The organism is Anaeromicropila populeti, assembly GCF_900112775.1.
Lineage (GTDB): Bacteria > Bacillota > Clostridia > Lachnospirales > Lachnospiraceae > Anaeromicropila_A > Anaeromicropila_A populeti.
Genome location: NZ_FOYZ01000016.1, coordinates 1 through 57,671 on the forward strand (window position 1 = coordinate 1; position 57,671 = coordinate 57,671).

Annotated in this window: 33 protein-coding genes (1 of these 33 running past the window's edge); 31 read left to right on the forward strand and 2 right to left on the reverse strand. The window is 35.3% G+C overall.

All coding sequences use genetic code 11. The features are described 5' to 3' along the window. From BM305_RS16070 to BM305_RS16155, 16 genes are all read left to right on the forward strand, one after another. Window positions 1-246, forward strand: a 246-nt coding sequence (locus tag BM305_RS16070; RefSeq protein WP_177214773.1) for a cellulose binding domain-containing protein, incomplete at its 5' end; no start/stop codon positions are given. A 104-nt stretch (window positions 247-350) separates the two neighbouring features. After that, entirely contained in the window at window positions 351-2,885 is a 2,535-nt protein-coding gene (locus tag BM305_RS16085) for a beta-xylosidase family glycoside hydrolase (protein WP_207649505.1), read from the forward strand. Between the two features lie 19 nt (window positions 2,886-2,904). Then, window positions 2,905-4,992: an endo-1,4-beta-xylanase gene (locus BM305_RS16090; RefSeq protein WP_143099201.1), complete on the forward strand. Its 2,088-nt coding sequence runs from the start codon at window positions 2,905-2,907 to the stop codon at window positions 4,990-4,992. 198 nt (window positions 4,993-5,190) lie between these two features. Continuing rightward, window positions 5,191-6,897 carry a sensor histidine kinase gene (locus tag BM305_RS16095; protein ID WP_092563132.1) on the forward strand — a complete coding sequence of 569 codons (1,707 nt, stop codon included), beginning with the start codon at window positions 5,191-5,193 and terminating at the stop codon, window positions 6,895-6,897. Window positions 6,898-6,924: 27 nt separating this feature from the next. Further along, window positions 6,925-8,478, forward strand: a complete 1,554-nt coding sequence (locus BM305_RS16100) for a response regulator transcription factor (RefSeq protein ID WP_092563135.1) — start codon at window positions 6,925-6,927, stop codon at window positions 8,476-8,478. Between the two features lie 98 nt (window positions 8,479-8,576). Continuing rightward, window positions 8,577-10,115, forward strand: coding sequence for an ABC transporter substrate-binding protein (locus BM305_RS16105; RefSeq protein ID WP_092563138.1), 1,539 nt, complete (start codon window positions 8,577-8,579; stop codon window positions 10,113-10,115). A gap of 117 nt (window positions 10,116-10,232) precedes the next feature. Beyond that, on the forward strand, window positions 10,233-11,018 hold the full coding sequence (locus tag BM305_RS16110; protein ID WP_092563140.1) for a GHKL domain-containing protein: 786 nt from the start codon (window positions 10,233-10,235) through the stop codon (window positions 11,016-11,018). Between the two features lie 162 nt (window positions 11,019-11,180). Next, complete coding sequence (locus BM305_RS16115) at window positions 11,181-12,656, forward strand: sodium:solute symporter family protein (RefSeq protein ID WP_092563143.1); 1,476 nt, start codon at window positions 11,181-11,183, stop codon at window positions 12,654-12,656. 28 nt (window positions 12,657-12,684) lie between these two features. Further along, complete coding sequence (locus BM305_RS16120) at window positions 12,685-13,995, forward strand: phenylacetate--CoA ligase family protein (protein ID WP_092563148.1); 1,311 nt, start codon at window positions 12,685-12,687, stop codon at window positions 13,993-13,995. Window positions 13,996-13,997: 2 nt separating this feature from the next. Next, the gene (gene iorA, locus BM305_RS16125; RefSeq protein ID WP_092563151.1) at window positions 13,998-15,818 is read left to right on the forward strand and encodes an indolepyruvate ferredoxin oxidoreductase subunit alpha; all 1,821 of its coding nucleotides are present in this window, start codon (window positions 13,998-14,000) and stop codon (window positions 15,816-15,818) included. Between the two features lies 1 nt (window position 15,819). Further along, window positions 15,820-16,389, forward strand: coding sequence for an indolepyruvate oxidoreductase subunit beta (locus tag BM305_RS16130; protein ID WP_092563154.1), 570 nt, complete (start codon window positions 15,820-15,822; stop codon window positions 16,387-16,389). Between the two features lie 17 nt (window positions 16,390-16,406). Continuing rightward, entirely contained in the window at window positions 16,407-16,817 is a 411-nt protein-coding gene (locus BM305_RS16135) for an ACT domain-containing protein (protein ID WP_092563157.1), read from the forward strand. A gap of 25 nt (window positions 16,818-16,842) precedes the next feature. Beyond that, window positions 16,843-18,141 carry a phenylacetate--CoA ligase family protein gene (locus BM305_RS16140; RefSeq protein ID WP_092563160.1) on the forward strand — a complete coding sequence of 433 codons (1,299 nt, stop codon included), beginning with the start codon at window positions 16,843-16,845 and terminating at the stop codon, window positions 18,139-18,141. Window positions 18,142-18,156: 15 nt separating this feature from the next. Further along, window positions 18,157-18,591 (forward strand): ACT domain-containing protein, encoded by a 435-nt coding sequence (locus tag BM305_RS16145; protein WP_092563163.1) that lies wholly within the window; start codon window positions 18,157-18,159, stop codon window positions 18,589-18,591. Window positions 18,592-18,756: 165 nt separating this feature from the next. Further along, window positions 18,757-20,412 (forward strand): SulP family inorganic anion transporter, encoded by a 1,656-nt coding sequence (locus tag BM305_RS16150; RefSeq protein WP_092563166.1) that lies wholly within the window; start codon window positions 18,757-18,759, stop codon window positions 20,410-20,412. Between the two features lie 157 nt (window positions 20,413-20,569). Beyond that, window positions 20,570-21,007, forward strand: coding sequence for a MarR family winged helix-turn-helix transcriptional regulator (locus tag BM305_RS16155; RefSeq protein ID WP_092563169.1), 438 nt, complete (start codon window positions 20,570-20,572; stop codon window positions 21,005-21,007). 80 nt (window positions 21,008-21,087) lie between these two features. Here BM305_RS16155 and BM305_RS16160 read toward each other — a convergent pair whose 3' ends face one another. Together BM305_RS16160 and BM305_RS16165 are read right to left on the reverse strand one after the other, a co-directional pair. Continuing rightward, window positions 21,088-22,752: a phosphoenolpyruvate carboxykinase (ATP) gene (locus BM305_RS16160; RefSeq protein ID WP_092563172.1), complete on the reverse strand. Its 1,665-nt coding sequence runs from the start codon at window positions 22,750-22,752 to the stop codon at window positions 21,088-21,090. Window positions 22,753-23,010: 258 nt separating this feature from the next. Then, window positions 23,011-24,759: a DUF885 domain-containing protein gene (locus BM305_RS16165; protein WP_092563175.1), complete on the reverse strand. Its 1,749-nt coding sequence runs from the start codon at window positions 24,757-24,759 to the stop codon at window positions 23,011-23,013. 483 nt (window positions 24,760-25,242) lie between these two features. On the opposite strand from BM305_RS16165, the gene metG reads away from it, so the two are divergent. The 15 genes from metG to BM305_RS16240 form a co-directional block, all read left to right on the forward strand. Further along, complete coding sequence (gene metG / locus BM305_RS16170) at window positions 25,243-27,216, forward strand: methionine--tRNA ligase (RefSeq protein ID WP_092563178.1); 1,974 nt, start codon at window positions 25,243-25,245, stop codon at window positions 27,214-27,216. An 85-nt stretch (window positions 27,217-27,301) separates the two neighbouring features. After that, window positions 27,302-28,402, forward strand: a complete 1,101-nt coding sequence (glf, locus tag BM305_RS16175; protein WP_092563181.1) for a UDP-galactopyranose mutase — start codon at window positions 27,302-27,304, stop codon at window positions 28,400-28,402. 33 nt (window positions 28,403-28,435) lie between these two features. Further along, window positions 28,436-29,206: a TatD family hydrolase gene (locus BM305_RS16180; RefSeq protein WP_092563184.1), complete on the forward strand. Its 771-nt coding sequence runs from the start codon at window positions 28,436-28,438 to the stop codon at window positions 29,204-29,206. Window positions 29,207-29,248: 42 nt separating this feature from the next. Continuing rightward, window positions 29,249-30,106, forward strand: a complete 858-nt coding sequence (gene rsmA, locus BM305_RS16185) for a 16S rRNA (adenine(1518)-N(6)/adenine(1519)-N(6))-dimethyltransferase RsmA (RefSeq protein ID WP_092563187.1) — start codon at window positions 29,249-29,251, stop codon at window positions 30,104-30,106. A gap of 418 nt (window positions 30,107-30,524) precedes the next feature. After that, entirely contained in the window at window positions 30,525-30,752 is a 228-nt protein-coding gene (locus BM305_RS16190; RefSeq protein ID WP_092563190.1) for an acyl carrier protein, read from the forward strand. 34 nt (window positions 30,753-30,786) lie between these two features. Continuing rightward, a complete protein-coding gene (gene fabF / locus BM305_RS16195; protein ID WP_092563193.1) occupies window positions 30,787-32,022 on the forward strand; it encodes a beta-ketoacyl-ACP synthase II in 1,236 nt (411 codons plus the stop codon). 15 nt (window positions 32,023-32,037) lie between these two features. Next, entirely contained in the window at window positions 32,038-32,514 is a 477-nt protein-coding gene (locus BM305_RS16200) for a DUF6790 family protein (protein WP_092563196.1), read from the forward strand. Between the two features lie 45 nt (window positions 32,515-32,559). Then, a complete protein-coding gene (locus BM305_RS16205; protein ID WP_092563199.1) occupies window positions 32,560-48,897 on the forward strand; it encodes a hybrid non-ribosomal peptide synthetase/type I polyketide synthase in 16,338 nt (5,445 codons plus the stop codon). A 15-nt stretch (window positions 48,898-48,912) separates the two neighbouring features. Then, window positions 48,913-53,043, forward strand: coding sequence for a beta-ketoacyl synthase N-terminal-like domain-containing protein (locus BM305_RS16210; RefSeq protein ID WP_092563202.1), 4,131 nt, complete (start codon window positions 48,913-48,915; stop codon window positions 53,041-53,043). Beyond that, on the forward strand, window positions 53,040-53,288 hold the full coding sequence (locus BM305_RS16215) for an acyl carrier protein (RefSeq protein WP_092563205.1): 249 nt from the start codon (window positions 53,040-53,042) through the stop codon (window positions 53,286-53,288). The genes BM305_RS16210 and BM305_RS16215 overlap by 4 nt, the downstream gene beginning before the upstream one ends. A gap of 15 nt (window positions 53,289-53,303) precedes the next feature. Next, the gene (locus BM305_RS16220) at window positions 53,304-54,446 is read left to right on the forward strand and encodes an acyl-CoA dehydrogenase family protein (protein WP_092563208.1); all 1,143 of its coding nucleotides are present in this window, start codon (window positions 53,304-53,306) and stop codon (window positions 54,444-54,446) included. Window positions 54,447-54,449: 3 nt separating this feature from the next. Continuing rightward, complete coding sequence (locus BM305_RS16225) at window positions 54,450-55,406, forward strand: ACP S-malonyltransferase (RefSeq protein ID WP_092563211.1); 957 nt, start codon at window positions 54,450-54,452, stop codon at window positions 55,404-55,406. 1 nt (window position 55,407) lies between these two features. Beyond that, window positions 55,408-56,736, forward strand: a complete 1,329-nt coding sequence (locus BM305_RS16230; protein WP_092563214.1) for an aspartate aminotransferase family protein — start codon at window positions 55,408-55,410, stop codon at window positions 56,734-56,736. Window positions 56,737-56,753: 17 nt separating this feature from the next. Further along, complete coding sequence (locus tag BM305_RS16235; protein ID WP_092563217.1) at window positions 56,754-57,605, forward strand: 3-hydroxyacyl-CoA dehydrogenase family protein; 852 nt, start codon at window positions 56,754-56,756, stop codon at window positions 57,603-57,605. A 12-nt stretch (window positions 57,606-57,617) separates the two neighbouring features. Next, a protein-coding gene (locus BM305_RS16240; RefSeq protein ID WP_092563220.1) for an HAD-IIIC family phosphatase crosses the window boundary here: on the forward strand, window positions 57,618-57,671 show its 5' end (the start). 981 nt of this gene lie beyond the right edge of the window; only the first 54 of its 1,035 coding nucleotides appear in the window; its start codon is at window positions 57,618-57,620; the stop codon falls past the right edge of the window.

Here is a 57,671-nt window from a genome sequence, read left to right on the forward strand (position 1 = left end):
CAAGGACAAATTGTATTAAAGAATAACTCAACTAAAACATACAATGGCTGGACATTACAATTTGATTATAACAGCACTATAAATAGTCTTTGGGGTGCGGAATTATCAAGCCAGTCTGGTACTAAGGTTGTAGTTAAGAATCCATCATGGGATGCCGCACTTGCTCCAGGTTCAACCGTTACTATTAATTTTATAGCAACAGTTGGAAGTGATAAAAATACACCAACAAATTACTCCTTTAGTTAGACTTTAAATTATATAAAAGCTGTTTTGTGTATTGTTTCATGTTATAAAGAAAATAAAGGGTGAAGATTAAAATATTTGTATGTAACGTAAATGGAGGGGTATTAATGAGAAGGATATTAAGTGCTACTGCAATGTTAGCAATATTGTTAGCTAGTTTTTTTTCAACAAATGGAGAATTTATAGGGGTGAATTCAAAACAAATTGCTAATGCAGCAAGTTATTCCACATGGAACCCAGCAACTATTTATAATAGTGGTGACATAGTTTACTACAATGGTAAACTATGGATGTCCAGGTGGTATACAGTAGGAGAAACGCCAGGAACTACAGGAGAATGGGGTGTATGGGTAGAATATACGGATTCAACAGGAACAGAGTTGCCAGAGGTATCCAATGACTATCCAATATGGAATGCAGCAACTATTTATTACAAAGGAAATATTGTTTCATATGGAGGGAAATATTGGATGGCTCAATGGTATACACAGGCTCAAACACCAGGAACCACAGGAGAATGGGGCGTATGGCAGGAGTATACACCTGCTGGAACAGTAACACCAACCCCAACGGTAACATCAACACCAATGGTAACGCCGACACCAATGGTAACGCCAACACCAATGGTAACGCCAACCCCAACAGTAACGCCAACACCAACGGTAACACCAATAATTGCTACGGTTACTAATCCATACATATGGGCTGATGTTCCAGACCAAGATGTAATCAGAGTAGGAAATACCTTTTATATGAGCAGCACTACAATGCATATGAATCCAGGAGTACCTATTATGAAATCTACGGATCTGGTAAATTGGGAAATTGTAAATTATGTATACGATGTAATTGAAAGTGGTGACAAACAAACTTTAAGTAATGGCCAAAGCGAGTATGGAAAAGGTTCATGGGCAAGCAGCCTGCGATATTACAATGGTACTTATTACTGTTGCTTTGCCTGCTATACAACTGGTAAAACCTATATTTACAAAACTAATAATATTGAAAATGGTACGTGGACAAGAGTAGGATCACTGAATGGAGTTTACCATGACTCTTCCTTATTATTTGATAATGGACGGGTATTTTTAGTTTATGGTACAGGTAATATTAAAGTTGTAGAACTTAACTCTGATGCATCTGGTATTAAATCAGGCGGGCTGAATAAAACACTTATTACCAATGCGGGTTCTATTGCAGGTAGTGGTGGACTTGCAGCAGAGGGAGCACATATACAAAAAATTAATGGTAAGTATTATATATTTTTAATCTCATGGCCATCAGGTGGGATGCGGACAGAACTTTGTTATCGTGCAGACAGCATAGATGGAACCTATACTGGAAAAGTAGTGTTAAAAGATTCTGGTATTGCTCAAGGGGGAATTATAGATACAGCAGATGGAGTGTGGTATGGACTTCTGTTTCAAGATCATGGCTCTGTAGGACGTATACCATATCTTGTGCCAGTTACATGGAACAATGGGTGGCCTGTATTTGGCGTAAATGGGAAAGTTCCACTTACAATGACAAAGCAGGTAGAGGGTTCTTCTACAAAAAAAATCTATGCATCAGATGAATTTCAGACTTCTGGAGGAAGTAGCACTGAGATTATTACCAATGGCGGATTTGAAAATTCTACAGTAGGTCCTTGGACAAACCACGATAATGGAAGTATTTCATTAAGCACTGCTAATTATTATAGTGGCACAAAAAGTTTATTTGTTACGGAAAGAAAAAATACAGGTGATGGACCAAAGCAGGATATTACAGGAAAAATTAAAGCTGGCGTAACCTATTCATTTTCAGCAAAAGTAAAATACACATCAGGGCCAGCCACAAAACAATTTAATTATAATATTCAAAATGGCTCAAGTTATCAAGGTATTAAAGTTCTCGGAAGTACTACCTTGACAAAAAACCAATGGGGCACAATTCAAGGTACTTATACGGTTCCATCGGATGTGGATCTTACCCAGTCATTCTTATTTATTGAAACACCATACACATCATCACCAGATAGTACAAATGATTTAATGGATTTTTATGTAGATGATGTCTCTTTTAAAGAAACTGGTGCGTCAAATAAATTGGCATTAGTATGGCAGTGGAACCACAATCCGGATAATAATAACTGGTCACTTACAACACGTCCTGGATTTTTAAGACTTACAACTGGTAAAGTAAGTACTAGTATTTTAGATGCCAGAAATACACTTACCCAGAGAACTTTTGGGCCAACCTGTTCAGGAAATATCGTAATAGAAACAAGTGGAATGAAAGATGGAGATTTTGCAGGTCTTGCAGCATTTCAGCAGAAATATGGATTGGTGGGTGTAAAAATGTCTGGAAGCACCAAATATATTGTAATGGTAAATGCAAGTTCTGGTTCAGCGGTAGAAATAGCCTCTGTTCCAGTCAATCAAAGCAAAGTATATCTTAAACTTACTTGTAATTTTACGAACCAGACAGATAAAGCAACATTTTATTATAGCCTAGATGGTGCAAATTGGAACAGTATAGGAAATACGTTGCAGATGTCTTACACAATGCCACATTTTATGGGATATCGTTTTGCATTGTTTAATTATGCTACCAAGTCAACAGGTGGCTATGTAGATTTTGATTATTTTAGAATACAATAATAGAAAGAGAGGATTTTATATGAAAAAGATTTTGAGTGTTTTCCTATCTTTACTGCTTATAGTAGGTACTTTAGCTGTAGCACCATTTACTACAGCCAAAGCAGCAACAGTTCCGAGTAATGCAACATTACTTAATACATATGGAAAATTATTTGGTTATACTGGAACTTGTATCACACCATCTCAATTATCCAATAGTAGTATACTAAATTTTGTTAAATCACAATATAACAGTATAACATTGGAAAATGAAATGAAACCAGATGCTATATTAACAACTGGACGTATTTCTGTTTCGGAGGCAAAAAACCTTGGATACTATATACCATCAGGTTATACTGAAAGCACTGTTCCAAAGTTGAATTTTACCAATGTGGACAATGTAATGAAAACTTGTTACCAAAATGGCATTAAAATGCGGGCACATACTTTATGCTGGCATAGTCAGACACCAGACTGGTATTTTAGAAGTGGTTATAGCTCAAGCGGAAGCTATGTCAGTCAGTCTGTAATGAATACAAGACTAGAATTTTATATTAAATCTGTAATAAATCATGTGTATACTAGTCAGTATGGTAGTGTTGTATATGCATGGGACGTTGTAAATGAGTACATGCATGCATCAAACTCTGGATGGCAGACAATCTATGGAAGTGTAAACACAACACCATCTTTTGTTAAAAATGCATTTCAGTATGCGTATGACTGTATCGATTATTTTGGTTTAACAGATACAGTGTCGCTTTTTTATAATGATTACAACACCTATATAGATACAGATAAAACCATTCAAATGATCAACTGGATTAATTCTAGTAAAAAGATTTGTTCAGGAATAGGTATGCAGTCTCACTTAAGCTCTACATATCCAAGTGTTTCCATTTATAAGACAGCATTAAATAAGTTTGTAGCCCAGGGATATGAAATTCAGATTACTGAACTGGATGCAAAAGGTAATTCTGATTCTGACCAAGCGCAGTATTATTATAGTATTATGTCTGCTATCCTTTCTGCTAAAAAAGCAGGTGGAAAAATTACAGGTATTACTTGGTGGGGATTATATGACAGCGTATCATGGCGTACAGGCCAAAATCCACTGTTGTTTTCTAGTTTAAATACACCAAAACAATCCTACACATCTGTATTACAAGCATACTTTGATGCTGGTTATACAATAGGAAGTACTTCTGGCGGCACAGCAACGCCAACGCCAGTTGTAACGCCAACTCCAACCAGTACCCCTAATCCAGGTATAGGAAGTACTGTAAAATTAACCGATGGCTGGTATTATATTAAAAATGTAAATGCGCAGAAATACCTTCAGGTAAAAGACAATACAGGAGCAGCTGGACAGAATGTTGAAATCAGTACAGGTACAGGAGCAGCTGGACAGAAGTGGTATTTAACCAATACATCAGATGGTTATATTACATTAACCAGTGGATTAGGCAACTATATGATGGATGTGGCAAATGCTTCTGATACAGATGGTGCAAACGTTCAGATTTATAATGGTTATTCTGGAAATGCCCAGAAGTTTGTGATTAAGTCAACATCAACAAGTAATGTATATACCGTTGCAACAAAGGCAAGCAATGGAACAAAAATGTTAGATGCATATAATTTTGGTAAAACAGACGGAACAAATGTTTGTCAGTGGACATACGGTGGATATGCAAATCAACAGTGGGTATTTGAATCTACTAGCAGTTCTGGAGGTTCAACCGCAACGCCAACGCCAACGCCAGTGCCAACCGCAACAACAACGCCAACCGCAACGCCAGCGCCAACCGCATCTGGTTCTTTGCCAAGTGGAATCACTTGTGAATATAAGGTGGTTAGTGATTGGGGAAGCAGCTTCCAGGGACAGATTGTACTGAAGAATAATTCCAGCAAGACATATAATGGATGGACATTACAATTTGATTATAACAGTACCATTAATAGTCTTTGGGGTGCAGAATTATCAAGTCAGTCTGGAACAAAAGTGATAGTAAAGAATCCATCATGGGATGCAACGCTTGCACCAGGATCAGCTGTTACAATTAATTTTATAGCAACACTTGGAAGTGATAAGAATGCACCTGTAAATTATTCTTTTAGTTAAATGAAAAGCAGCAGATAACTCCTTACAAAAATAAATAATAAAGTAACATGCTCCTCTAGTGGCAGATAGTTTATATTTAAAACTGTTTGACGCTATGAGGAGCTTTTTATGTGAAAATTAATATAACAATTGGGTGTTGATTTACAATGTGTTATTATATAATCAAACAGTAGTAAAGAATAATGGAAAGGTCAAAAAATGCAAAAGAAAAAATCTTTTATAAAAGAAATGTTATTATATTTGATGATTTTAACGGGTCAGCTTATTTTAATTTTAGTTTATTTTTGTTTTTCATCCTATACTATTTTGCAAAAAGAGATAAAAGATGCATCAGGTGCGTTATTAAATATATATATCAATGAAGTTAATAATGGAATTATTGAAATGAATGGGGTATTGGTAAGTATTACAACAAGACAAGAAGAATTGGGAAATATAAGGAGCAACTCTGAAAATAAACGTAATCTTTCCGCAATATCTTTGCAAAATTATATGAAAAATTTAATGGCAGGCAATCATATTGCAGATGTAATCGTAGTATATGATGAAAAATATAATATTTGTCTGGACGCCATAAAAACAGGCTTTAACTTTGAAAAGAAAAACAGCTTGCGTGATTTTACCAGTAGAGCTGTTTCAAATCAAGCAATAGACAATTATCAATGGAATTTTTTAAAAATAGATAATGACGTTTATTTGTATAAAATGTTTCTTAAAGATAACAGAGCTATTGCTATATACACCAAAGCAAGTAATATTTTAAATGCTATTTCTGGTGAAATGAAGGGAAATCGTTCTATTATATTGACAAACAATGAGGGGGATATCGGATATGTCTGGGGTAAACAGACAAGGAGTATTGTGAATGGAGGTAATATTAGTAATATAAGTACTGATAATTATTTTCAAATAAGCAAAAGTATTGTAGAAGAACAAATAAAAATTTATTGTTTTACTGCAAAAAAAAGTATTTTTCAGCAGACACATACAAGTATGCTTGGTGTTGCAGCAGCAGCAGGTCTGTCAGTTTTTTTTATGTTCTTTATTTTACACTATGCCAAACAAGAAATTGCAGCTCCAATGAGGCTTATCATAAGTAATATGGAAAAGATTAAATCGGGTAACTATAGTAGCTGTATAAGTAAAAATTTTAGCAAAAAGGAATTTGAACTGCTACAGGAAACAATTGAAAAAATGGTGGATGAAATAGTGGAACTGAAGATTCAGGCATATGAAAAACGGATTGCATTTCAGGAAATGGAGTTAAAAAGTATACGTTTACAATTGAAACCACATTTCTTTTTAAATGCGCTTACAACTATTTCAAGTTTAAACAGCCAAAATAGTAAGGACCAAATAGCAGTATTTATAGATGCACTGTCTAAAAATATAAGGTATATGTTTCGCACAGGATTTCACACTGTTACAATAAAAGATGAAATCAGGCATGTACATAATTATTTTGAGATGCAGGAGTTAAAGTATCCTCAGTGTGTTTTATATATAATTGATTTGCCTAAAGAACTGGAAGAATGGAGACTTCCTCAAATGATCATTCACACCTTTATTGAAAATGAATACAAATATGCAGTTTCTATGGATAAAACATTATTAGTTTTAATCAAAATAAGTATGCAGAATTATAAAGGAACCAATATGCTTCTAATTGAAATTGAAGATGATGGGAAGGGGTATCCACAGGAAGTGCTGGAATATATGAATCACTCTAACAGAGAAGACAGTGGAACTGAAACTCGAATTGGATTATGGAGTGTAAAACGGATGATGGAACTTATGTATAATAGAGATGATTTGATTTTATTAGAAAATGTTTATCCCCACGGATGTTTAAACAAAATATATATACCGGAAAAGGAAAATTATAAGATGAATACAGACCATTAAACTAAAGTACAGGGAGAAAGTGAAGAAGTGATAAATCTATTGATAATTGATGATGATACAGCAACAGTTAGAGCCATTAAGGATTCAATTGCGTGGAGTAAGATTGATATTAATAATGTATTCACAGCATTTGACGTATTACATGCAAAGCAAATTGTAAAGGAAGAAAAAATTGATATTATTATTAGTGATATAGAAATGCCTCAAGAAACAGGTTTGGATTTACTAAAGTGGGTACGAGAAAAGAAAATAGAATGTGAGCTTTTGTTTCTTACCTGCCATGAAAGCTTTTCTTATGCAGCTGACGCAATTAATTATGATGTAGCAGCATACTTGGTAAAACCTTTTGATATTCATACAATGGAATTGAATCTTCAAAAAATAGTTATGAAACTGAAACAAAAGAGAAATCTGAAGCAAAACTCTTGCCTTCTAAAGCAGGATTTCTGGAAAGGGGCTTTAGAAGGAGAATTACTGGATAATACACACATACAGGAGGAGCTTCAAAGAAGAAACCTAGATATACAAGCAAATAAAAAATATTGTTTTGTTTATTCCAGAATAAGTAACTATGAGGAGGATGTAGAGCGGTACGGAAAAGGTGTTTTTGAGTTTATGGTGGAACAATTTCATAGGGAAGTGCTGGAAGAAAGTAAGTTTAATGAAAATGTCATTAAATTTCAAGATAGAAATACTTTAAATGTTGTTACAATTTGTGATGAGAAATTGCATCAAAAGCTTATGGAAAAATGCCAGCAGCTTATGGAAGTCTTTAATAATTATTTTCAAGCGTTTCTTACATGTTGTATTAGTAATGTTTACGAAATTGTAGAACTTTTTAATGCAAAGCAAAAAGTGGAAAAATATTTTAATTATAATTTAAGAATTTATAGTTGTATTTTTCAGGAACAGGAAGTTGAACTGCCTGTTAAAAAGAAAATGCAGATGATAGAACTTGAAAAAATGATAGAGCTGGTAGAAATAAAGGACAGGACTCAAATACTACGTTATTTGAAGCAAGTATTTAATGAACTGGAAGCTGGAAACAACCTTAATATACAAGCTTTATATTTAATAAAGCAGGAAATTCTGCAAGTAGTCTATGCAGACTTAATGAAGCAGGGCATTCAGGCTACCAAATTATTTTATGATGAAATTTCAATTAAAATGTCTGAGTGTGCTACGAATTCAACAGTTGATATGATACGATGGGTAAATTATCTGCTTGAAAAAACATTTGATTATGAATATGAGGTTACAAAATCAGTTACTGTTATTGATAAAATTAATAACTATATACATCAACATTATTCCGAAAATATTGGACGAAATGATATTGCAAAAAAATTTTATTTGTCACCGGAATACTTGTCTAAATTATACAAGAAACGAACAGGTGTTAATTTGAAAGAATACATTAATGAGTATCGTATTGAAAAAGCAAAAGAACTGTTAAAGGCTGGAGAAAAAAACATTAGTAACATTGCAGAGTCAGTAGGATTTGATAATTATTCATATTTTTCTACAATTTTTAAGAAAATAACTGGGGTTTCACCAAAAGAGTATAGAGAAAATGATTAGAGACGTTATAAAATTAAAAAAATTAGCCTTATTTTTAATAGAGAAATAAATAATTCACTGCTATACTTGTAATTATTATTGAATCAGGGAGGCTATTTATGCGGAAAGGAATTAAAAAAGTGGCAGTAGTTTTTGTGGCAGCTATTGTAACAGTTATCTTTTTTACCTGTGATAACTTAGATAGCAAAGAAGAATACTCACAAGACGGTGCTAAAAAATATGATAAAATTGTATTCGCGTATGCAACCTTTAATGCTCTTCCAGAAGAAGAAGCTTTGCAGACTGTGGAAGAAGCAGTTAATAAAATTACAAGAGAGAAAATAGGGGCAGAGGTAAAACTAATGCCTATTGCAATAGCGGATTATTCATCTTATGTGAATATGGAATTACAAAGTGGAAGTCAGATTGACATATATCAAACCTTTGGTAGTTTTAATGAATATGTTTCTAATAATATGACGTATGATTTAACAAATATTATGGAGAGCTGCGCACCAAAAACAAAACAACTCCTTGGAGAAGAAATACTTTCTTCTTGTAAAAAAGATGAAAAAATATTTGGAATTCCAGCATATAAGCCTTATGGTTTAGTACCTATGCTTATATATAAACGGGAAATTGCCGAGAAACTAAACATCGATATGACAAAAATAAAAAGCGTGTATGATTTAACAAGTGTTTTAAGAAAAGTTAAGAAAGAATATCCAGATATGGAACCGCTGGTTCCCGTTATGCAAGGAACCGCTGGAGCCAATTTATGTATTCAGGATGTTGATTATTTGACAGATGACTATAACAGTCCAAAAGGAATTATAATGGGGCAGGACATGACAGTAATTGACTATTACGGAACAGATGAATTTAAAAATACTTGCAATCTGGTCAGGACATGGTATAAGGAAGGGCTAATTGTGAAAGATGCTGCAACAACCACCAGCACATCAAGAGAGCTGATGTCGTTGGATAAAAGCTTTTGTTATATTGCCTGTTACAGTTCTTCAGTCTATAATGGACTGGAAGCATTAGAAAAACAGTGTGGAGGAGAACCACTAGGTGCTGTTCAGTTGGGAGAAGCATATTTAAATACGGTATCTGTAAATTCAGTAACATGGGCAGTTTCGTCTACATCAAGGATCCCTGAAACAGCTTTGAAATTTCTAGATTTAACATTTACAGACGAGGATATTATTAATCTTCTTATATATGGAATAGAAGGTAGGGATTATGTAATAAGCCAGGATGGATATGCAATGTATCCAGAAGGAAAAGATGCATTTAATGTGCCATATACCGCACAGCTTAGTTGTGGAATAATGGGTAACTATTTCTTGGTTTATCCCCTGACCGCATCAGGTAAAGAATATTTGAAATGGGAAGAAGAACAGAATAAAACATTAAAAAAATCGCCAGCATTAGGATTTACTTTTGATTCAAGCTCTGTAAAAATTGAATATACCGCAGTAGAAAATGTAATACAACAGTATTTGCCAGCACTGCTCTGTGGTAGTGTTGATCCTCAAACAATTATTCCAGAGTTTAAAGAAAACTTAAGTACAGCTGGCTTGGATAATATAATTGAAGCTAAACAAGAACAATTAAATGAGTGGGTAGCAAAAAATAATGGACAAGTAAAATAGTACCCTTAGAAAGACATTCTTCAATTTATAAAAGAGTGTAATATATTGCCAAAAATTTGGTGTTGTGGTAATATGTATAAAATATAACATGCAGAGGAACGTCTAAAGGGGGATATTATGCATAATCAAAAAGTTTTCATAATAGTAATGTATGTGGCAATTATTGTTATTCAGGTTATAATTAATGCTGTTATAGCAGGTTATTCCTGCCTGACATTATATAAGAAAAACCAGCGCCATGTGAAGGACAACGAAACAATTGATTTTATTAAGGCACAGTTAACTATGTACAACAATATTTCAAATAGTACAAATGAACTTCAAAATATTAAAAATCAGTGGAAAGCACATTTGTGTAATATGCAGCTTTTGTTAAAAGAAAAAAAGTTTGAGGAAGCTACGGCATATATTGAAAAACTTATGCCAGATGCCTTATTAGAAAATCAAATTTATGAATTGGAAAATACCATTTTAGCAGTAGTTATTTATGAAAAAAAGATAAGGGCAGAGGAGAAAAGTATTCAGGTGGAGTTTAATTTAGAGGTGAAGGATCTTCCACTGACAGCAGGGGAAATAAATGGAGTTGTTGGAAATATTTTAAATAATGCAATTGATGCATGTGAACAAATTGAAGACATAAAACAGCGTTACATTCGGTTTGAAACATTTGAGAAAAAGGGGAAAATATACATAGTTTGTCGAAATTCTATTTCAATGTTTTCAGAAACAGTAAAAAAAGGATATTTAGGTAAAAATAAAATGAATATTATTAACAATGATTTTCAAATTAAAGTAGCTAATAACATAATTGAGAGAAACAACGGTGAGATGCAAATTCGTTTTAACCAAAATGAGTTTGTAATAAAGGCAATTATAGACAACTTGTTTGAGATGAGAGTGTAATAGTAGTGAAAGATATAAAATAGTAACAAATATATTTTATTTATTATGCAGTTCATACAAAAACCTTGACGGTATTATTTATCAATTGTATAATTTTAATATGTGCGCATGTACATTTTAGCGCATTAAACTTTTAATGAGATAAAAGGAGAAGAAAAGACAATGGAGTATATAATCTGTCTTGTAGTTTATCTTGCTGTTATGGTTGGGGTGAGCTTATATGCTCGGAGAAGAACTAGCAGCGTAACGGATTTTGCATTAGGAGGGCGCTCTATTCCTCCATGGATGTCAGCATTTTCTTACGGAACAGCATACTTTTCGGCTGTAATATTAATTGGTCATGCTGGAAAAAATGGCTGGACATTTGGCATGTCAGCATTCTGGGTAGTATTTGGTAATTCAATTATTGGTACATATTTAGCATGGAAGGTGTTGGGAAAACGAACAAGAGAAATGACACAGCGGTTAGAAGCTGCAACCATGCCACAGTTTATAGCTATAAGATATAAGGATCAGAAGCTTCGTTCCGTCACATCGTTTATTATTTTTGTTTTTTTAGTACCTTATGCAGCATCTGTATACAAGGGGCTGGGTTTTTTATTTCAGCTTACTTTTGGCATTGATGAAAAAGTAATAATGCTAATTATGACAGTAGTAACTGCATTTTATCTGGTTCTGGGAGGTTTTCTGGCTGCCTCAATAGCAGATTTTATTCAGGGTGTTATTATGATTATTGGTATTGTTCTGTTGGTATTTTATATTTTATCCAATGATCATGTAGGTGGTCTCGTAAATGGTATGGAAAGCTTAAAGGCAATTAATCCTGATTTAGTTGCTCCAATAACAAAAAATACAGCAATTCCTTTAGTGTCTCTTGTTCTTATGACAAGTTTAGGTACATGGGGACTGCCTCAGATGGTTAGCAAATTTTATACAATTAAAAGTGAAAAGTTTATTTCTACAGCAGCAGTTGTTTCAACCATGTTTGCACTGATTGTAACAATAGGAGCTTATACAATGGGATCTATGAGCCGCTTAATTTTAAATAATACAGCACCAGCCAATGATAATGGTGGAATTGTGTATGATAAAATTATTCCAATGGTATTAAACACAGATGGAATAATGCCAACAGTCGTTCTTGCGGTTTTGCTGATTGTTATTTTAGCTGCATCTATGTCTACGCTGGCATCAATTGTTTTGGCTTCTAGTACAACATTTGTTATGGATTTAGTAAAGCCGTTAGCAAAAGATAAATTAAATGAAAAGCATACGGTATTGTTATTACGTATTTGCTGTTTATGTTTTGTTGCAGCCGCTTACATTTTGGCAATGGGAAACAGTCCAATTTTAAATTTAAATGCATTATCATGGGGTGTGGTTTCTGGAACATTATTAGCACCATATTTGATTGGTCTGTATTGGAAAAGAGCAACTAAGGCAGGAGTTTATGCAAGCATGCTTACAGCAGTTTTAATTATGATGAGCGCAGTAGTAACGGCTGGATTAAACAGTCCATATATTACAACCTTTAGTGCGTCTGCAATGATTGTGCCAAATGTGGTGTTAATTATTGTGAGTCTGGCAACTAAAAAATTAGATGAATCGCATATCACATATATTTTCAATAAGAAATAGATAAAAAGATATAATGGAGGATGAACAAATGATTTGGGCAAAAGAAGAGACCATGTCCCGAACAGAGCTGGAAAAAATCCAGCTGGAACGATTGCAGGATACGGTAAAGCGTGTTTATGAAAAAGTTCCTGCATATCGGGCAAAAATGGAAACGGCTAATATAAAGCCAGAAGATATAAAGAGCTTAGCGGATTTGGCTAAACTGCCATTTACGGTAAAACAGGACTTGCGTGACAATTATCCATTTGGATTATTTGCAGTTCCCAAAAATGAACTCGTCCGTATTCATGCCTCTAGTGGAACCACTGGAAAGCCAACAGTTGTGGGGTGTACAAAAAATGACTTGGATATGTGGACAGAGTGCGTCACTAGAATAGCCGTAATGGGTGGTGCCAGTAAAGAGGATACAGCACAAATTTGCTTTGGCTATGGAATGTTTACAGGAGCACTGGGATTACACTTTGGATTGGAAAATCTAGGAGTTGCAGTTTGTCCAACTTCCACTGGAAATACAGAAAAGCAGATTATGTACATGAAGGATTTCGAAACCACGGTATTGGTAGCAACTCCTTCTTATGCACTTCATATTGCAGAAGTAGTACATAAAATGGGATTGGATCCTCAAAAAGACCTTAAAGTGAAAATTGGACTTTTTGGTGGAGAAGGCATGACAGAACCTATGAGAGATGAAATGCACCGCTTGTGGGGAAGTGACATGCTTGTTACACAAAATTATGGTATGAGTGAATTAATTGGCCCAGGGGTGTCTGGAGAATGTCCAGAGCTTTGCGGGATGCATATTAATGAAGATTATTTCCTGCCGGAAATTATTGATCCAAATACAGGTGAAGTATTGCCCCCAGGAGAAAAGGGCGAATTAGTCATTACCTGTCTGAAAAAAGAAGCACTTCCGTTAATCCGGTATCGGACAAGGGATATTACTCGTCTTATGTATGAGCCATGTAAATGTGGAAGAACAACTGTCAGAATGGAAAATCTGTCAGGGCGTTCAGATGATATGCTGATTATCAGAGGAGTTAATGTATTTCCATCTCAAATTGAGGAAGTACTTTTGAAAGTAGAAGAAATTGGTGCTCATTATGAGATTACAGTAAATAGAGAAAATCACTTAGATACAATGGAAATAAAAGTTGAGCTTGTAGATGAAGGATTATTAGAATCCTATGCAGCATTAGGTGAACTAGAAAAGAAAATTAAACATCAGCTTAAGACCGTTTTAGGTATTGTTGCGTCGATTAAGCTGGTTGCACCAAACAGTTTGCAAAGATTTGAAGGAAAAGCAAAACGCGTAACTGACTTAAGAAAGGAAGGTATTTAATCGTGGCAGAAACAAAAATTATGTTAGGAAATGAAGCAATTGCCAGAGGAGCATATGAAGCAGGGGTAAAAGTATCTGCGGCATATCCTGGAACACCAAGCACAGAAATAAGTGAGAATATTGTGCAATATAAGGAGATTTATGCAGAATGGTCACCAAATGAAAAGGTTGCCATGGAAGTAGCAATTGGTGCATCGATTAGTGGTGTTCGTGCCATGGCATCTATGAAGCATGTAGGAGTAAATGTGGCAGCGGATCCATTATATACGGTATCTTACATTGGATCTACAGGAGGGCTTGTTTTAGTGGCAGCAGATGATCCAGGACTTTATAGTTCTCAGAATGAACAAGATACCCGTTGTGTGGCAAGAGCAGCACAGGTGCCAGTACTGGAGCCGTCAGACAGCCAGGAAGCAAAAGATTTTGTAAAATTTGCTTTTGATATGAGTGAAAAATATGATACGCCAGTTATTGTCCGGGTTACTACAAGACTGTCCCATTCCCAAGGAATTGTTACTTTGGAAGAAAGAAAAGAAGTAGAAGATAAGGTATATGAGAGAAATATAAGAAAAAATGTTATGATGCCTGGAAATGCAAAATTAAGACATCTGGAAGTAGAGAAAAGAACTAATAATTTAATTCAAGATGGATGCGAATTTTCAATTAATAAAGTAGAAATGAATGATACAAAAATTGGAGTTATTACATCTGGTATTCCATATCAATACGTAAAAGAAGCACTGCCAGAGGCGTCTGTACTAAAGCTTGGTATTGTACATCCTTTGCCAAGAAAGTTAATCGAGGAGTTTGCTGCCAAGGTAGATACGTTGTATATTGTAGAAGAGCTAGATCCAGTAATTGAAGAACAGGTAAAGTCATGGGGCATTAAGGCAATTGGAAAAGAGATTTTTACAGTTCAGGGTGAGTATAGTGCCAATCTTTTAAGAAAGGCTATTTCGGGAACAACAATTAATTTGGATCCACCACCACATGGACATGGAAAGGGACATGGTGTGGCAGAGCAAGAGGCAGTTCAGCCAGAAACAGTAAATTTAGATCCTCCGCCACAAGATATACCGGCACGTCCACCAATTTTATGTCCAGGATGCCCACATAGAAGCGTTTATTCTGTATTAGGTAAATTGAAAATACATGCCGCAGGTGATATTGGATGTTATACGTTAGGAGCAGTAGCACCATTAAATGTTGTTGACACAACAATTTGTATGGGTGCCAGCATTAGTTCCCTTCACGGTATGGAAAAGGCTAAGGGCAAAGACTATATTAAAAACTGGGTAGCAGTCATTGGTGATTCTACTTTTATGCATACAGGAATTAACTCTTTAATGAATATGGCATATAACAAAGGAACTGGAACCGTTATGATTTTGGATAACTCAACAACGGGTATGACTGGACATCAGGATCATGCTGCAACAGGAAAAACATTACAAGGGGAAGAAACGCCGATTATTAGTATTCCAGCATTATGTAAGGCTATGGGCATACAACATGTGATAGAAGTAAATGCATTTGATTTGCCAGAGTTAGAAAGGGTAATTAAGGAAGAAACACAAAGAGATGAAATTTCAGTTATTATTACAAAATCACCTTGTGTATTGCTTAGTAAAGCACCTGTTAAGGTACAGTATACAACTGTTCCGGAAAAATGTAAGAATTGTGGACTTTGTTTAAAACCAGGTTGTCCAGCTATTACAAAGAATGAAAATGGTGTAATTACAATAAATGATACAATGTGCAATGGCTGTGGCTTATGTATGAGTTTGTGCAAATTTGGTGCTATTGAAAAGGTGGGTGAATAATATGGTGACTAAAAATATTATGATAGTTGGTGTCGGTGGACAGGGTACTTTGTTAACAAGCCGTATTCTTGGGGGAATTACATTACAAGCAGGTTTTGATGTAAAGCTTTCCGAAGTTCATGGTATGGCGCAGAGAGGTGGAAGCGTTGTAACTTTTGTCAGATACGGTGAAAAAGTAGCAGAGCCTATTGTAGAGGAAGGCCAGGCAGATGTTTTAATTGCATTTGAACGGTTAGAAGCATTAAGATATGCACATTTTTTGAAAAAGGATGGCGTATTGATTGTTAATGATCAAAGAATTGATCCAATTACGGTTGTAACAGGTGCGGCTGAATATCCAGCTAATATCATTGAAGGGTTAGAAAAGAAATATAAGGTTTTGAAAATAGATGCTATTTCGGAGGCTAGAAAGCTGGGAAATACAAAAGTATTTAATATTATTGTATTAGGACTAGCGGCAAAACATATGGATTTTACATTAGAGGACTGGTATAACGTAATCGAAAAAACAGTTCCACCTAAAACGATTCAAATAAATAAGGAAGCTTTTACGGTAGGATATGAATTGTAGTTTTTTGGAGGTGTGGTATGATAAAACAGTTATCAGTTTTTGTAGAAAATGAAGTCGGAAGCCTGGCAGGTGTTACAGCTGTACTAAAGGAGAATAAAATCAATTTAAAGGCGGCAGCTTCATTTGATACCCCTGAATTTGGTATTATGAGAATTGTAGTGGACCAACCAGAGGAGGCTAAGGCAGTACTGATACAAGAGGGGTTTGTAGTTAAAATTTCAGAAGTAATTGGGGTAGAGCTGGTGGATCAGCCAGGAGATTTGGATCGTGTGCTGCATATTATTGCAGATGCCGGTTTGTGTGTAAATTATATTTATTCGTTTGTGCTTAGGGAGAATAATGCTCCTGTAATGATTTTTCATGTAAATCAATTGAAAATGGCAGAGGAAGTTTTAAAGAATAATAATGTAAAAGTTGTTAATCAATGAATTAGTAAAGTGGAGGAATTTTTGCATGATATGGAATGAAACAAAAGAGTGTATGAGCCGGGACGAGATCGTAACACTTCAAGGTGCTCGCCTAAGAAAAATGGTGGACAGAGTTTACCACAATGTAGAGTTCTATCGTAAGAAGATGCAGCAAATGGGAATTGAACCAGGTGATATTAGAGGGATTGAGGACTTGTCTAAGCTGCCTTATACAACAAAGGATGATTTGAGAGATAATTATCCATTTGGATTATTTGCAGTGCCAGAATCAGAGGTAGTGCGTATTCATGCTTCCTCAGGAACAACAGGCAAGGCAACAGTAGTTGGATATACAAGAAGAGATATTGAAATTTGGCAGGAATGTGTTGCCAGGGTTTTGGCTATGGCGAATGTGGGAAAGAACGATAAAATTCAGGTGTCATATGGTTATGGTCTTTTTACAGGTGGTTTGGGAGTACACTATGGGGCTGAGAATTTAGGGGCAACAGTAGTTCCTATGTCCACTGGTAATTCTAAAAAGCAGATAACTATGATGCAGGATTTCGGGGTAACAGCAATTGCATGTACACCATCGTATTTGTTACATATTGCTGAAACCTTAGAAGAAGCAAATGCTTTGGATAAGATTAAGCTGCGTGCAGCAATTTGTGGTGCAGAACCATGGACAGATAATATGAGACGAGAAATCGAGAGAAAGCTAAACATTAAAGCTTATGATATTTATGGATTAAGTGAAATAATGGGACCTGGTGTTGCTTCTGATTGTGATTATCATTGTGGGTTACATGTATTTGAAGATCATTTTGTTCCAGAAATAATAAATCCAGAGACTTTACAGCCAGTAGAAGCAGGTGAAACAGGAGAATTAGTATTTACTACTGTTACGAAGGAAGCTCTGCCGCTTATTAGGTACCGTACAAAGGATTTAACCAGTATTACCTATGACAAATGTGAATGTGGCAGAACGCTTGCAAGAATATCGAGATTTAAAGGACGTTCTGATGACATGCTTATTATTAGGGGTGTAAATGTATTTCCATCACAAATTGAGGCAGCATTGTTGGAAATTGGTGAAACAAGTCCTCATTACTTAATGATTGTTGATCGTATTAATAATTTGGATAATCTGGAAGTGTGGGTAGAGGTAGAAGAACGTTTCTTTTCTGATGAAATTAAGCAGTTAGAGGGTCTGACAAAAAAGATTGCTCATGTATTACAGAATGCAATTGGCCTAGCTGTAAAGGTTAAATTAGTAGAGCCAAAAACAATAGAGCGTAGTGAGGGTAAAGCAAAAAGAGTTATTGACAAGCGGAAACTGGTTTAAGAGGAGGTATCATATATGTTTGTAAAGCAATTATCTGTTTTTATTGAAAATAGAGAGGGTCGTCTGGAGAAAGTAACCGAGACTTTGTCAAATCATAATATAAATATTGTTTCTTTAAGTCTGGCAGATACTTCAGAATATGGAATGCTGCGGCTTATTGTTTCAGATCCAGACAAGGGAAAACAGGTTTTAAAGGAAAACGGTTTTTCTGCTATGCTTACGGATGTACTTGCCGTCAGACTTCCACATGATGTAGGAATGTTACAAAAGCTTTTGCAGATATTTTTTGAGGTTAATTTAAATGTTGAATATATGTATGTATTAGGAACTGGAGAAGAAAATGCATCTATTATTGTAAAAGTGAGTGATCCAAAAAAGGCAGTGGAGGCATTAGCTGCAAATAATCTTAGTGTGTTTACAGCAGAGGAAGCATATAGTATTAATAAGTAATAGTATTGCAAAAATAAAAAACCTATAGATATTTGAATTTTGTATTGATATTTTAAAGTTATGTGTATATACTAATATTCAGAATAAATTTCCCCATCATTTTTGGTGGGGATTTTTTATGGTAAAATTGATCAGTATTGTTGAATACTAAAGGAGAGAAATGAAATGTACAAATTAAAGCCAAAGTTATTTTCTGTTATGAAAACCTATTCAAAAGAGCAATTTGTGAAGGATGTGGTATCTGGAATCATTGTTGCTATTATTGCACTGCCACTTTCTATTGCACTGGCGCTGGCGTCAGGTGTAGGCCCAGAGCAGGGGTTATATACGGCAATTGTTGCAGGTTTTGTAATATCCTTCTTAGGTGGCAGCAGGGTACAGATAGCGGGACCCACCGCAGCGTTTGCTTCTATTGTAGCCAGTATTGTGGCGAGAAATGGAATGGATGGATTAGTAGTTGCAACTATTATGGCAGGTATCATGTTAATTATTATGGGTATTTTTAAATTTGGAAGTTTAATAAAATACATACCATATACCATTACAACAGGATTTACATCAGGAATTGCAGTTACCATTTTCATTGGACAAATTAAAGACTTCTGCGGCTTAACGTTTCATTCTTCTCCAGTGGAAACCTTAGAAAAAGCTAGAGAGTGCTTTGCAAGTATAGCCACATTAAATTGGCAGGCATTACTGGTAGGAGCAGTATGCCTTACTATCTTAATCATATGGCCTAAAATAAGCAGCCGGATTCCGGGATCATTAATTGCAGTACTGGCTGGTATTTTTATGGTAAAAATATTTAACATGGAAGTGAATACAATAGGCTCTCTTTATGATATATCTAATAAGCTGCCATCACTGTCAATTCCAGCTGTTAATTTTTCTACAGTTAAAAACTTAGTACCAGATGCATTTACAATTGCAATTTTGGCAGGAATTGAGTCACTGCTCTCCTGTGTGGTTTCCGACGGAATGATAGGAAGCAGGCATCGTTCTAATATGGAACTCATCGCACAGGGTGCTGGAAATATTGGTTCCGCGCTATTTGGAGGAATTCCAGCAACTGGAGCAATAGCAAGAACAGCTGCAAATGTAAAAAATGGAGGAAGAACTCCAGTGGCAGGTATGGTGCATTCTATTGCGCTTGTTCTTATTCTGGTGGTTTTAATGCCATATGCAGCATTAATTCCTATGCCGGCTATTGCGGCTATTCTATTTATGGTGGCATACAATATGAGTGAATGGAGGGAGTTCTTATCCTTATTAAAAACATCGCCAAAAAGTGATATTATTGTTTTAGTAACAACGTTTGTATTAACAGTGGTATTTGATTTAGTTGTTGCAATTGAAGTGGGAATTGTGCTGGCAGCAATGTTATTTATGAAAAGAATGGCAGAGGTAACGCAGATAGCAGGATGGAAATATATTGATGAGGAAGAGGAAAATGAAAATGATCCAGATAGAATCAGTTTAAGGGTAGTTCCAAAAAATACCCTTGTCTATGAAATTGTTGGGCCAATGTTTTTTGCAGCAACGGAAAAATTTATGAATATACCAACAGAAAAAAATATTAATGCTATTATTTTACGTATGAAGGGTGTTCCTGCAATGGATGCAACGGCGGTGCATTTTCTTGAAAATGTGGTAAAAAAGTGCAAGAAAAATGAAATTACGCTGATTCTGTCACATGTACAAGAACAGCCAATGTCATTGCTAAAGAAGGCTGGTCTAAACAAAGAAATAGGAAGTGAAAATTTTTGTGCTAACATAGATGAAGCGCTGATTCGAGCAAAAAATTTAAAAAAGGAAAGATGATAAATAATATAAGCAAAGACGGAGGAAGTTTCAGAATATGCTGGGATGTCAGAAAACGATAGCGTATCACCTATGGTATTACTTGAACCATTACTATTTATAATGTATAATAAATATAAAATAGGTTAAAATAGCTTATGGTAGAGTAGGTGATAAAATGGAAACAAGTGAGACAATTAATGACCTGTTGATTAAGTTATTGGATGATATAGTAAAATTGGAACAAAAGGCAGTTATTACGGGGGAGTTTAAGGATATCTCCAGTAATGATCTGCATATTATAGATGCAATTGGTTCAAAAAGTGCCAGAAATATGTCTGCGGTTGCAAAAAGCTTAAAGGTAACAGTGGGAACTCTCACCATAGCAATTAACAGTCTAGTAAAAAAAGGATACGTACAGCGTACCCGAAGTGATCAGGATCGTCGGGTTGTTTTAATAACTTTAAGTGAAAAAGGAGAAAAGGCATTTGCACATCATCAAAGATTTCATAAAGAAATGGTAGAGGGTGTGTTGGATAAGCTGAGTCAGAATGAAGCTGATATGTTGGTCAGCGCATTAAAAAGCATTAGTGCATTTTTAAGCCAGTATCATTAATAATGAAAATAAAATTACCCTGCTAGTTTGTACACATGATAGGTATAAACTAGCAGGGTAATAATTATTTAACTATATTATTATAAAGAAGATACAACTTTTTCAAGAGCAGCTAATGCGTCTTCTGGAAGTTTGTCATAACCATCTTTAAATGTTTCACGAGATTTAACGAATTGAACACGGTCATTCATACGAGCCTTTAAGGAAGCAGCATATTCTGGGTCGTTAAGATTTGGTACAAAACCTTCCCATTCGAAGATTTCGATATCTTCAAAGTTACCCCATTGTTTAAATGTAGCAGTTCCTTCAACAACAGCTTCAATAACGCCTAAAGTGTCCTTAGGTTGAACTTTTTTACCCATGAAGTCACCAGTGTTAATAATGTAGCAGTCTACATTACGTTCAGCAACTAATTTTTTGAATTTTTCATAGTCATTTACTAATGGATAAGTTCTAAATGGATTTGCATATGGTTCTACAACTAATGCGTTAGGATCTACACCAGCAGCAAGTCTTTCAGCTGAAGATCTCTTAGTTGCTAAAGTAGCACCCATAACGGAAGCTAAAGAAGCACCTTTTAATTTGATAATTGGTGGAATAGTAGGGTCCTTCATAATCCAGAAAATAGCATTAACTGGCTCTTCAATTTTATCTACACGGTTTGGAGACCATAATTTTGATTTAATAGCTCGTCCGTTACCATTTCTAATATCTTCAGTAACTAAAACAACTTTACCATCTTCATCAATTGTTGCAGAACAGTTCTGAGCAGTTAATAAATATTTGTTATCATCACAGTATGTTGGATAATCAGATGTCTTATCAAAGTAAGTTGGTTCCATAGCAATAGAAGAACCTGTCTCAGCATTAATAATAAATGCATCATCATGAAGAACAGTTACATCATATTTTCCGCCATGCTTTGCATGTGTAATAGTAGATTTACCTGATCCAGAAAGACCAAATACAGATGCAACATAAGATTTTCCTTCACCAAGGTTGTATCTCTTTTGTCCACCATGACAAGAAGCATAACCGTTACGGTTAGCAACAGCCCATCCAATAGTAAGAGTTCCTTTTTTATGTTCACCAAAATATCTCATACCTAAAATGGCAGCACAGTTTTGGGATGTGTTAAAATAAGAAATACATTTTGGATCATAAGCTGGATTAGTAGTGCCAACCCATTGTGGATCAGAGAAAATATAGATATCAGGTTCATTACCTACAGGTTTTGAATTTTTATACATTTTAACATATTCTTCAGACATGTACTGGAAGTTCAATAACCAAGAGTACATAACGTTTTCTTCGCCTTCTGGAATTAAAAGATGAACTTTTACCATAAATTCTGGATCTAATCCGATAAAAGCTTCTGCATGATACATAGTTTTCCATCTTGCATCATAGATAGCATCCATAACGATTTTATCTAATTCATCGCAGTTTACGTTAGGTTCTCCAGCAATTCTTCTTGCAGCAGCATAACGTCCAGTAATAGAACCATCGTTAAATAAAAGAACTTTAGCATCTTTTTCAAGGCCAAATTCTTCTCCTCTATAAACAGGCATATCTGTAACAACTGTTCCCGGTGAGTTTTTAGCTAACTCATAAGCTTCCTTTAAGGTGTTTACTTTAACTACGTTATTTCCATAAAAAGCAGCTTCAATTATGGAACGAGTTTTTGCAAAACCTGGTTTACCTGCACCAATTTCGTCTTTTTTAAAATAAGCTCTTGTTGACATGTATTGTTTCCTCCTGAATTTTATATATTTACCACAAAAAAATGTGGTATAAAGCAAGTTTTATTTGTTAAAAACATAACTAATCAGTTCAAATGCAATATACAAATATCAATCGTTTTCCACTCTAAGTATAATTCATGTGGTTGTAAATGTCAATATTTTTCACAAAAAAAATGAAAAAAATCAGGCATTACATCAAAACAAAAGTGTTTTTGTGTATTGCCTGATTTTACAAGATAAAAAAATTTAAATTTTAAACTATTGCTGCTCCGCAATCCATTTATCTAAGTATTTGTCAAGCACATAAAATTGGCAGGGACCCATATCCAGAATAAATTTATGAAAATTTAGCAGAATAAATTTTTGACCAAGTGCTTTTTCAGCTTTCTCTTTCAGTTGGGCAAGTTCTAGGTAGCCTACTGTATATTTTAAATAATTACAAGGTTCTCCAATGATAGCATTGTAAATGGAGAGTAAGCTGTCTGTATTGGTCAGTCCATATGTCTGCAAATATTTATAAGTCTCTTTTAAATCCCAGCCATAGTAGTGTATGCCAATATCAACTTTTGCATACAGGCAAAGAGTTGCAATCATGTTATTGATTAGAACTTCAGTTAAATTTTCATCAAGTCCAGAAAGCTTATAGGAATATAACTCCACATAGGTTGCCCAGCCTTCTGCATAGCCTCCAAAACCTAAAATGCAGCGTATTGGATTAGGATGCTGTTGGTTATAATATACATTTTGGTATAAGTGACCAGGATAACCTTCATGTGCCACAGTTGTAAAAATATCGTTTAAATCATATTGATCACTTCCATTAATATAGATAGAATTCTCATTGTAACAATCTAATGCAGGTGTTAAATAAAATGCAGGACTTAAATAATTTTCTAGTGATTCGGGCACGTACTTGATAGAACAGTTAACCTCTTCTAGTGGAGGAAAATCAGCAGAAACTGCCTCTTGCAGGTAATCAAGAATTTCCTCGGGATTAGTAAGCGGGTAATCATAGGTTTGAATCTTTTCGTAAATAGAAGCATCGTCGTTGGCGATTTGTTTTATATTTTGGATGCAGCTGGATATTGTTGCATCTAACAATTTATCAATTTCCTTTACTGATTTGTCTGAACCGGTGTAGATTCGTACTAAATGTTCATAATATTCCTTTCCATTTGGAAGGTGAGAAAGTCCATATTCATTTTTAGTAGTACCTTTTAAGGTGGAAAGCTCTGTAATAAGGTATTCATATGCAGGAAGTACGTACTCTAGCACTGCTGTTTTATTTTTATTTTTAAAAGCTTCCGCCTCTGCTTCTGAAAGACCTTCAAAAGAATCGATTTTTTCATTAAATATGTCAATTAAATAATTATTTTCTTTTGATTTAGAAAAAGTAGTACATTGTTCAATAATTTGGTTTAGGGTAGTGTCGCTCATAAATAACCCTTTTTTAGATTTTGTTTTTTCAAATTCAACAATTTCAGAAAAGTAATCTTTAATAGTGGAGAGTAATTGAATGTAATTTGCGATATCCTCCTTGTCATAAAAATTGTATTCTGCTAAGAGAACTGGTAATTGTGCCTGTAGTCCTGTAGTAGGGCTTAAAATTTCGTTATATAGTATTAATTTACCTGGTACACATTGATCCTGTAAATAGTTATAAAGAACGTCGTATGTAATTTGTTGTTCTTCTGTTAATGAATCATATGGGTAAGATTTGAGTACCTTTATATAATTTTCGGCAGCAGCATAATCTTCTTTTATTGACTTGGCAGAATATTCGCCAAAGGTTGGCTCAATTTCCTTAATGCCAAAGTTTTCAGGATGTGCAAGGGTGTAATTTAAAGTAATGCTGTCAGAGTTTACTTCTTTCTGAAATAGTTTGGTGATGTATTCATCATAGGTGAGATCTGTATATTCTTTCGGAATATCAGATTGTTTACAACTTGTAATTGATATTACAAGAAGAAAAATAAGAAAAACAGATATAATTTTTTTGAATTTCATAATGAGGTTGATATAGAAACTATATCGTAACTCCTTTCGGCAGCCAATATTGCTTTTTACATGTATATTCAATTTGGTGTAAAACAATGCCCAGGCAAAATGTATCTTGACAAATATTAGAATAGAAGCTAAACTTAATTACAATACATGAAAAGACAAAGAAAAGAAGAGTAAGCATTGGATATATCTACAGAGAACCCTGGTTGCTGAGAAAGGGGATATGGCGGCTGCCTGCGTGAAAATGCTGAATATGGTCTTGGAGTTGCGCACTGAGAGCAGATGCTTTAGGCTGCGACGGGTTCACCCGTTATAGTGATAGACTGTCAGCCAGATGAGAATTTTGGCAGCCGAAGAGGTCTTTGCTGTGAGGCAGAGATAAATTAAAGTGGTATCACGGGTTATACTCGTCTTTAAATAAATGATTATTTAAAGGCGTTTTTTTTATGTGATAGGAAATTATCATTAATTATTGGAGGGATTACAATGGAAAAAAAACCTTATTATTTAACAACAGCGATTGCATATACTTCTGGAAAACCCCATATTGGAAATACCTACGAGGTAGTTTTAGCAGACAGTATTGTTCGTTTTAAAAGATTGCAGGGATATGATGTTCATTTTCAGACGGGAACAGATGAGCATGGGCAAAAAATTGAGTTAAAGGCAGCAGAAGCAGGGATTACACCAAAGGAATATGTGGATACGATAGCTGGACAAATAAAGAGCATCTGGGACTTGATGAATACATCATATGATAAGTTTATTCGCACAACAGATGGAGAGCATGAAAAGCAGGTTCAGAAAATTTTTAAAAAGCTATACGAGCAAGGTGACATTTACAAGGGGCATTATGAAGGAATGTATTGTACACCATGTGAGTCGTTTTTTACTGCTTCTCAGCTGGTAGATGGAAAGTGTCCTGACTGTGGAAGAGAATGTCAGCCAGCAAAAGAAGAAGCTTATTTCTTAAAGCTTAGTAAGTATACACAACGATTAATTGATCATATAAACGCTCATCCAGAATTTATTCAGCCAGAATCCAGAAAGAACGAAATGATGAATAACTTTTTACTTCCTGGATTGCAGGATTTGTGTGTTTCCAGAACATCATTTAAGTGGGGAATTCCAGTAGACTTTGATGATAAACATGTTGTATATGTGTGGCTGGATGCGCTAAGTAACTATATAACAGGATTGGGATTTGATTTAGACGGAAAAAGTGATGAATTATATGAAAAATTCTGGCCAGCTGACCTTCATTTGATAGGAAAAGATATTTTAAGATTTCATACCATTTACTGGCCAATCATGTTAATGGCATTGGATTTACCACTTCCTAAGCAGATTTTTGGGCACCCATGGTTAATTCAAAATGATGGGAAAATGAGCAAATCCAAAGGAAATGTATTATATGCCGATGAATTAGTAGACTTTTTCGGAGTAGATGCTGTACGTTATTTTGTACTGCATGAAATGCCATTTGATAATGATGGAGTGATTTCCTGGGAACTGCTAGTGGAAAGATTAAACTCCGATTTGGCAAATACACTGGGAAATCTGGTGAACCGCACAATTTCTATGAGTAATAAATATTTTGGCGGAATTGTGACAAATGCTGGAGTGAAAGAAGCCGTTGATGAAGAATTAATTCAGTTAACATTGGAGACACCAAAAAAGGTAGTTGAAAAAATGAATAAGCTTCGCGTGGCAGATGCCATTTCCGAAATATTTACATTGTTTAAGCGCTGTAATAAATATATTGATGAAACAATGCCATGGGCATTGGCAAAGGATGAAGACAAAAAAACAAGATTGGAAACCGTATTATATCACCTTGTAGAAAGCATTGCAGTGGGAGCCAGTTTATTAGAACCATTTATGACAGAAACAGCTGAGAAAATTTTGCTTCAGCTAAATGCAAAGAAACGCAGCCTGGACGAAATGGATTCATATGGACTTTATGTTTCTGGAACAAAAGTGGTTGAAAAACCAGAAATTTTATTTGCACGTTTAGATTTAAATGAAGTTCTTGCTAAGGTGGAAGAGAAGAAAAATGCAGAGGAAGCACGTGCACATAAAGACGAAGAAGCTTCGGGTGAAAGTGAAGCAGTTATAGAAATTGAGCCAAAAGAAGAAATTTCTTATGATGATTTTATGAAAATGCAGTTTCAGGTGGGAGAAATTATTGCTTGTGAGGAAGTAAAGAAATCCAAAAAGCTATTATGTTCTCAAGTGAAGATTGGTAACCAAGTGAAACAGATTGTATCGGGAATTAAGCAGCACTATTCGGCCGAGGAAATGGTAGGAAAGAAAGTGATGGTATTGGTAAACCTGAAACCAGCAAAGCTTGCAGGTGTAGTATCAGAGGGAATGCTATTATGCGCTGAGGACGAAAACGGAAGCCTTGCATTAATGGTACCTGAAAAGCCAATGCCAGCAGGGGCGGAAATTTGTTAATGTAAATGGATAATTGACTTGCTGTCTTTGTAATACTACGAGTAGGCACTAGTATTGCAAAGACATGCATGAAGGAGACACGAAATTGAATTATGATTATTTAATTGTTGGTGCAGGATTATATGGAGCAGTATTTGCCCATGAAGCAAGAAAAAAAGGAAAATCCTGCTTAGTCATTGACAAGAGAGAACATCTGGGCGGTAATATTTATTGCGAAGAAATCAAAGGAATTCAAGTGCATAAGTATGGAGCACATATTTTGCACACTTCAAATAAAAAAGTATGGGATTATATGAATCAGTTTTGTGAGTTTAATCAATATATAAACTCACCTGTTGCCATGTATAAAGATGAATTATATAACTTGCCATTTAACATGAACACTTTTAGTAAATTATGGGGAATTCGGACTCCAGCAGAAGCAAAAAAAATAATTCAGTCACAAATTGCAAGCTTGAATATAATCGAACCAAAAAATCTGGAGGAGCAGGCACTTTCTTTGGTTGGCACAGATGTATATGAAAAACTGATTAAGGGATACACAGAAAAGCAATGGGGGCGGTCGTGCAGGGATCTTCCAGCATTTATTATAAAAAGACTCCCACTCCGTTTTACGTATGATAATAATTATTTTAATGATCGTTATCAAGGAATTCCAATTGGTGGATATACAAAAGTTATCGAAAAGATGTTAGAAGGTGTGGATGTACAATTAAACACAGATTATCTGGAGAACCGCCAGGAGTTAAATAAGCTTTCAAAAAATATTATTTACACAGGAATGATAGATGCGTATTTTGACTATAAGCTTGGGGTACTAGAATATCGTTCTGTGCGGTTTGAAACGGAAGAATTGGATACCGATAATTTTCAGGGAAATGCGGTTATTAATTATACAGAAAAAGAAGTACCGTTTACCAGAATTATAGAGCATAAGCATTTTGAGTTTGGAAACCAGCCTGTAACGGTTATTTCAAAAGAATATCCTAGTGAGTGGAGCAAAGGAGAGGAACCTTATTATCCAATTAATAACGACAAAAATAATGCACTTTATGAGGAGTACAGAAAATTGGCTCAGATGGAATCTAGAATTATTTTTGGAGGACGATTAGGCGAGTATAAGTATTACGATATGGATAAAGTAATTGAGGCTGCATTGTTAAAAGCAGAAGAAATTTTAGTCTAAAGAAATTTCAGTAATTGGAAGTGGGAGGTGCATATGATAGTAGACAGTCATGCACATTATGAAGATGAGCGGTTTAATGAGGACAGGGAAGAGCTATTAAAAAGTTTATATGAAAACGGGATCGAGTTAGTTGTAAATGTAGCATCTAGTATGGAAACTATCAAAAAAACAGTAGAACTGACAGAAAAATTTGATTTTGTATATGGAGCTGTGGGAGCACATCCAGAGGAATGTGCCAATTTATCAGAGCAAGACATAGAGATAATTAAGGAAAATTCAAAAAAAGAAAAAATTATGGCAATTGGAGAAATCGGGTTAGATTATTACTGGGATGAACCAGAACGGATAATTCAGAAAAAATGGTTTGAAAGGCAGCTGGACCTGGCAAGGGAGGTTAACCTGCCTGTAATTATTCACAGCAGAGATGCAGCGCAGGACACACTTTCTATTATGAAAGAAAAAAAAGCAGATCAAATCGGTGGTGTAGTTCACTGCTTTTCCTATGGCGTTGAGATGGCAAGGGAATATTTGAATATGGGATTTTATCTTGGGATTGGTGGAGTGATAACATTCTCGAATGGTAAGAAGCTAAAAGAAGTAGTTCAGTATGCTCCTTTAGAATCTCTGGTGCTGGAAACAGATTGTCCTTATTTATCACCAGTTCCTAACAGGGGGAAGAGAAATTCTTCATTAAATTTGATTTATGTGGCAGAAGAAATTGCAAAAATAAAAAATATAGACTGTGATACGGTTATTAATGTAACTACCAGAAATTCAAAACAAATGTATGGTTTGAAACTATAAGTATTTGATTTTGGAGAATAAACGAGGATAGAGAGGTATTTTATGGCAACATTAGGAAACCCCCAAAATACAATAGCAATTTTAAATAAATATAATTTTACGTTCCAAAAAAAGTTTGGTCAGAACTTTTTGATTGATACCCACGTATTAAATAAAATTATAGCATCTGCTCACATTTCAAAAGAGGATTTTGTTTTAGAAATAGGACCAGGAATTGGAACTATGACGCAATACTTATGCGAAGCAGCAAGAGAAGTGACAGCAGTGGAGATTGATAAAAATCTGATTCCGATTTTGGAGCAGGACACTTTGTCAGAGTATGATAATGTGACGGTTATTAATCAGGATATTTTAAAGCTTGACTTAAATCAGCTGGTAATGGAACGAAATGACGGGAAACCAATTAAAGTGGTAGCGAATCTTCCCTATTATATTACAACTCCTATTATAATGGCATTGTTTGAAAAGGGTATTCCTATTGAAAATATTACGGTTATGGTGCAAAAGGAAGTAGCCCAGAGAATGCAGGCGGGACCTGGCTCAAAGGAATATGGAGCATTATCGTTGGCAGTACAGTATTATGCTGAACCATACATTGTGGCGAATGTACCGGCCAATTGTTTTATGCCACGTCCAACAGTAGGTTCGGCAGTGATACAGCTAAAAAGACATACAACTCCTTGTGTTATAGTAAAGGATGAAAAACTAATGTTTCAGCTCATCAGGGCTTCCTTTAATCAAAGAAGAAAAACATTGCTGAATGGGTTGAATAACTCAGCAGAATTGTCATTTTCAAAAGAGGAAATCTTAGCAGCATTTGAGAAAGCTGGAATTTCTCCTACAACAAGAGGAGAGGCTCTTACCTTAGAGGAATTTGCAAAGCTGGCAAATTCATTTTAAAGGATAAAATTGAAAGTACTGTTGCACTGGGAAAAGTCTACGTTTCGACAGTATCTTCATACTGAATTTATTAAAAAATTTTTTATAAAAAGGAATATGAATAGAATTTATAATAACAGTCCAACAATCTGTAGATGTAGAGTTTGTTGGACTTGTTTTGTGTACAGAAAAAAGTGATATATTAAGAAAATATAAAAAGTATAATAAAAGCATAATATAAAATAAACAAATTATTAACAAAGTATAAATGTATTACATATTGACATTTAGTAGTGTTTCCATTAACATATAACTAACTGAATATAATTCATGTTTTTGGCGAAAATTGTCTGATAAAATATGAAACAGATAAAATTTACCGGAAAGTAAGGAAAAAGGAAGGAGAATGTATGATTAGTAGTGATCATACAACGTACATATGGAAATATTTGAAAAAATTAAAAAAATAATTAATGAAAACTTTACAATTGAGGGAAAATTAACAGAAGAAACCAATATTACAGAAGGTTTGGGGTTGGATTCTTTTGACTTTGTAACATTAGTAACAACTTTAGAAGAGGAGTTCAATATCGAAATTGCAGAAGAAGAAATGTATCAAATTAAGACATTAGAAGATGCGGTTCAAATAATACAAAAAAAATTATAATGGAGTTTTTAGGTGGAGTGCAAAGGAGAAGAAAATGAAAAGAGTAGTAGTTACAGGGTTAGGAACTATAACTTCACTGGGATATAATGTAGAAGAAGTATGGTCAAATACACGTAATTCTTATTGTTCTATTGAACCAATTACTTTATTTGATACTGAGGATTCAAGTGTTAAGGTTGCAGCAGAAGTCAAAAACTACAATTCCAAAGATTTTTTTACATCATTTAACAGCAAGAAATATAACCGGTTTACACAATTTGCATTAATTGCGTCAGCAGAAGCATACAAAGATGCTGGCATTACAGATAATAGCGTAAATTCTAATAGAGTAGCGGTTGTATATGGTTCTGGAATTGGTGGTGATACGATTGGAAAAGAATATGAAACCTGTATGACAAAGGGATCAAAATATGTATCACCCTTATTATTGCCTGGAAATTTAGTGAATATGGCTGCTGCTAATATTGCTATGGAGTACAAGGCAAATGGAACATGTATGAGTCTTGTTGCCGCATGTGCTACAGGAACGGATTGTATTGGAACAGCATTTCGACATATTCAATTTGGTATGGCTGATATTGTAATAGCAGGAGCTACAGAGGCTTGTATTAATCCTTTAGTTGTAGCAGGCTTTGCATCATTAAAAGCGGTTTCGCGGACAGAAGATAAAACAAGAGCATCCATTCCATTTGATAAAGAGAGAAGTGGATTTGTAATGGGAGAAGGAGCAGCTACTTTAATCTTAGAAGAGTATGAACATGCATTGAAACGAAATGCAAAAATTTACGCAGAAATTGCAGGGTTTGGTACAACCTGTGATGCATATAAAATAGTTTCTCCCAATCCGGATATGACTCAGGCTAAAAGAGCAATGGAAGATGCAGTAAAGGATGCAGGAATTACCGTTGGAGATATTTCATACATTAACGCACATGGTACCAGTACAGGGCTTAATGATAAATATGAATCTATTATGATTGAAGATATGTACTATAAAAATGGAAATACAGTACCAGTTAGTTCAACAAAGTCTATGATGGGGCATGCATTAGGGGCAGCGGGTGCAATTGAGGCAGTGTTAAGTATAAAGGCACTAGAGGATAGTTTTATTCCGGAAACGGTGGGGTATAAAACTTATGACGAAGACTGTAGGTTAGATTTTGTAACAGGTCATGGCAGAACAAAAGAGCTTCATTATGTGCAATCCAATTCCTTTGGATTTGGAGGACACAATTCTGTTTTAGTATTCAGAAATAGCAAATTACTGTAAATGGAGGAAAATGAAATGTGGTTTTTAGTATTATGGGCATTGGGGTTAATTTCTGGTGCCATTGATTTATTTATTCACGGAGGTTTCCAAAATACAAGTCAAGTATGCAGTACCTTACTATTACATCAATTTGTTGTAACATTTGGGTTAGTTGCTCTCATTGGAGTAGTTGAAAATATCATTTTGGCAGAAAAGTCATCTAAAAGTCTGGGCTGGCCAGGTGGACCATACCAGTATAAGTATGGATTTTCACAGTTAGGGCTTGGAATTATGGGTGTTTTATCAATTTGGCTTCGCGGTTCCTTTTGGGCTGGCACAATAGTAACTATGTACATATATGGAATTAGTGGATTGTTCTGCCACACCCAGTTAATGGTGCAGAATAAAAAAATAGACGCACCAAATGTTGCAAATTTAATTATGGACGTTGCATATCAGGCATTTATAACTATGTTATCTATATATGCAGGAGGAATATGGATTTGTTCATAATGGAAAATGAAAATACATAAGGAAAAGAATTGAGGTACTGTTATCATGATAATAAAAAGATTAGAACTTACGGAAGTTCAAAAGGGGATCTATTTTGACTGTCAGGTAGATGCTCCCATTTCTTATAACATATCTGCAGCAATCTATATGGAAGATTTAAACGAAACATACTTTGAAAATGCTGTCAGTCTTGTAATACATGAGCAGGAGGCATTGAGGAGCTGTCTGGAAATTTCAGGTGATATGCCTGTTATCGTCATTCAGGATCAAATTAATTTTTACATTGAAAAAGAGGATTTATCGGGTAATCCTGAAGTGACCAGAGAAGAACAGAATCAAATTGTTGAGAAAACAATAGAAAAACCTTTTGATTTACATAAGGCACCATTATTTCGGATTAAGTTAGTTAAAATAGAAGAAAAAAAGCATTTGTGTATCATTTGTATTCATCATATCATTTGCGATGGTTTATCACTGGAAATTTTTAAAAACAGGTTATTAGACTATTATAATACATGTATATCGGGTGATATTATTGAACTCAAGCAAAATGCTAATTTTGCATCTTTTATTGAAAAGGAAAACAAAAAACTTGCAACGGGAAAATATGAAAAACAAAAACAGTTTTGGCTGGAAAAGATGAAAGGTGCAGAAGCACTGTCCCTTACAGCAGATTTTGTGTCAGCTCAAAGTGGTAGTATACTGGGAAAAGAAAAGCGGTTTGAAATACCAAAAGATTTAATGAAAAATATTACAGACGTTTCTATGGAGCAGGAAGTTACGGTTTTTATGTTTTTCTTAGGAGCTTTTCAAATATTGATGAATCGATATACACGACAAGAGGATATTATTATTTCATCACCGTTTACCTATCGGCCTGGATTTGATTTGGAAGATACAATAGGGTGTTTTATTTACACATTGCCAATACGATTACATATTGATGAGAATACTGGTTTTTCTACAATTCTAGAAAAGGTTTCAAAAGAATTTATTGAGGCATATAAGCATATTGGATACCCCAACAATTTAATTATGAGAGACAGCTCTTTAGTACCAGTACCAGGAACACCTTCCGTTTTTGACTATTCTTTTGTGTATGATGTGTATGAAAACAGTTCAGAATATCAATTAAAGACAACAGTGGCAGAGCAGGATTGTGTTACATTTCCAGGCAATATGATGGTTATTTTAAATAAAACACCAGAAAAAGATTATATAAAAATTCAGTATAAACCAGATGTATTTTCAGAAGATACTATTGATTATATGGGAAAAAGATTTTTAAAACTGCTAAACTGTTTTGTTGAAGATGTTAACGTAAAAATAAGCGATATTAATTTGCTTACAGAGAATGAGGAAACATTAATTTTAGAGAATTTTAATCAATCGTCCTTTATTCCTTATCAGCCCCAGTCTATTGTGGAGATATTTCATCAAAAGGTGGCAGAGCATCCAGAAAGAACAGCATTAATTTACAAGGAACAGACAGAAACCTATGCTTCTGTAAATGCAAAAGCAAATCAGCTGGCTCAACAGATTATAAAGCGTCGTAAAACACCAAATGAGGCAGTTGGAATTCAGCTGGAACGTTCTCCTTATCTGGTAATAAGTTTATTGGCAGTATTAAAGGCGGGATGTGCATATGTGCCAATAGATCCTGGTTATCCTGCCGGAAGAAAAGAATTTATTTTTGAGGATGCTTTCATTTCTATTTTTATTACAACAAAGGATTTGCCATATGATGAAAATTGGAAGCTGGAATTTTTATTTGCCGATGAACCAGAAACTTATAATGGAAACAATGAAAATCCAGAAGAAAAACTGGATCCATATAGTCTGGCTTACATAGAATATACCTCAGGTTCAACAGGGACACCAAAGGGTGTCATGATAGAAAATCACAGTGTTGTAAATACATTAATGGATTTAGAAAGACGTTTTCCATTAATGGAACAGGATGTCTATCTGCTAAAAACAGCATATACATTTGACGTTTCAGTAACGGAACTATTTGGCTGGTTTATGGGAGAAGGAGCACTGTTCATTTTAGAGCAGGGCGGTGAAAAAAATCCAGAATTAATTATAGATGAGATTGAAAGGAATCAGGTGACGCATATTAATTTTGTGCCATCAATGTTCCGCTTATTTTTAGATTCACTGGATAATCAAGAAAGAATAAACAAATTAAATTCATTAAAGTGGATCTTTATAGGAGGAGAAGCAGTAACTCCTGATATTGTACATAAATTTTATGCGTTACATACAAATATAAAACTGGAAAATGTGTATGGTCCAACAGAATGTACCATTTGGGCATCACATTATTCTATTAAAAGCGAAAATAGTAAAAATAATATTCCAATTGGAAAACCATTAAATGAAATCCGCTGGTATGTGGTTGGAGAACAGAATCAATTACAGCCTATAGGTATTCCAGGTGAGCTTTGCTTAAGCGGTGCAGGTTTAGCAAGAGGATATTTAAATCGAGAAGAGTTAACAAAAGAAAAATTTATTCAAAATCCATTTTACAGAGAGGGAAAAGATCCTAAACATTTCAAATGGATGTACCGGACAGGGGATCTTGCCAGATGGCTTCCAGATGGAACTATTGATTTTTTAGGAAGAATTGATTTTCAGGTGAAAATTCGTGGAGTCCGTTTGGAATTAGGGGAAATAGAAAATGCATTAACAGAGTATGAAGGAATTTTGCAAAGTGTTGTTGTCGTAAAAGAGGCTGTTGATAATGCAGCAGTTTTATGTGCTTACTATATGGCAGATAAAGAAATTTCTCCTTCATTGCTTCGGGAACACTTGCGAAAAGAATTGCCTTCTTATATGATACCATCCTTTTTTGTGTATAGAAAGGAATTACCATGTATTACAAGTGGTAAAGTAGATAGAAAAGCACTTATGGCAGATAAAGAGTATCGAAATCAGGAAACTTCTGAAAAGGGCGTAGAACCAGTCACAGAACTTGAAATTAAAATTGCGGCTGTATGGAAGGAAGTGTTGTCTGTCCAGGAAGTAGGGATAGATGATAATTTTTTTGATATAGGTGGTCATTCGCTGGCACTAATTCAGCTGCACAACAAACTAAAGAAAGCAATAAACAAAGACTTTTCCATTACAATTTTATTTCAAATGCCTACGGTACGGCTGCTGGCTAAATATTTTACTAGTGATAATGATGAACAAAAAGAAAAGCAGATCAAGAAGGTAAAAGAGAAAAAAAGTATAGGACGTCAGGATATTGCTATTATTGGAATGTCTGTAAAAGTACCAGGAGCACAGAACATTCAAGAGTTTTGGGAGGTTTTGAGGCAGGAAAAAGAATGCATTCATTTTTATAAAGATGAAGAATTAGAAAAATTAGGCGTAAGTGAGGAATTACTAAATTCTTCAAATTATGTAAAAGCCAAAGGCCGTGTAGATGAAATTGAGTATTTTGATCCAGGCTTTTTTGAATATACACCAGGAGAAGTTCGGATGATGTCACCACAGCTTCGCCTGCTCTATAAAGGAGCCTGGGAAGCGTTAGAGGATGCTGGTTATTATCCAGGATCAACTGACGATAAAATAGGGATTTTTATTGGTGGTTCTGATGATTTTGAGTGGTATAGAAAAGTTTTATTTGGAAATAGTGGGTATAGTGACAAGTATCAGGCATTTACCTTTAGTACTAATCATTTTCTGGCATCAAGGTTAGCATATAAATTAAATATTAAGGGACCGGTTTTTTCAGCACTTACTGGATGTTCTACTACGTTAGTTACACCACATTTGTCCTGCCAGTCTTTAATGCTTGGGGAGTGTGATTTGGCAATTGCAGGAGGGGTTACCGTTGAATTACCCAATGAAGGAGGTTATTTTTATGAAGAGGGTATGATGTTCTCTCCAGACGGACATTGCCGCCCATTTGATGCTGATGCAAAAGGAACGGTATTTTCAAATGGTATGGGTCTTGTAGTAATGAAACGATATGAGGATGCTCTCCGAGATGGTGATCATATTTATGCAGTAATTAAAGGATCTGCAATTAACAATGATGGAAATCAAAAAATTGGATTTGCAGCACCAAGTGTAAATGGACAGGCAGAGGCTATTAAGGAGGCATATCGTGTTGCTGATGTGGATCCAGAAACAGTCAGTTATATAGAAGCGCATGGTACAGGTACCTTATTGGGAGATCCAATCGAAGTAGAATCTTTGACTACAGCATTTTCTACAGACAAAACACAATATTGTGTATTAGGCTCTGTAAAAGGAAATATTGGACATACTGATACAGCTGCTGGTGTAGTAGGACTGGCTAAGGTTGCACTGAGTTTACATCACAAGTTTTTGCCGGGAACTGTAAATTACAACAATCCAAATCCTAAAGTTGATTTTTTAAAAACACCATTTTTAGTCAAAGCTCATGGTGAGGAATGGAAGGAATCTGTAACAAAGAGTGGAGTATTACGGGCAGGTATTAATTCCTTTGGTGTCGGAGGAACCAATGCCCATATGATTTTAGAAGCACCTTCTCAGATTAGAGAAAGCAGCCCTTGTGATGATATAAATCTGCTGACCTTTTCAGCGAAAAGTCCCGCCGCATTGTTAGAAACATCAAGAAATATAATGCATTATATTATAAATCATCCTGAAATAAATGTATCAGACGCAGCATGGACACTGGAGGCGGGCAGAAAGGATTTTCCTTTTCGAAAAGTTTTTGTATTGTGTAAGGAAGAGATATCTGATATAGAAACGGTTCTTTCACGTTTTGAAGACGCCTCCTATTATGAGGTGAAGAAGACGCCAGAAAAAGTATACTTTATGTTTCCAGGACAAGGAAGCCAGTATCAAGGAATGGGAAAAGATTTGCTACGGCAGGCAGAAAAAAGAGGAATTTCAAAAATTTTTGCAAAGTACATAGAGCAAGTATTTGCAGCACTAGGAGAAGAACGAGAAGAGTTTGAAGAGGTAATATATGGAGAAACGGAACCATTAAAGATTAACCAGACAAAATATAGCCAGATGGCTCTTTTTGCTACAGAATATGCTTTAGCAAAAAGTTTAATGGATATTGGAATACAGCCAGATGGTTTTATTGGACATAGTATTGGTGAGGTTACAGCAGCAGCGGCAGCTGGTGTGTGGAAGCTAGAGGATGCAGTAAAAATAGTAAAAGCCCGTGGAGACTTTATGCAGATGCAAAAGCCAGGTGTAATGTTGGCAGTTATGGCAAATGCAGAAGAGATTAAAAAGGAGCTTGGTGAAGAGGTATGGCTTTCCTTACGAAATACCACAAATAATTGTGTTGTTGGAGGAAGTGAATGGGGGATTGAGAAATTTCAAAAAAGAGCAGAACAGCATGGATGGAAAACAATAAGGGTAAAAACATCTCATGCATTCCACACTCCAATGATGGAAGAGGCTGCTGAGGCATTTGAAAAATACCTGGAGCAATTTGAAATGCAGGAACCTTTCATCCCAATTGTATCAAATGCAAGTGGGACATGGGTTTCAAAAGGTGAAATGACAGTTCCACAGTATTGGGCCAATCATATTATGAAAACTGTAAATTTTGAAAAGAACTTGGAAGAAATGTTGCATTTACAGAATGCAGTTTTTATTGAAACAGGAGCAGGCCGTACTTTAAGTTCATTTGCTATGCAGCATAGCTCGCGAAAACAGGAACAGCATTTTATAAATCTGCTTCGCCATCCAAGAGAAACAGAACAAGATATTTCTTATATTAATAATAAATTGGGACAGCTTTGGTGCAGAGGTGTTGACATTGACTGGACAGCGTTGCAAGCAGGCGCAGTACGTAACAGGATTTCACTTCCAGCCTATGTATTTGAGAAAGAGTATTTTCCAGTAGATATCAGGCCTGAATCAAAATTAAAATCAAGTACAGAAACCTGCAAGGCTATGTCAGATGAAAATACTGAGAATGTGTTAAAACCAGAGGTGGTTTTCAATAGAGAGGAAATGGATAAGCTGGTTTTGGATGCCTATCAGACTGTTTTTGGTTTTGACACAATCCAGGTGGATCAGGATTTCTTTGAACTGGGAGGAGATTCTTTAAAAGCAGTTAGTCTTTCTAATGCAGTTAAAAATGTGGCTGGAATAAAGGTTGATATTTCACAGTTATTTCAATATGCTACACCAAAAAAACTGGCTGCTTATTTAAAACAAACTGTGACGGAGTTAAAAAAAGACATTGGAATTCAGCCTGTTCAGAAACAGGAATACTATCCTCTTTCTTCAGCGCAAAGCCGTATGTTTGCCTTGTATTTACTAGATAAAAAAACAGTTTCCTATAACCTTCCTTCTGCAACTCGGATTCAGGGACAGTTGGATTTGAAAAGAATGGAAAAAGCAGTAGAGAAACTGATTCTGCGCCATGAATCTTTGAGAACATCCTTTGTTCTGAGAGAAAATCAGCCAGTACAAGTGGTACATGAAACGGTTCCTCTTCCAGTAGAGTATTGTGAAGCAAAAGGAGCAGAAAAAGAAGAAATTGATCAGTTGATTCATAAGTTTGTAAAACCATTTGAGTTGGATAAAGCACCTCTATTCCGGGTAAGCGTTGTTAAAATAAAAGAAAATGAAAGTATGCTTTTGTTTGATCTTCATCATATTATTGCAGATGGTACATCAGTAGAAATTATTACAAAGGATTTTAATCAGTTATATTTTGGAGAAATAGAAAAGTCAGGTATTCAATATAAAGATTTTGCAGTATGGCAGAATAAAGTTTTAAAATCGGAAGAAATGAAAAAAGAAAAAGATTTCTGGCTGGAGTATTTGGGGGATGATCTGCCAGTTTTACAGCTGCCAACAGACTTTCCGCGCCCACATGTAAAAAGTTTTGAAGGAAACAGAATTCATTTTTCACTGGATAAAAAATTGACCAGTAGGTTATTTACATTGTCACATGAGGCAGGAGTTACTATGTTTATGACTATGCTTAGTTGTTGGAATATATTACTGGCAAGATATGCAGGCCAGGAAGATATTATAGTAGGAACCTCTGTAGCTGGCAGAACACAGGAAGAAATAAAAGAAACCGTAGGCATGTTTGTAAATATGCTGGCTATGAGAAACAAGCCTCAAAATACAATTACCTTTAAGGATTTCTTACAGTCAGTAAAACAAAATGCTTTGCAGGCTTTTGAACATCAAAATTATCAATTTGATGAATTGGTAGAACAATTAAATCTCAAGCGTGAATTAAATCGAAATCCATTATTTGATGTATGTTTTGATTATCAGAATATGCAGTTTTATGACTTAGAAGTAGAAGGAATCCGTTTTATTCCTTATGAATTAGAAACCCATACCGCTACCTATGATCTTCTGCTGACTTGTCAGGAAAACAAAGAAGAAGAAAAAATAGAAGGGTTTTTAGAATATTCTACCATGCTGTACAAGCAAGAAACAATAGAACGGATGCTGGAGCATTTTTTGGCTGTTTTGGAAAGTATTACATCCAATCAAGATATTATGCTGCAAGATATTCATATGGTTTCTCAAAAAGAAGCCCAGCGTCTGATAAATGATTTCAATCAGACAAAGCTAGATTTAAAAGAAAATTATCTGATACAGGAATTGTTGGAGCAAAATGCAGAGAATATACCTCATAAAATAGCATTAATAACAGCAAACGGAAAGAAATTCACATATGCAGATATAAACCAAAGAGCTAATGTACTGGCTTGGAAGTTAATTGAACTTGGAGTAAAAAAGGATGTGCCTGTTGGAATAATACCATGCAGAAATGAAAATTTAATAATTTCACTGTTTGGTGTACTAAAAGCAGGAGGTGCTTATGTTCCAATTGACCCAGGTTTTCCAGAAGAACGAATTTCCTACATGCTAGAAGAAAGTGGAGCCCAAATTGTAGTATGTCCAAAAGAATATGAAAGCAAAATAAAATCAAATTATACACTGCTGGACATTAGTGATTTACAAGAGAGCAGCAATAGTAATAAAAATCCTGTTAACTCCACAACAAAAGATGGTCTTGCTAATATTATTTTTACATCTGGGTCTACTGGAAAGCCAAAAGGAGTAATGTTACAGCAAAATTCTATTTTAAACTTTATTGCAGATATTAAAAATAGAAAACTATTTGAAACAGAGCATGACAGGATAATTAGTGTTACAACACTTTCCTTTGATATTTTTGGATTTGAATCTCTTGTTCCTTTATGTACTGGCAATTCAATTTATTTGGCAAATGAAAAAGAACAATTAGATCCAGCACTGGCTGCACAGAAAATTTTGGAGCACAAAGCAACGCATATATTAAGTACTGTTTCACGTATAAAGGCATTTGTAGAGAATCCAGATTTTGAACAGGCATTGAAACAGCTTACTTGTATTTTAAGTGGTGGAGAGAATTTTTCTCTGGCATTACTAAAGGATTTGCAAAAACGTTCTAATGCAAAGATTTTTAATATGTATGGACCTACAGAAACAACTATCTGGTCTACTACAAAGGAACTTACCAATGAGAATAAAGTTAATATTGGTACACCAATTGCAAATACACAGGTATTTGTATTAAATTCAGGTGGTAAGTTACAGCCAACAGGAGTTTTTGGAGAATTGTGCATCGGTGGACAAGGTCTTGCAAGGGGTTACTTAAATAATGAAGAAGAGACAAAAAAGAAATTTGTTTTTTCAGAAGTGACAAACACTGTAATTTATAAAACGGGAGATAGGGCAAGAATTCTTGCTAGTGGGGAAATTGAATTATTAGGAAGACTGGATTCGCAAATTAAAATACGTGGGTATCGAATCGAACTAAGCGAAATTGAAAAAACAGTTTTACTGCATGAAAAAATAAAAGAGGCAGTGGTTCTTCCTTTTGAGGATAAAAATAATAATAAGCAGCTTGTAGTATATTACTGTGTGAAAGATTTAGAACAGCAGGACAGCAGCTGGCTGAAGAAGTGGTTACAAGAGCGTCTGCCTCATTATATGATTCCTTCCTATTTTATAAAGCTGGAAACTATGCCAACTTTACTTAATGGAAAAATTAATAAAAGAGCACTTCCTATTCCACAGGCAGAGGAACGTACAAATCATATACCGGTGTTACAGCCTGCAAATCAATTAGAAAAGTCCTTGCTGGAAATCTGGAGCGATGTGTTAGGTAGTTCACAAATTAGTATACGAGATAACTTTTTTGATATTGGCGGAAATTCTTTAGGATTAATACTAGTAAATAACAGAATAAATTCATTAATTGGACAGTCCGTTCCATTAGTACAGTTATTTGAAAATCCAACAATTGAATCTTTGGTAAAAAGCTTAAAGAGTCAGAATATTCTGTTGGAAGAGCAGCTGGAAAATGTACAGGAACATAATGTAGAAAAGGTAAAAGATATTGCAGTAATTGGTTTGGCATGTCATTTTCCTGGCGCAGAAAATGTAAAAGATTTTTGGGGTAATCTGGTGTCTGGCGTAGAATCTATTGCTGAAATTACAGAGGAAGAATTAATACAGGCAGGAGTTGATAAAAAAATATTTTCAAGCTCAAATTATGTCAGGGCAAAAGGGGTATTAGAAAATGCAGAGTATTTTGATTCTGAATTTTTTGATTATCCATATCAGGAGTCTAATCGAATGGATCCACAAATCCGAATACTGCATCAGTGTGTCTGGAAGGTGTTAGAGGACGGAGGTTATGATTCTTTTCGTTATAATGGAAAAATTGGATTATTTGCAGGAAGTGGTTCTAATGTTTCGTGGATGGTTCAGTTTATTGGACAACAAAAAGATATACTAAATGCTTTTGAAGTAATGACATTAAATGAAAAAGATTTTATTACAACGAAAATATCTTATAAGCTTAATTTAAAAGGACCAAGTATGAATGTGCAGACAGCTTGCTCTACTTCCTTAGTAGCCGTTCATGAGGCGGTGAAATCGTTGCAAGATGGAGAATCTGATATGGCAGTAGCAGGAGGTGTGTCAATTTCCTATCCACGAAAAGAAGGATATTTATGGCACGAGGGAATGATCTTTTCAAAAGATGGTCATTGCAGACCTTTTGCAGAGGATGCAACAGGTACGGTTTCAGGTAATGGTTGTGGTGTCGTACTGCTTAAACCATTGGAAAAGGCTTTACAGGATGGAGATAATATTTATGCGGTAATTAAAGGTTCTGCAATTAATAATGATGGAATTGATAAAATTGGATATACAGCACCAAGTGTATCTGGTCAGAGAAAGGTTATAGAAGAGGCAATGGGAAAGGCTGGTGTACAGCCAGAAGAAATCCATTATTTAGAGGCACATGGAACAGGTACCAAATTAGGAGATCCTATTGAAATAGAAGCTTTACAGCAGGCTTGGAAAACAAAACAAAAGAGATATTGTGCTATTGGATCTGTAAAAGCCAACATAGGTCATTTAGATGCTGCATCTGGTATAGCAGGCTTTATAAAAGCGGTACTGGTATTACATAACAAGAAAATTCCACCATTAATTAATTATGGAAAAGCAAATTCTTCCATTAATTTCGAACATAGTCCATTTTATATTACCACTGAAGCGAAGGACTTAATTCATATAAAAGAACCGTTAAGAGCAGGGGTAAGTTCCTTTGGTATTGGTGGCACAAATGCACACATTATATTAGAAGAAGCACCAGCTGCAAAGCAAAAATCAGTATGTGAAAAAGTAAATTTGTTACTATTTTCTGGGAAAAGCAAAACAAGTGTTATAAATACCAGTGAGGAAGTGCTTGCTTATTTAGAGCAAAATCCAGATATAAATATTTCTGATGCAGCATGGACTTTGCAAGAAGGACGAAAACATTTTCCAGTTAGAAAAGCGTTACTGGTGAAGGAAACAACAAATATTAAGTCTGCTATTCATCAGTTTAGATTAAGCGATTGCCAACAAGTCAGTGATATGAAAAAACCAGTAATTTATAGTTTTGCTGCAAAGAATTTTTGTCAAGGAATGGGACAAAATTTATATATAAAAGCAGGAGAAAGTACTCTGGCAAATCGGTTTAAAATAAATATGGATTTGGTATGCTCTGTTATGGAAGAAGCAGGTTACCCTAATGGGGTGCAGCACCTGTTAGAAAAGCAGAGCCAAGAAGGAAACAATCGGATAGACAGCCAGTTAAGTGTCTTTGCAGTTTCTTATTCTATGGCAAACGTATTTGGAGAAATTGGAATTTGTCCAGATGGATTAGTGGGAGATGAAATTGGAAAAATAACGGCTTATGTTTTGTCTGGTACGCTTACCGTAACAGATGCAGTTGATATGATAATGAAAGGTAATGCAATAGAAGATTACCCATTGCATCAAGAAAAGATACCAATTTTATCTGGTATATATGAAAATGCCATTGTCATAGAGATGCCATGTCTACAGGCAGATATTGATGACGAATTAGCAAGTTTATATCAGATAACAGCTGATTTGTGGTGTCAAGGAGTTGACATTGACTGGAAAGCAGTAAAAGGTAATGGAGTGAGAAAGAGAATATCCTTACCAACTTATGTATTTGATAAAAAATACCATAACAGTGATGCATCACTGAAGCATTTTGAACAGCAGAATATTGAAAAAATACAGAATAAAAAGATTTCTGTAAAAAAAGACAAAGGGTATGTAGGCAGCCGCTTGGAGATAATATGGAAAGAACTATTAGGCTGTGAAGAGGTATCAATAAAGGATGACTTTTTCAATTTGGGAGGAGACTCTCTAACCGCAATTAAGCTTGCCTCTTATATTCAAAGTGAATTTCAGGTAGAAATGCCTATAGCAGAAATATTTAGCTGTGCTTTACTAGGTAAAATGACAGATTGGATTTATCAGCATATTTCCAATGAAATGCCACAGTCTGATGCAGAGAATATTATAAATCCAATAGAGAAAAGAGAATATTATGAAGTATCTTCCTCACAAAAACGAATGTATGCTGTAAATAAAATGATTGGAGATTCAATAGCTTATAATCTTGGTTCTGTTTATATGGTGGAAGGTGTAATAGATAAGGACAAATTGACCAACGTATTTGATGCATTGGTACAAAGACATGAATCCTTCCGAACTAGTTTTCATATGAAAGAGGGAGAGGTTATTCAAATAATTCAAGAACAGATTCCATCTGTTGTAGAGTTTGGAAATTCCAGTGAGGCAGACTTAAATAAGGAAATTAAAGAGTATATACGTCCCTTTGATTTGTCCAAGGCTCCGTTGCTTCGAGTGAAGCTGATTAGTCTTAATGAAAAGAAGCATGTTTTAATTATTGATATGCACCATATTATATCCGATCAAAGTTCCATAGCAGTTTTATTAAATGAATTTGCTACATTGTATCATAATAAAAAGCTGCCAAATCTAACGATTCATTATAAAGATTTTGCATATTGGCAAAACAGATTATATGAAAGTAAGGATTTTGAAAAACAAATAGCATATTGGGAAAATGAATTTCATGGTGAACTGCCTGTATTGGATTTGCATACGGATTTTAAGAGGCCTCAGTTCCAGTCTTATAATGGAGACTTTATACAGTATGAAATCGGAGAAGAACTTAGTAAAAACATTGTAGAACTATCCAGAAGGTTAGGCACTACGCCGTATATGATTATGATGGCAGCAGTAAAACTAGTTCTTTGGAAGTCTACAGGACAAAAGGATTTGGTGGTTGGCACTGGTATAGCGGGAAGACGTCATGCCGATACGGCACCGTTAGTAGGAATGTTTGTTAATACACTGGCAGTCCGTTCCCAAGTGCAGGAAACTTTAACGGTTTCAGAATATATACAGTATATAAAAGAAAAAATGGTACAGGCATACGAAAATCAAGATTGTCAGTTTGAAATGTTAATAGATAAGCTGCATATTCAGAAAGATTTAAGTAGAAATCCGTTATTTGATGTTATGTTTAATTATATCAATATGGGAACAGAAGAATTGGAAATGGAAGGACTCTCTGTAAAACCATGGACTGCAAGACAGGTGGAATGCAAATTTGATATTACATGGACAATACAAGAGAAAAAAGGATGTTTTTATGCTGACATGGAGTATGCAACTTCTTTATTCCGTAAGGAAACTATTGAGGCATTGGGCAGCAGGCTGTTAGTGGTATTAAATTTCATAATAGAAAATGCTGATCAGAAACTAAATGAAATTTGTATTTTAACTTCCAAGGAAAGAAAATGGCTGATAGAAGAGCTAAATCAAACAGATACCAATGCTCCTCTGGACAAAACGATTATTGAAATTTTTGAAGGTTATGTTTCTGCAAATGGAGAGCATACTGCAATTGTTTGGGAAGATACAGAACTGAGTTACAGTCAGTTAAATCAGAAGGCAAATCAGTTGTCTCAGCTGCTTTTTGAACAAGGAGTAAAACATGGTGACAGAATAGCAATTTTATTAGATAGAGGTCCATTACAGATTATAAGCATTTTAGGAATTTTAAAAAGCGGATGTGTGTATGTGCCAATTGATCCAGATTATCCAGATGCCCGTATTAACTTTATTCTGGAAGACAGTAGCAGCAGGATGATTCTTACAGATGAATTGCTGGAAAAACGAGTAGAACGAGAAATTCCTTGTATATTTATTTCAGAAGAGTTAGAAAATAGAAACAATGTAGAGTATGCTGTTTCATCACCTTATATGCCAAAAGAAGTATGTGGAGAGGATACCTTGTATATTATGTATACATCAGGTTCTACAGGCATACCAAAAGGAACTTTAATCAGCCATAGTAATGTAATTCGAGTGGTAAAAAATACCAATTATATTGAAATTGAATCGACTGATTGCTTTTTACAGTTATCAAACTACGCTTTTGATGGTTCGGTCTTTGATATTTTTGGAGCAATTTTAAACGGAGCATCATTAGTTTTGATTTCCAAGGAAACAGCAATTGAAATTCCCCAGTTAGCCGATTTTATAAAGGAGAAGGAAATTACAGCATTTTTTATGACAGCAGCATTGTTTAATGTTTTTGTGGAAAGCGGTTTACAGTCATTAACAGGTGTCAGAAAGCTTTTAGTTGGGGGGGATGCAGTCTCCGTACCTCATGCCAGAAAGGCTTTGGAAATATTAGGGCCAGGGCATCTTATAAATGGATATGGTCCAACTGAAACGACTGTATTTGCAGTATGCTATCCAATTGACCATATTGAAGAGGATGCGGAATCTATTCCAATTGGATATGCTATTTCAAATACCAGCCTCTACATCCTGGATGAACAAGGACAGCCAGTACCTGCCAATGTACCAGGTGAACTTTATATCGGAGGAAAAGGTGTCAGCAAGGGATATTTAAACCGAGAAGAACTGACAAAAGAAAAATTTGTTACTTTAAAGTTTGCCCCATATGAAAGAGTTTATCGTACAGGAGATCGAGTAATGCGTCGTCCAACAGGGGAAATTTTATTTTTAGGAAGAGTAGATTTTCAAATTAAATTAAGAGGTTTTAGAGTAGAACTTGGTGAAATCGAAACTCACATAAAAGAGCTTCCGAAAATCAGGGATGCGGTAGTAACGGCAGTAAAAGATAAACAAGGAAGTCTGTATATTGCAGCATATTATACTGCACTGGATATAGAAGGTAAAGTGGAGCCAGATGACATTAAAAAATTGTTAAGTGATAAACTTCCAGAATATATGATTCCGGCCAGGATGAAACAATTAGAAACTTTTCCTCTTACAGTAAATAGAAAGGTAGATCGAAAAGCACTTCCTTATATTGAGGAAGAAAGTGTGGCGGTTACTGGAAAAGATGCTCCAACCAATGAAACAGAAAAAGTAATTTTGGAGAAGATGCAGATGGTACTGGATCATTCAGGTATTGGAATTTTGGATGCTTTCTTTGATGTGGGAGGTAATTCCATTAAGGCAATTGCATTTGTACAAGCTTTATCGAAATGTGGAATCAACATAAAGGTAAATGATGTATTTAGATATCCTACGGTGAAAGAGCTAGCGGTTCTGTCAGGAGCAGAGGTGTTTTCTGTAAAAGAACCAAAACACATAGAACAGAATAAAATGCTGTTAAATCCAAAACAAATTAATGCAATAGCAGAGCGTGAGTATATGGCATTTTCCCTGCTGTCTAACCTGATTGGATCTGCTGACAAAGTTTTAGAGTTTCCAATGTCTCCTGTTCAGAAGGCTCATGCAGAGGCAGGATCAGATAAGAGTGGATGCATGTTTGTCCTTTCTGGAAAAAGAGAGGAGGAAGAGGTTCGAAGTCTGGCAGCGGTAATTATAAAAGAGAATCAAATGCTTCATTGTATAAAAGAACAGGATAAACCAATATGGAACCAGTATGATATAATGCCAATTTTCTCGTTAGTCAGCAAAAACATTGCTTATCTGGATATACGGGATTATGAGCAAAAGACTCAGGAAGAACTGGTAAAGACAATATATTCGTATTTGGTGTTCTCAGAATATAAGGAAGAGTGCCTTCCTTGGAGAGTCTGCTGCCTTCGGACAGCAGAAGCGTCCCATCAGATTATTTGGGGATTTGATCACACTGCTTTTGATGGTATGAGTGGGGAAATTATAAAGAGCCAGATGAAAAATCCAATAGCTGTTTCCAGCAAATATGATGAGTATGTATCGCTGTTAGCAGAAGGACCACAAGGGATTTCAGAAGGAGCATTAATGGATTTGTTTTCTTTACGGCAGTGGAAAAAAGAAAATGAATTATTTATGGGAAAATTAAGTTTATTTTCAACGTCAGAAAAAAATGAAATACAGTTTAAACTACCTTTGCCAGAACAGGAAGTAACAGATGTGTGGGGAACTGCATTTGTATTTGTAAAAAACCTGTTGTGTCAGTATACAGAAAGAGACAGTTTTCCATATGCACTGGTTCACTATGGAAGGAATTATGTAAATCAAGAGTTTTTTGATTGTATTGGAGAATTTTTAGATATTGTTCCAATGTGTGCAGGAGAAAATACAAATGAAGTTCAAATTGAAAAAATGTTATCTTATTGCAGAGCCTATTCCGTTAATTTTCTTTCTTTATTATATGATGAAGAGTTATCAAAGGAGTACAAGCAAATCAATGGACTGTTGTCAGACTCCTATATAACAAAAGATAAGCCTAAGAATTTTGCATTATTTAATTTTCAGGGGTATGTTGCAAAAGAGGAACGGACCCTTTTTGAAAGCCAGTCTGCTGACAGTCAGTGTAAGGATAGTGATTATAATAATAGAAAAGATAACATGCTGGCAAAATTATTAATTACAGTAAACTATGATGAAGAAAATATCTATATTTCTATGGAAAGTGCGGAAGGATTACAGGTAGAAAGAATACGAGCCATGAACAGCAGCATTTCTAGATATATGGATATAGAGAATCAGGGGTAATAAAAGGAGGTATTCATGTCAGAGAAAGCAATATTATATGGGAAACCTCTTGCGCTCCCAAAAGAATTTCATACGTTATCTGAAATGATATTACATATTTCAGAAAAACATCCGAAAAAGGGACTTACCTATGTGAATGGCTCAGGTCAAGAGGATTTTATTACCTACAGAGAATTAGTGAATGGAGCACGCAGGTATTTAAATGTTTTCCGAAAAAAGGGAATAGAAGCAGGACAGGTTATGATACTGGTTATTGATGAACCAAAAGAATTTTATTATACATTTTGGGCATGTGTATTTGGAGGTATAATTGCAGCACCAGTAACCCAGCCTTCTTCCTGGGAAGAAAATTCAACAGGATTAATTAAGCTGAAAAAAATCTGGAATATACTCAATAAACCCAAAGTTGTAATTGAAGAAAGACAGGTTAAGGGGTATGAGCAATTAAAAGGTTATTCTGATTTTAAAGGATTTGAGTATATTACAACAACGGAATTAAAATCTGATGAAATGGCAGAAATATATAAAACAGACAAAGACCAGGTTGCATTTTTACAGTTTTCTTCTGGAAGTACAGGTATTCCAAAAGGTGTACAGCTCACCAGCAAAAACATTTTAACAAATAATCTGGCTTGTATTGAAAGCATGGAATTAACGGAAGACGATGTTGCGGTTACATGGCTTCCTCATACCCATGATATGGGACTATTTGGACAACATTTTATTCCTATGGCAGCAGGAAGTAATATTGTAGTATTTTCACCGTTTACTTTTATTCGTTCACCTTATCTGTTTATGAAAAAAATAACAGAACATAAAGGGACGTGGTTCTGTTCTCCTAATTTTGGATATGACTGGATGGTAAAAAAAGTAACAGAAAAGCAGTTAGAAACTTTGGATTTATCTTCTTTGCGCATTACGTTAAATGGAGCGGAACCTATTTCCACTTTAGTGGCAAAACAGTTTATAGAAAAATTTTCAAAATGTGGATGTAAGGAAAATGTAATGTTTCCTTCTTATGGTATGGCAGAGGCAACAGTAGGTGCTGCCATGCCAAAGGTAGGAAGTGTAATGGGTATTGAAAAAATAAGCCGTTCAAAATTGATACAAAATAATATTGCAGTTTCTGTAACAGAAGATAGTGGTTATGATACAGTAGAATTTGTTCATGAAGGACAGCCAATAGCAGAAACCAGTATTCGTATCGTAGACAAAACGGGAAAGGTGCTGGAGGAAAATGAAGTTGGTGAAATTCAAATAAAAGGAGCATCTGTAACGTCAGGATATTATAACTGCAAAGAACTAACAGAAGATACGTTTGTAGATGGATGGCTGAAAACAGGTGACTTGGGTTTTATTACAAAAGGTTCACTGGTTGTAACAGGACGAATCAAAGATATTCTATTTATTCGTGGACAGAATTATTTTGCCCATGATCTAGAACAGACTATTTACGAAGCGGGAATGCTGCAATGTGGTGATTTGGCATTTGTAGGAAGTTTTAACAGTAAGCTTCAGGAAGAAGAGTTAATTTTATTTGTTAAGTATAGAATTAGTCAGATGAAGGATTTTTTACAGTTACGCAAAAGCATAAAAGACAGAATAAGCGGAGAACTACAGCTAGAGGTGAAGCACGTTATCCCAATTAAGTCCATTCCAAAAACTACAAGTGGTAAGCTGCAGCGGTTTGAATTAAGAAAAAATTATGAAAATGGACAATATAATGAACTAATTTCAAAAATTGATGATGTGGCACATAACATTGAGGGCAGTAGGAAATCCATCGTAATGCCAGAAAATGAACTAGAAGAATTTTTAGTGGCTGCATGGTCAGAAATATTACAGATTCCAGAGAATACCATATCTGTGGAAGATTCCTTTTTTGTGCTTGGGGGAAATTCTGTAAAGGCATATCAGCTGCTTGATAAAATAGAAACATATAAGAAGTGTGAATATGGCTTTGAATTGCTGGCATTGTGTAAAACTATCCGTCAAATTTCTGAATACATAGAAAAATTCAGCAAAAAACCAGATACCAATGAGAATGGGAAAAGCACCACAGCGTATAAAAAGGATAGTATAGCAGCTGCTATTACGGGCATTGGATTTCGTTTTCCTCAGGCAAAAACCCAGCAGGAGTTTTGGGAACATTTATGTGAACAAAAGGATTGTGTTGCAAAGGTTAGTGATAAAAGAAAAGGGTTAGCTGGAACTGTGCAGTGGAATGAATGGATAGGTGAACTGGAGGACATTGAATGCTTTGATGCAGATTTTTTTGAAATAAACCATCAGGAAGCTGTTTTTATGGATCCTCAGCAAAGATTAATATTAGAAACGGCGTATGAGGCACTGGAAGATGCCGGATTAATTACAGATGATAGCCAAGAACGTAATGTAGGAGTATTTTCTGGAATTAGTGCGAATACCTATTATCAGCTTGTAGTAAAGTATGTGGAACAATATGGGGTGGAAGAGGTTCCTGCAAAAACTATGGTCAATAATATGAGTAATATTATATCTGCATATATTTCACACCAGTACAATTTTACAGGGCCAGTTATGGCATTAGATACAGCATGTTCCTCTTTTATGGCAGCATTGCACTATGGAGTCAGGGGAATTAAGGAAGGCAGTTTGTCAGGTGCAGTGGTAGCCAGTTCTAATATATTAACTACACCTATAGTGAGCCAGCTGGCACGTAAAGCCGGTATTATTTCTTCTACCAGCCATTGCAAAGTGTTTGATCAGGAAGCAGATGGTTCAGTTTTGGGGGAAGGCGTTATTGTAGTGTATGTGGAACCTTATGAAAATGCAGTAAAAGAGAACAAAAACATTTATGGAATCATTCGAGGGACAGCGTTAAATAATGACGGGTATTCGTTAGGAATTATGGCACCAAATCCGAAAGGCCAATATGAAGTAATTGCTGCGGCATATGAGGATGCCGGTGTTCATCCTGATGAAATTGGTTATATTGAAGCTCATGGTACAGGAACTACCATTGGAGATCCGATTGAAGTAAATGCATTATCTAAGGTATTTGCTAAAGACAAAGGAATTAGGAGTAGTAAAGTCGGTATTGGATCAGTAAAAACTAATTTAGGACATTTGCTTCCTGCTTCTGGAGGGGCAGGATTAATAAAAGTTCTACTTTGTTTAAAAAATAAAAAGTTAGTTCCAAGTCTGCATATGGATCAGGTGAATCCAGCGTTACAGATAGAAAAATCTCCTTTTTACATTGTGAGGGATGTGCAGCAGTGGCAGGTGGAAGGTCAGAATACCCGTAAGGCAGGAATCAGTTCTTTTGGCTTAGGAGGAACCAACACTCATATTGTTGTAGAGGAAGGAGGTTCAGTACCTGCCAATCAAAATATTCAGAAAAAGCAGGAATTGCTTTTGTTGTCTGGCAAAACAGAGGATGCATTGAGCAGGCGGATTTCTCAAATGGAAAACATGCTAAAAGAAGAAACAGAAATAAATTTATATGATCTTTGTTATACCAGCAACAGGTATCGGAGACATTATGGTTTTCGCGCTGCTTGTCTAGTTACAGCAGAAGGGGTACAGATAATAGCAAAAGGACAGTTTTTAAAAGAAAGAGCAGCAAAAATAAATATTTTTATTGGAGATATCATAAATGTAGAGGAGCATGAGAAACAAGAAAAATTGCTGCTGCATTGGTATTCTGTGATAAAAGCGGTTATGAAAAGCTGTGAGTCTGTTATTTCGGTTCATGGAATTTATTCAGGGCAGATACTTGCAGAGGTATTACAAAATACAATAAGTTTATCTGCTGCTATAGAAATAATTAGACAGAAAAAATGGTCTGAACAAATTGAGTTAGAACAAAAATTATGGAAAAAGACAGATGTAATCCTGAGTTTTGGTATATCAGAGCAGGAGATTTACACCGATTATTATAGCCAAAGTAAGAAAAAAATACAAGTTATATATGTAGATCCTAGTGTAAAAGAAGAAAAACAAGAGCAATTGCCTTCTATATTAGGAAAAATGTATGCGAAGGGAGCTGGTTTTGTATGGAAATCTCTTTATCCAGATGGAACAGGACGCATTATTCATTTGCCAGCATACCCATTTGAAAAAAAATCTTATTGGATTCATAACAAGAAGGGAGATATAAAATGACAAAAGAAGAGATTATTGATTTTATACGAAGTGAAATAGGAGCTATATTAAAACAAGATCCAGAGGAAATAGATGAAGATGCAAATTTTTTAAAGGTTGGAGTTTCGTCTGTACAAGCATTAAAAATTATTAACCGGCTGCGTAAAAGACTGGAAGTAGATATTAGCCCAGTTGCCATGTTTGAATATAAAACCATATCAGATTTTGCTGGATATTTAAGTGAATGCAAGGCAGAAGAAGAATAAGAAGGAGGTGTTTTTTTGGAACGAGACAATGTACAGGAAACTATAATAAAAGAAGCAGAATTATTTGTAAAAGAGGAAGTTCGTCCTTATGTGAATGAATTTGAAGAAAATCAGGGAATATCAAAAGAGCTAATAAAGAAAATGGCAGAAAAAGGGTATCTTGCGGCGCCGTTTCCGAAGGAGTATGGGGGATTAGAACTAGACCCAGTTTATTACGGTTTATTTACAGAAGTTTTTGGAAAAGCAAGTGATGCCACAAGAGCATTGATTACTGTACATACTTCTCTTGTTGGTCAAACACTGCTTCGATTCGGAACCAGTGAACAGAAAGAGAAATGGCTGCCTAAGATGGCAAAGGGTGAAGTAATAGGAGCTTTTGGGCTGTCAGAACCAGAAACAGGTTCGGATGCGAAAAATGTGCAGACTACATGGGAAGAAAAAGAGGATTGTTATGTCATTAACGGTACAAAAAAATGGATTACCTTTGGACATCTGGCAGATTTGTTTATTATAATTGCATCTAATCAAGGAAAAAGTACAGCATTTTTAGTGGAAAGATCTTTTGAAGGAGTTGAAACAAAACGTGTGGAAGGATTAATGGTGGCACGCACAACTTATCTGGCAGAGATTAGTCTGAATCAGGTTTGTATTCCAAAAGAAAATGTGCTGGGAAAAGTAAATTATGGATTTGAATATATTGTGTCAGCGGCACTTGACTATGGAAGATACAGTATTGCTTGGGCTGGAGTAGGACTTGCCCAGGAGGCACTAGAAGCAATGGTTACATATTCCCGAAAGAGAGAACAATTTGGACAGAAATTAAGAAATTTTCAATTAGTAAGAGGAATGATAGGCGATGCAGTGACAAAAGTACATGCTGCCAGGGCATTGTGTGTGCGGGCTGGTGAATTAAGAAAAGAAAAGAACAAAGACGCTATTATTGAAACAACGATGTCTAAGTATTATACATCAAAGGTTGCAGTGGAAGTGACAAGTGATGCATTACAGGTTCATGGTGCCATTGGATTTACCAGCCAGTATCCAGTAGAAAGACTGTATCGAGAAGCAAAAGTGCTGGAGATAATTGAAGGTTCCTCTCAAATGCAGCAGGAGATGATATCTGATTATGGTTTAATGCGGTATTTTAAAAGGAGGTAATAAATGAAATATGCTATGTTATTTCCAGGACAGGGATGTCAGTATATGGGGATGTGTAAAGAGCTGATTCAAGAATTTTCAGCAGCAAAAAAAATATTTGAAGAAGCAGATGAAGTATTAGGTTTTGGATTAACAAAACTTATGCTGCATGGAGATATGGAAACCACAACATTATCTGAAAATGCCCAGCCAGCAGTAGTGACAGCTAGTTATGCACTGTTCCGGGTTTTTGAAGAAGAAACAGGATTACAAGTAACAGATGGAATTGGTCATAGTCTTGGAGAAATTTCAGCTTTAACCGCCGCAGGTGCTATGTCATTTTCAGATGCTGTGTTATATGCCAGAAAAAGAGGAAGTCTGATGCAGAGTGCAGTTTGTGAAAAAAGGGGTAGAGCTGGTATTGTAGTTGATACAGAAGTAAAGGCACTTACTAAAATAGTAGATACAATTTGTGCTGAACATTTTGTTACAATTTCAGGATACAATTCCCCTAGACAGTTTATTGTAGCTGGAGAACAAAAGGCACTGCGTCTTTTAGATGATGCAGTAGAACAAGAAGGCGGGCAGTTTATACCGTTTCGTATGATGCCGATGAAAGCAGACGCACCATATCACACTATTTTAATGGATTACATAAAACCAGATTTGGAACAGGCATTACAAAGGATTACCTTTCAAAGACCAAAGTTTAATATTTGGTCCACAGTAACTGGGGAAGTCATCCAGCCTGAGGACAATATTGCTGAAATATTAGGAAAACAGCTGATAACTCCAGTTCGCTGGATGCAGGTGTTGGAAAAGGTACATAAGGAAGGTGCAGAATGTTTTGTTGATATTGGTCCAAATGAAATTAACCGGAATTTAGTAAAAGAAAACAAAACATTACCAGTTTGCTATGCTTTTGATAAGGAAGAAGACAAAAAAGTTATTTTAACTATGGCGAAAGAGGGAGGAAATTAAAATGGAGCAAGCTCTTAGTAAAATGCAGGAATATAATCAAAGAGTAAAAAAGCTCCTGCCAGGAGGAGTTCATTATAATTTTAATCTTCCATGGGAGGAAACACCGATTCATTTTGTAAAGGCTAAAAAAAGCCGCGTCTGGGATATGAATGGCAAGGAATATTTGGACTTATATGCAAGGTTTGGTGCATTTATTGTTGGCCATGGAAATGAAGAATATAATGAAAGTTTAAAAGAAACCATTGACCGGGTTCTTTCTGTGAGTCATTTTGATTTAGATGCAGAAGCACTAGAATTAATTGCTCAATTTATTCCTTCTGCTGAAATGATACGTTTTGGATTGTCTGGAACTGAAATTGTACAAAATGCGCTTCGTCTTGCCAGGGCATATACAGGAAAAAACAGATTTGTTCGTTTTATAGGGCATTATCATGGAAATGCAGATAATATTATGGGTGGTAAGCCGGTAAATAAAGAAGAACCAGTTCCTTCTGATTACAAAGGAGATTTAAAAGGTACGGAAGGAAGGGCAAAGGACATATTAGAAAATCAATCCTATCTGATTCCCTGGAATGATGACCAGGTATTAGAAGATTTGCTGATTCGTAAAGGTGATGAGATAGCAGCGGTAATTATGGAACCAGTTTGTGTCAATGGGGGAAGTGTTATGCCTGCGCCAGAATATTTAAAGAAGGTAAGAAGCTTATGCGACCAATATCAGGTTGTATTAATCTTTGATGAAATTATAACAGGCTTTCGTATGGGAATTGGTGGAGCACAAAAAGAATTTGGCGTAACGCCTGATCTGACCACATTGGGTAAAGCAATTGCAGGTGGCGGTGTACCAGTTTCTGCACTGGCAGGAAAAAAAGAGATTATGCAGCTCTTAGTTGATAAAAAAGTAGTTCATGCAGGTACCTTTAACGGATATCCTCTTGGAACTGCTGCGGTTAAATCAACCCTTGAGATGTTAAGCAGGAATCAAGGAGAAGCTATTGTAAAAATGAATAAAAGAGCAACTGATATATATCAGATTATGAAAGCAGAAGCAGATAAAGTGGGACTTCCGCTTACGATACAAGGACCTTGTGGATGTGCGGCTTATCACTGCACAAATAAGGAGTTAGAGAATCCTTCGCAGTATTCTTTCGATATTATGTCATTGGATATTATATTAAATACTAATCTTGCAAAAAATGGAATACTTGTTTCTAGTATTTCCAGATTGTATCCAAATATTTCACTGGATCAAGAGGATGTAGACTGGTTCCGCAGTCATGTGAAACAAGCATTAGAAGAAACAAAAGAATTATATGATGAAATGATGTAATGATAAGGAGGGATAAAATGCAGCAAAAAGTAATTGCAATTGTTGGAGCAGGAGTAATGGGAGCAGCCACTGCGCTGGATGTTGCTTGGTATGGAAATCAAGTTTTGTTAAAAGATATATCCACAGATATTTTAGAGCAGGCAAAAAAAATGATTAAAAAAGAATATCGTTCTGCCTGTATGCTGAAAAAGGAATATTGTGCTGTTAAGTTTGATGAAATAATAAGTAGAATTTCATTGCAGGATACTTATGATAATTTTGATAAAGCAGATTTGGTAATTGAAAATATTTGTGAAAACATTAATAAAAAGAAGGAAGTATACATGGAGCTTAAGGAAGCATGTAGAAAAGATGTAATATATATGTTAAATACAAGCTGTATTTCTATAACAAAATTAGCATCTTATTTACCAGATTCTACAAGAGTAATTGGTACACATTTAATGAATCCTGTTCCTTTAAAAACAATGGTAGAAGTAATTAGGGGATATCATACTTCACATGAAACAGAAGAAAAGGTAATGGATTTTTTAAAAAGTTTAGGAAAATCTCCTATTACAATTGATGATTTACCTGGTTTTGTTTCAAATCGTCTGTCACACCTTTTTATGAATGAAGCAGCTTATATTGTGCAAGATGGAATTGCAACTCCTGAACAGGTTGACGCTATTATGAAGCAAGGTTTCAGTCATAAAGCCGGTCCTTTAGAAACAGCAGATTTAATTGGACTGGATACGGTAGTAGATTCATTAGAAATTTTGTATCAAAGTTATCAGGATCCAAAATTCAGATGTTGTCCATTGTTAAGAAAAATGGTAGATGCTGGACTTTTGGGACGTAAGAGTGGAAGGGGATTTTACAAATATTAAAGGGAGGTACCTATGGAAAAAGATGTAGAAATTAAATGTGTTGTATGGGATTTAGATAATACCATT

Bases quoted from the DNA above. Each gene is read 5' to 3' on its own strand.
- BM305_RS16085 (WP_207649505.1), top strand. From the start codon at position 351: ATGAGAAGGATATTAAGTGCTACTGCAATGTTAGCAATATTGTTAGCT.
- BM305_RS16090 (WP_143099201.1), top strand. From the start codon at position 2,905: ATGAAAAAGATTTTGAGTGTTTTCCTATCTTTACTGCTTATAGTAGGT.
- BM305_RS16095 (WP_092563132.1), top strand. From the start codon at position 5,191: ATGCAAAAGAAAAAATCTTTTATAAAAGAAATGTTATTATATTTGATG.
- BM305_RS16105 (WP_092563138.1), top strand. From the start codon at position 8,577: ATGCGGAAAGGAATTAAAAAAGTGGCAGTAGTTTTTGTGGCAGCTATT.
- BM305_RS16110 (WP_092563140.1), top strand. From the start codon at position 10,233: ATGCATAATCAAAAAGTTTTCATAATAGTAATGTATGTGGCAATTATT.
- BM305_RS16115 (WP_092563143.1), top strand. From the start codon at position 11,181: ATGGAGTATATAATCTGTCTTGTAGTTTATCTTGCTGTTATGGTTGGG.
- BM305_RS16120 (WP_092563148.1), top strand. From the start codon at position 12,685: ATGATTTGGGCAAAAGAAGAGACCATGTCCCGAACAGAGCTGGAAAAA.
- BM305_RS16130 (WP_092563154.1), top strand. From the start codon at position 15,820: ATGGTGACTAAAAATATTATGATAGTTGGTGTCGGTGGACAGGGTACT.
- BM305_RS16135 (WP_092563157.1), top strand. From the start codon at position 16,407: ATGATAAAACAGTTATCAGTTTTTGTAGAAAATGAAGTCGGAAGCCTG.
- BM305_RS16140 (WP_092563160.1), top strand. From the start codon at position 16,843: ATGATATGGAATGAAACAAAAGAGTGTATGAGCCGGGACGAGATCGTA.
- BM305_RS16145 (WP_092563163.1), top strand. From the start codon at position 18,157: ATGTTTGTAAAGCAATTATCTGTTTTTATTGAAAATAGAGAGGGTCGT.
- BM305_RS16150 (WP_092563166.1), top strand. From the start codon at position 18,757: ATGTACAAATTAAAGCCAAAGTTATTTTCTGTTATGAAAACCTATTCA.
- BM305_RS16155 (WP_092563169.1), top strand. From the start codon at position 20,570: ATGGAAACAAGTGAGACAATTAATGACCTGTTGATTAAGTTATTGGAT.
- BM305_RS16160 (WP_092563172.1), bottom strand. From the start codon at position 22,752: ATGTCAACAAGAGCTTATTTTAAAAAAGACGAAATTGGTGCAGGTAAA.
- BM305_RS16165 (WP_092563175.1), bottom strand. From the start codon at position 24,759: ATGAAATTCAAAAAAATTATATCTGTTTTTCTTATTTTTCTTCTTGTA.
- metG (WP_092563178.1), top strand. From the start codon at position 25,243: ATGGAAAAAAAACCTTATTATTTAACAACAGCGATTGCATATACTTCT.
- BM305_RS16180 (WP_092563184.1), top strand. From the start codon at position 28,436: ATGATAGTAGACAGTCATGCACATTATGAAGATGAGCGGTTTAATGAG.
- rsmA (WP_092563187.1), top strand. From the start codon at position 29,249: ATGGCAACATTAGGAAACCCCCAAAATACAATAGCAATTTTAAATAAA.
- BM305_RS16190 (WP_092563190.1), top strand. From the start codon at position 30,525: ATGGAAATATTTGAAAAAATTAAAAAAATAATTAATGAAAACTTTACA.
- fabF (WP_092563193.1), top strand. From the start codon at position 30,787: ATGAAAAGAGTAGTAGTTACAGGGTTAGGAACTATAACTTCACTGGGA.
- BM305_RS16200 (WP_092563196.1), top strand. From the start codon at position 32,038: ATGTGGTTTTTAGTATTATGGGCATTGGGGTTAATTTCTGGTGCCATT.
- BM305_RS16205 (WP_092563199.1), top strand. From the start codon at position 32,560: ATGATAATAAAAAGATTAGAACTTACGGAAGTTCAAAAGGGGATCTAT.
- BM305_RS16210 (WP_092563202.1), top strand. From the start codon at position 48,913: ATGTCAGAGAAAGCAATATTATATGGGAAACCTCTTGCGCTCCCAAAA.
- BM305_RS16215 (WP_092563205.1), top strand. From the start codon at position 53,040: ATGACAAAAGAAGAGATTATTGATTTTATACGAAGTGAAATAGGAGCT.
- BM305_RS16225 (WP_092563211.1), top strand. From the start codon at position 54,450: ATGAAATATGCTATGTTATTTCCAGGACAGGGATGTCAGTATATGGGG.
- BM305_RS16230 (WP_092563214.1), top strand. From the start codon at position 55,408: ATGGAGCAAGCTCTTAGTAAAATGCAGGAATATAATCAAAGAGTAAAA.
- BM305_RS16235 (WP_092563217.1), top strand. From the start codon at position 56,754: ATGCAGCAAAAAGTAATTGCAATTGTTGGAGCAGGAGTAATGGGAGCA.